Genomic DNA, 57,671 nt, shown 5'->3' with positions numbered 1-57,671 from the left:
CGCCATCTCGAGGCCGGTGACGGTATGCGCGAAGCGGCGATCAAGGGTGCTGGCGAGATCGGCTTTACCGTAGTCTCGATCAGTTTCTCGCTGGTGGCGGCGTTCATTCCGCTGCTATTCATGGGAGGCGTGGTCGGGCGACTGTTCAAGGAGTTCGCCCTGACCGCCACGTCGACCATCATGATCTCGGTGGTGGTGTCCCTGACCCTGGCGCCAACCCTGGCTGCGCTGTTCATGCGCGCTCCGGTTCATCACGCCCATAGCAAGCCGGGCTTCGGTGAGCGTCTGCTGGCGTGGTACGAAAAGGGCCTGCACCGCGCCCTCGCCCATCAGAAATTCATGATCGGCGTCTTCGGCCTGTCGCTCGCCCTGGCCATCGGCGGATACATTTTCATCCCCAAAGGTTTCTTCCCGATTCAGGACACCGGCTTCGTCCTCGGTACCACTGAAGCGGCAGCAGATATTTCCTACGGCGACATGGTGAAAAAGCACCTGGCTATGGCCGAAATCGTCGCCGCAGACCCGGCTGTTCAGGCGTTTTCCCACTCGGTCGGCGTTTCCGGCAGCAACCAGACCATCGCCAACGGCCGCTTCTGGATCGCCCTGAAAAAACGCGGCGACCGCGACGTTTCCGCCAGCGAATTCATCGACCGGATTCGCCCGCAACTGATGAAAGTCCCTGGCATCGTGCTGTATCTGCGTGCCGGACAAGACATCAACCTCAGCTCCGGCCCAAGCCGTGCCCAATACCAATACGTGCTCAAGAGCAACGACGGCGCGACCCTCAGCACCTGGACCCAGCGCCTGACCGAAAAACTGCGCGGCAACCCGGCCTTCCGCGATATTTCCAACGACCTGCAACTGGGCGGCAGCATCACTCATATCAGCATCGACCGCAGCGCGGCGGCACGCTTCGGCCTGACCGCCAGCGATGTCGACGAAGCGCTGTACGATGCCTTCGGTCAGCGGCAGATCAATGAATTCCAGACCCAGATCAACCAGTACAACGTGATCCTGGAACTGGACACCAAACAACGCGGCAAGGCCGAAAGCCTCAACTATTTCTACCTGCGCTCGCCCCTGAGCGGAGAAATGGTGCCGCTGTCGGCCCTGGCCAAATTCGATGCGCCGACCAGCGGCCCGCTGTCCATCGCCCATGACGGCATGTTCCCCGCCGCCAACCTGTCGTTCAACCTGGCGCCCGGTGTGGCCCTGGGCGACGCGGTGATCATGCTCAACCAGGCCAAAGCCGACATCGGTATGCCCGCCGCCATCAGCGGTAACTTCCAGGGCGCGGCCCAGGCCTTCCAGAGTTCGCTGGCCAGCCAGCCGTGGCTGATTCTCGCGGCACTGGTGGCGGTGTACATCATTCTCGGCGTGCTCTACGAGAGCTTCGTGCATCCGCTGACGATCATCTCGACCTTGCCCTCGGCGGGCCTGGGTGCGGTGATCATGCTGTGGATATGTGGCCAGGATTTTTCGATCATGGCCCTGATTGGCCTGGTGCTGCTGATCGGCATCGTCAAGAAGAACGGCATCCTGATGATCGACTTCGCCCTCGAAGCACAACGCAATGGCGGCCTGTCGCCGGAAGAAGCGATCTTCAAGGCCTGTATCACAAGGTTCCGGCCGATCATCATGACCACCCTCGCCGCCCTGCTCGGCGCCCTGCCACTGATGCTCGGCTACGGCACTGGCGCCGAGTTGCGCCAACCCCTGGGGATCGCGGTGGTCGGCGGCCTGCTGGTGAGCCAGGCACTGACGCTGTTCACCACGCCGGTCATATACTTATGGCTTGAGCGGCTGTTCCATCGGCACTCTCTCCCACCGGCGGCCGCACCCCAGCCGTCGCTGGCGACCACAGACTGAGGCGGGTCATGCGCGTTCTGATTATCGAAGACGAGGAAAAAACCGCGGATTATCTGCACCGCGGCCTGACGGAACAGGGTTACACCGTGGACCTGGCCCGGGATGGGGTCGAGGGGCTGCACCTGGCGCTGGAAAGCGACTACGCGGTGATCGTCCTAGACGTGATGCTGCCGGGCCTCGACGGCTTCGGCGTGCTGCGTGCCCTGCGGGCGCGCAAGCAAACCCCGGTGATCATGCTCACCGCCCGCGAGCGCGTTGAAGACCGCATCAAGGGCCTGCGCGATGGTGCCGACGACTACCTGGGCAAACCCTTTTCCTTCCTTGAACTGGTGGCCCGCCTGCAGGCGCTGACCCGGCGCAGCGGCGGCCATGAACCGGTGCAAGTGAGCATCGCCGACCTGTGGATAGATTTGATCAGCCGCAAGGCCACCCGTGCCGGCACACGTCTGGAGCTGACCGCCAAGGAGTTCTCGCTGCTCAGCGTGCTGGCCCGTCGCCAGGGGGAAATCCTCTCGAAAACCGCCATTGCCGAAATGGTCTGGGACATCAATTTCGACAGTGACGCCAACGTCGTCGAAGTCGCGATCAAACGCTTGCGGGCCAAGCTCGACGGGCCGTTCGAGGAGAAACTGCTACACACCATTCGCGGCATGGGTTATGTGCTGGAGAGCCGTGGTGTCCAGTAACAGCATTGCCTTGCGCCTGAGCGGAATGTTCACGCTGGTGGCGCTGCTGGTGTTCCTGTTGATCGGCTGGGCCTTGTACCAGCAGGTCGATAAAGGCCTGGGCCTGCTGCCCGAAGCAGAGCTGGACGCGCGTTACAGCGTGCTCGAATCCACGGTGGGCCGTTATGGAACGCCGGAGCATTGGGTAAAGATCAACAACAAGCTCAAGCTATTGGGTGAAGAAGACAAGCGCATCAGTTTCTGGATCACCAGCGGCGATCCCCAGTATGAGTACGGCAACCCGACAGCGCAGATCCGCGCCTTCGCCGAAGGGCCGCTGGGCATGCGCGACATGCAGTTGCCGAACCGTCCCTATCCGCTGAAAGTGCTGGTCAGCCAATTCCCCGCCAAAGATCAGCGCCCGCCGCTGCGCTTCATGATCGCCATCGACACCGAAACCTTTTTGGAAACCCAGCACCATCTGCTGATTGCCTTGATCAGCCTGGCGATTGTCGGCGTGCTGCTGGCTTCGGCACTGGGTTACTGGGTGGCGCGGATCGGGCTCAAGCCGTTGATCAAATTGTCTCAGGAAGCCCAGCGCCTGGCCCCTCCCCTGCGTGCCGGACGCTTGCGCCTGTCGCCGCTGCCGCCGGAGCTCAATCAGTTCGTCAGCTCGTTCAACTCGACGCTGGAACGGGTCGAACAGGCCTACTCGCGCCTTGAGTCGTTCAATGCCGATGTCGCCCACGAACTGCGCTCACCACTGACCAACCTGATCGGCCAGACTCAGGTCGCGCTGACCCGTGGCCGTTCCGCGGAGCATTACTTCGAAGTGCTGCAATCGAACCTGGAAGAACTTGAACGCCTGCGCTCGATCATCAATGACATGCTGTTCCTCGCCAGCGCCGATCAGGGCAGCAAGGCGACCAAACTGACCTCTACATCCCTGGCCGATGAAGTGGCCACCACCCTGGAGTACCTGGATTTCATCCTCGAAGATGCCCAGGTTCAGGTACAGGTGAGTGGCGATGCGCAGGTACGGATCGAAATCGCCCACCTGCGTCGCGCCTTGATCAATCTGTTGAACAACGCGGTGCAACACACCGCCCCCGGGCAGGTGATCCAGGTGCGGATCGCGATTGAAGAGCACCAGGTCAGCATTGGCGTGGCCAACCCCGGCTCGCCGATCGCCGGCGAACATCTGCCACGACTGTTCGAGCGCTTTTACCGGGTCGATGCTTCACGCAGCAACAGCGGTCACAACCATGGACTGGGACTGGCGATCGTCAAGGCGATTGCTTTGATGCATGGCGGGGATGTGTTTGTGCACAGTGACCATGGGATGAATACGTTCGGCATTCATCTTCCCGTTTAACCCTTTCCTTTGTGTGCGAGCCCAAGCTCACTATTGCCCCTGCTGCAACAGTCCTTTCATGAATCCGCTCTTTTTCCCTGCGCCCGACATCCTTATCTTTGCCCGGACCAAACAGCACCTGCCAGGCAGGAAGGTTTTAAAGATGTCCAACAGTATGGGTATTGCCAGCGCTTTCGTTTTGTCCTCTCTGTTCCTGTCGCCATTGGCGATGGCGGAAGAATCGCAGACTTTCGTGGCGCACAACGCCTCGCGAGCGGCAGCGTTCGAAGAGCACCAGATTGAAATGACGGCCAAGGCACCCGACGCCACCCGGGCGCCGCAAGCATCCAGCCTCCAGGCCCAGCCTATGGGCGAAAAAGACAGCTGATTAAACCTGTCCACTCCAGTTTCCCCCGACACTTTTCATCGGCTCTTCCCGTTGCAAAAGTTGTCTCCAAGCCGCTGCCATCAGCGGCTTTTTTTGTTGTGGAGCTTTCCGATCAGAAATATCAGGACATAAAAAAAGGCCACCCGAAGGCAGCCTTTAAAAACTAGAGAGGTTTTTTACTTACACGGCCGCAACCGGACGCATGTAAGAGATCGGTGCAGTGCTGGCGTCTTCAAAGGTCACGACTTCCCAGGCATCTGTCTGCTCAATCAACTTGCGCAGCAGCTGGTTGTTCAGTGCGTGGCCGGACTTGAAGCCCTTGAACTCACCAATCAGGCTATTGCCCAGCAGGTAGAGGTCACCAATTGCATCAAGGATCTTGTGCTTCACGAATTCGTCTTCATAGCGAAGGCCGTCTTCGTTCAGTACACCATCCGCGTCGACCACAATAGCGTTTTCCACGCTGCCGCCGAGTGCGAGGTTGTGCTTGCGCAGGTACTCGATATCACTCATGAAACCAAAGGTACGGGCGCGGCTGACTTCTTTTACGAACGAAGTGCTGGAAAAATCCACGCTTGCACTTTGTGTGCGGTCACGGAAAACCGGGTGATCGAAATCGATCTCGAAGCTCACCTTGAAACCTTCGAAAGGGACGAAAGTGGCGCGCTTGTCGCCGTCTTCCACTGTCACTTCCCGCAGGATGCGGATGAACTTCTTGGCGGCGTCCTGTTCTTCCAGGCCGGCCGACTGAATCAGAAATACGAAGGGTCCAGCGCTACCATCCATGATCGGGACTTCGGACGCGGAGAGCTCGACGTAGGCGTTATCGATGCCCAGGCCAGCCATGGCCGAGAGCAAGTGCTCCACCGTATCCACCTTCACGTCACCGTTGACCAGCGTCGTCGACATGGTTGTCTCGCCGACGTTAGCCGCTCGAGCCGGGATCTCGACCACCGGATCGAGGTCCGCACGGCGAAAGACGATGCCGGTGTCGATCGGCGCAGGCTTGAGGGTCAGGTATACCTTCTCCCCGGAGTGCAGACCTACACCGGTGGCACGGATAATATTTTTCAGTGTGCGTTGTTTAATCATGGCTTGGGCCGCTTCAGCGCAAATTGCGAACTGGTATCAACAAAGGCTGGCGATGATATCAGACCGCGCCTTTGCTGAACACCAATCACCTTCATAGCCCTGATACATTTCATCAATCGGCCTGGCGACGCAGGAATGCCGGGATGTCCAGATAATCCAGATCATCTTGCGGATTCATCTTCGCGGCAGCCGCAGCACCGGCCTGAGCCTGGTTGCGCATGACGGTCGGACGGTCCAGATCACGGTAGTTCACCGCTGGAGCTTCCTGACGAACAGGGGCCTGTTGTTGTGGCTGTGCAGCCATCGATGTATGGACGGTGTTGTCGATGACCTTCACAGGCTTCTCGATTTTAGCGCCCAGACCGGTTGCTACAACAGTCACGTGCAGCTCGTCGCGCATGTCCGGATCGATAACGGTACCGACCTTGACCATCGCGTGCTCGGAAGCAAACGCCTCGATGATGCTACCCACGTCGGAGTACTCACCCAGGGACAGGTCTGGACCTGCGGTGATGTTCACCAGGATGCCGCGTGCACCTTGCAGGTTCACGTCTTCGAGCAACGGGTTGCGGATGGCCGCTTCAGTGGCTTCACGTGCACGGTTCGGACCGCTGGCGCAGCCAGTGCCCATCATCGCCATGCCCATTTCGCTCATCACGGTACGTACGTCGGCAAAGTCGACGTTGATCATGCCCGGACGCTTGATGATGTCGGAGATACCGCGAACGGCACCGGCCAGTACATCGTCAGCCTTGGCGAAAGCCGACAGCAGGCTGGCGTCTTTACCGAGGATGGTCAGCAGCTTCTCGTTGGGGATTGTGATCAACGAGTCGACGCTTTCGGACAGCAGGCGGATGCCTTCGTCGGCCAGCTGCATGCGCTTGCGGCCTTCGAACGGGAACGGACGGGTCACCACCGCAACGGTGAGGATCCCCATTTCCTTGGCCACTTCAGCGATGATCGGCGCAGCACCGGTACCGGTACCACCGCCCATGCCAGTGGTGATGAACACCATGTTGGTGCCCTGCAGGACTTCGGCAATGCGCTCACGGTCTTCGAGAGCGGCCTGACGACCTACTTCAGGGTTGGCGCCAGCGCCCAGACCTTTGGTCACGCCGGTACCCAGTTGCAGGATGGTCCGCGCGCTGATGCTCTTGAGCGCCTGGGCATCAGTGTTGGCGCAGATGAACTCAACGCCTTCAATGTTGCTCTTGACCATATGATTCACGGCGTTACCGCCGCCACCGCCAACACCGATGACTTTAATGACCGGGCTTGCGGGGATGTTGTCTACGAGTTCGAACATTTTCCCTCTCCTTTACGTTCTCTAGTTTTTTCGCCTACTGCTTTTTGCTGCTTTTACTGCGTGTCGCTTGAAACTGTTTTAAAAATTGCCTTGAACCCATTTCTTCAGCCGGTCGAGCAATGGAGCCTGCGGCTCTTCGTTGCTGTAGCTGTCGCGACTGCCGATGCCCGAGAACGAGATGCCGTCGGACTGCTTCTGCAGGCCGTACATCAACAGGCCGACACCGGTGGAGTAGATCGGGTTGCGCACCACGTCATCCAGGCCCTTGACGCCATGGGGCACGCCCAGGCGGACCGGCATGTGGAAGATTTCCTCGGCCAGCTCGGTGGCGCCTTCCATCTTCGCGGTACCGCCGGTCAGCACGATGCCGGCCGGGATCAGGTCTTCGTAGCCACTGCGACGCAGCTCGGCCTGGATCAGCGTGAACAACTCGTCGTAACGCGGCTCGACCACTTCGGCCAGGGCCTGGCGGGACAGCTCGCGCGGTGGACGGTCGCCAACGCTTGGCACCTTGATGGTTTCGCCGGCGCCAGCCAGTTTGGCCAGGGCGCAGGCGTAGCGAATCTTGATTTCTTCGGCGTACTGGGTCGGCGTGCGCAGCGCCATGGCGATGTCGTTGGTCACCTGGTCGCCGGCAATCGGGATCACTGCGGTGTGACGGATCGCGCCTTCGGTGAAGATCGCGATGTCAGTGGTGCCACCACCAATGTCCACCAGGCAAACACCGAGCTCTTTCTCGTCATCGGTCAGGACCGAATACGCGGAAGCAAGCTGTTCGAGAATGATGTCGTCGATTTCCAGACCGCAGCGGCGCACGCACTTTTCAATGTTCTGGGCGGCGTTGACGGCGCAGGTAACCACGTGAACCTTGGCTTCCAGACGCACGCCGGACATGCCCAGGGGCTCACGGACGCCTTCCTGGTTGTCGATCACGTAATCCTGCGGCAGGGTGTGCAGCACACGCTGGTCGGCCGGAATCGCCACGGCCTGGGCAGCATCGAGTACACGCTCAAGGTCAGCCGAGCTGACTTCGCGATCACGAATTGCCACGATGCCGTGGGAGTTCAGGCTGCGGATGTGATTGCCGGCGACGCCGACAAATGCCGAGTGAATGCGGCAACCGGCCATCAGCTGCGCCTCTTCGATGGCGCGCTGGATCGATTGCACGGTGGACTCGATGTTAACCACCACGCCTTTTTTCAGGCCACGGGACGGATGGGTGCCGATCCCGACGATTTCCAGCGTGCCGTCGTCCGCAACTTCGCCTACCAGCGCCACCACCTTGGATGTGCCGATATCGAGACCGACGATCATTTTGCCGCTTTGCACGTTTGCCATGGGTCCTGCCTCTTCTTAATTCTTCGCGACAGCGGGTTGGGCTGCCGTGGGCGCTACAGGTTCCCGCCAGCCAACAGCAAGGCCGTTGGCATAGCGCAGATCGATGCGCGCAATGTTCGTAATCTGTTCTTTAAGCGTCTTGTCGTAGATGGCAATGAAGCGGCGCATCTTTTCCACCAGCTTGCCGCGTCCCAGCAGCAGTTCGATCCCCGGGCCGGCACTGCCGGGGCCGGTGGTCAGGAACCAGCTGCCGCGTTCACGCAACTCCAGGCGTGCAATCGAGAAACCCAGTGGCCTGAGCATCTGGCTCAGCACCTGATACTGCTGCATCACTTGCTGTTGAGCCCGCTGTGGACCGAACAACTGCGGCAAGTGTTCATAATTGGCCAACTCGCGCGGGGTGAACGCCTGTCCCTGGTTGTTCAACAGCGACTCGTCACCCCAACGGGCTACCGGCAGCTGTTCTTCCAGGCGGATCACCACTTGATCCGGCCACACCCGCCGCACTTCGGCGTGGGCAATCCATGGCATCTGTTCCAGCTCGGTGCGCATGCTTGCCAGGTCGATGGTGAAGAAGCTCGACGCCACGAACGGGGCGATCCGCTGCTGTACCGCTTGCTGGCTGATGTAACTCAGGTCGCCTTGCACGTTAATCTTCGTGATCGGCCGATCGGCATACGGCAGCAACCGTTGCGCGCCTTCGTAAGTACCGAACCCCAGCGCCACCAGCAGCACCGGCCAGAACAACGCTTTGAGAAAACCGAAATTGGCTTTGGGCAGGCGCGCGGACATCGGCTCTTTGGCCACCATTCGGCTGGCACCCCGCGGTACCGGCTTGCGGCCGGTCGGTGCGGTAGGCTGATGACGTAGCTGTGCGCCTTGCATGGTCTTAACCTCGCGGCTCTTGCTTGCCGAAGCTCTCGGCCAGAATGGCCAGAACCAGTTGCTGGAAATCCAGACCGGCGGCACGGGCCGCCATCGGCACCAGGCTGTGATCGGTCATGCCCGGTGCGGTGTTGACTTCCAGGAACCAGAACTGCCCGTCGGCGTCCTGCATCACGTCTGCCCTGCCCCAACCGGCGATACCCAGCGCCTCGCAAGCTTTCGCCGTGAGGTCCATGAGTTCCTTTTCCTTGGCGCTGTCCAGCCCGCACGGAATGCGGTACTGGGTATCGTTGGCGATGTACTTGGCGTCGTAATCGTAGAAAGTGTGCGGCGTACCCAGGGCAATCGGTGGCAACACCTGGTCACGCAGGGTGGCGATGGTGAACTCCGGACCATGGATCCATTGCTCGACCAACACTTGCGAATCGTAGGTACTGGCCGCTTTCCAGGCGTCGATCAATTCCGACGTGGAAGTCACTTTGGCCATACCGATACTTGAACCTTCATGGGCCGGTTTGACGATCAAAGGGAAGCCCAGTTCCGTCGCTGCCGAAATACAATCGGCCTCGCTGCTCAGTACCGAGTGACGTGGCGTTGGAATGCCCAGGCTGTGCCAGACCTGCTTGGTACGCAGTTTGTCCATGGCCAAGGCGGAAGCGAGGATGCCGCTGCCGGTGTACGGAATGCCCAGGCATTCGAGCAGGCCTTGCATGCTGCCATCTTCACCGCCACGACCGTGGAGGATGATGAAGGCGCGGTCGATCTTTTCGTTCAGCAGACGCTGCAGCAGGTCATCGCCGACATCGAGGCCGAACGCATCCACGCCGGCGCTTTGCAGCGCCGAGAGCACAGCGTTACCCGACTTCAGCGACACTTCACGTTCGGCGCTCTTGCCGCCGAACAGCACGGCTACACGGCCGAAATCTTTCGGCGCGATGGTGGAGAACAGGTTGGTGTAGGCAGCAGTCATTTCAACTTCCCCTCGACCGACGCCGCCACGGCGCCGGCGAACAACTCACTTTTCAACAATTTCGGTGCAAGACCGCCGATATCACCCGCGCCCTGGCACAGCAGGATGTCGCCGGCACGCAGCAACGGCTTGACCAGCGGTGCAAGGTCGACCCCACGCTCGATATAGATCGGATCAAGCTGGCCGCGCTGACGGATGCTGTTACACAGCTTGCGGCTGTCGGCCCCCGGGATCGGCTCTTCGCCGGCCGGATAGACTTCCATCAGCAGCAACACATTGGCGTCGGCCAGTACATTGACGAAATCGTCGTACAGGTCACGAGTGCGGCTGTAACGATGCGGCTGGTAAACCATCACCAGACGGCGCTCCGGCCAGCCACCGCGTACGGCCTTGATCACTGCCGCGACTTCGGTCGGGTGGTGGCCGTAGTCGTCGACCAGCATCACGTTGCCGCCCTCGACCGGCAGTTCGCCATAGACCTGGAAGCGTCGACCGACACCCTGGAATCCCGACAGCCCCTGAACAATGGCTTCATCGCTGACGCCTTCGTCAGTGGCGATGCAGATGGTGGCCAGGGCATTGAGTACGTTGTGGTTGCCCGGCATGTTCACCGAGACATCCAGCGGCTCGCGCTCAGGGCGCAGGACGGTAAAGAATGTCTGCATGCCTTGCTGGCGAACGTTGATGGCGCGTACGTCGCAGTCTTCGCCGAAGCCATAGGTGACCGCCGGGCGTTTGACCTGCGGCAGGATCTCGCGAACCACCGGATCATCCAGGCACACCACGGCCAGACCATAGAACGGCAGGTTGTGGAGGAACTCGACGAAGGTTTTCTTCAGTTTGTTGAAGTCACCGTCGTAGGTCGCCATGTGATCGGCGTCGATGTTGGTGACCACGGCCACCAGCGGCTGCAAGTGCAGGAAACTGGCGTCGCTTTCGTCGGCTTCGGCGATCAGGTAACGGCTGGTACCGAGCTGGGCATTGGTGCCCGCAGCGTTCAGGCGGCCACCGATGACGAAGGTCGGGTCCAGGCCGCCGGCGGCGAACACCGAAGCGATCAGGCTGGTGGTGGTGGTTTTGCCGTGGGTACCGGCGACGGCGATGCCGTGGCGATAGCGCATCAGCTCAGCCAGCATTTCGGCGCGCGGCACCACCGGGATGCGGCGTTCCAGCGCGGTAGCGACTTCCGGGTTGGACGTGTTCACGGCACTCGACACCACCAGCACGTCGGCGGTGGCGGCATTCTCGGCACGGTGGCCGATGAAAATCTGCGCGCCGAAGGATTCCAGGCGTTCGGTGACCGGCGAAGCCTTCAGGTCGGAACCGGACACTTCATAGCCCAGGTTCAACAGCACTTCGGCAATCCCGCACATGCCCACGCCGCCGATACCGACGAAGTGGATGCGACGGATACGGCGCATTTCCGGTTGTGGCATGGCTTTCTGATTCTCAACCATGGACCACCTCCAGACAGGTATCGACCACGTTACGGGTGGCATCGGGTTTGGCCAGGCGGCGTGCCGCAGTGGCCATATCGTTGAGACGTTGTGGTTGCATCAGGACCTCTGTCAGGCGAGCGGCAAGATCCGCTGCGCCAGTCGTTCTTTGTGGCATCAGGAAGGCAGCGCCTTCACGGGCCAAATAATCGGCATTGCGGGTCTGGTGATCGTCGATCGCATGGGGCAAGGGCACCAGCATCGAGGGCAGACCGGCGGCAGCCAGTTCGCTGATGGTCAGCGCGCCTGCGCGGCACACCACCAGGTCGGCCCAGCCATAGGCTTGGGCCATGTCTTTGATGAAAGGCTGCACCTGCGCCTCGACGCCAGCCGCGCGATAGCGCTCTGCAGTCACTTCATCGTGGTTTTTGCCGGCCTGATGGAACACTTCCGGGCGCAGGTCGACGGCGACTTGCGACAGGGCTTCAGGCAGCAACTTGTTCAACGGCTCTGCGCCCAGACTTCCGCCCAGGATCAGTAAACGCGCCTTGCGACCGGCCAAGGCTGGTCGCGGTGTTTCGAGGAACAGCTCGGTGCGCACCGGGTTACCGGTGGTCCGACGGCTGTTCGACAGGGTAAAGGTGTCGGGGAACGCTTCACAGACTCGGGCGGCCAACGGCACCAGCAACCGATTGGCGGTACCGGCGACGGCGTTCTGCTCGTGAACAATCACCGGCACGCCGGCCAGTTTGGCGGCAACACCACCAGGACCGGTCACATAACCACCAAAGCCGACCACGCACACCGGCCGTAGCCGACGAATGATCGCCCGCGCCTGCCAGATCGACTTGAGCAACATGAACGGTGCCTTGAGCAGGGACAGCTTGCCCTTGCCACGCAGGCCGCTGGCGTTGATCCGGTGCAGTTCGATACCGGCCGCCGGGACCAGATCGTTCTCGATTCCACGTGGTGTGCCTAGCCAGTGCACGGTGTAGCCGCGCGCCTGAAATTCCCGGGCGCAAGCCAGCGCCGGGAATACGTGACCACCGGTGCCGCCGGCCATGATCATGACGTTAGCGCCCATGGTTCGGCTCCTCGGCGAAGTCACTCTCATGGAACTCCATCTCTTCGCTGCCCAGATGAGTCCGACTCTCCCATTCGATGCGCAGCAACAAGCCGAGACAGGCACAGCAGACCACCAGCGAACTACCGCCATAGCTCAGGAACGGCAGTGTCAGGCCTTTGGTCGGCAGCAAGCCGACGTTCACTCCGATGTTGATCAGGAACTGGCCAATCCACAGGAACGACAAACCGTAGGCGACATAGGCGGCGAAGAACTGCTTGGCCTTCTCGGCCCACAAGCCGATGTACATGCCGCGAATGCAGACGAAAACGAACAGCGCGACCGTGCACAAAGAACCCACGGCCCCCAGTTCTTCGGCCAGGACCGAGAACACGAAGTCAGTGTGGGCTTCGGGCAGGTAAAACTGTTTCTGCACGCTGTTGCCCAGGCCAACGCCCAGCCATTCGCCGCGACCAAAAGCGATCAATGCTTGCGACAGCTGATAGCCGGCACCGAACTGGTCGGCCCAGGGGTCGGCAAAGTTGGTCAGGCGCGCCATTCGATACGGCTGCATCTGAATCAGCAACACCACCGCGCCGACGGCAAGCACTACCATCAGGGAAAAACGGAACAGCCCGACCCCGCCAAGGAACAGCATCGCCGCTGCGGCCCCCATCATCACGACGGTGGCACCGAAGTCCGGCTCCATCAGCAACAGCCCTGCCATCGGCAGCAAGACGATGAACGGCTTGAAGAAGCCCATCCAGCTTTCCCGCACTTCTTTCTGGCGACGCACCAGATAGCCAGCGAGGTAGATCACCACGAACACCTTGGCGATCTCGGAAGGCTGAACGTTGAAGAAACTGAAGCCGATCCAGCGCATCGAACCGTTCACTTCACGACCGATTCCCGGGATGATCACCATCACCAGCAAGCCGAATGCCCCCAGCAACATCATCCAGCCCAGGCGCTGCCAGGTGGCGATAGGGATCATCATGGTGACGATGCAGGCGCCAAGACCGAGCACGACATAAATAAGGTGGCGAATCATGTAGTAGAGCGCGCTGCCGGACTGCACCGCCGCCACTTCGGTCGATGCCGAGGCGATCATGATCAGCCCCAGGCCGAGCAAGGTCAGGCAGCCGGCGAGCATCGGGAAGTCGAGGTCGATGCCCCGCCCGGTGATGAGCGGCGACGGATAAGGCTTGATGATGCTCAGCAGGCTCATGCCAGATCCTCCACGGCGCGGACGAACTGGTGACCACGGTCTTCGTAGTTCTTGAACATGTCGAAACTGGCGCAGGCCGGTGACAGCAGCACCACATCACCCGGTTGCGCGGCAGCGCGGCATTGCTCCACGGCGTCGACCAGCGAAGCGGTGCGGATCAGCGGTACGGCGTCGCCAATGGCTCCACCGATCTTGTCGGAGTCGCGGCCCATCAGGATCACGGCGCGGCAGTTGGCCGCCACCGGATCACGCAGGTCATTGAACTCAGCGCCCTTGCCGTCGCCACCGGCGATCAGCACGATCTTGCCGTCGATGTCCGCGCCCAGGCCTTCGATGGCTGCAAGAGCGGCACCGACGTTGGTCGCTTTGGAGTCGTTGTAATAGCCAACGCCATCCAGATCACGCACCCACTGGCAGCGATGTTCGAGGCCGGCGAAGTTGCGCAGGGCCGCGAGCATGGCGTCGAACGGCAAGCCGACTGCGTGCCCGAGCGCCAACGCTGCCAGGGCGTTGGACTGGTTGTGCGCGCCACGAATTTTCAGATCGCGCACCGGCATCAGGTTCTGGAATTCGAAGGCCAGGTACTTCTCGCCACCTTCTTCGCGCAGGCCAAAGGCCTTGAAATCCGGTTTACCCAGGCCGAAGGTCCAGCACGGCTGGCCCTCGCCTATCAATGGGCGACTGAGCGCATCCTGACGGTTGACCACAAACTGCTTCGCACCACGGAAAATCCGGTGCTTGGCCAGGTGATAGGCCGGCAGGCCGCTGTAGCGGTCCATGTGGTCTTCGCTGATGTTGAGTACGGTCGCCACTTCGGCGTTGAGTTGATCGGTGGTTTCCAGCTGGAAACTCGACAACTCCATCACGTACAGCTCGACGTCATCATCCAGCAGGTCCAACGCCGGTGTGCCGAGGTTGCCGCCGACGGCGACGCGTTTGCCGGCCGCAGCCGCCATTTCGCCGACCAGGGTGGTCACGGTGCTTTTCGCGTTGGAGCCGCTGATGGCCACGATCGGCGCCTTCGCGTTACGCGCGAACAGCTCGATGTCGCCGGACAGTTTCACGCCACGGGCAGCAGCAGCCTGCAGGGCCGGGGTCGCCAGCGCCAGGCCGGGGCTGACGTAGAGCTCGTCGGCGCGGCACAGGAATTCGACATCCAGCTCGCCACAACGCACTTCCACGTGCGGATAGTCACGCCTGAGCGTGGCCAGTTCCGGTGGATTTTCCCGCGTATCGGCCACAGCAAACGCCACGCCCCGGTTCGCCAGGAAGCGAACCAGGGACATGCCGCTCTTGCCGAGGCCGACAACGATGCGGAAGTGGTCAGAAGCGATCAGAGACACGAGTTTCTACCTCAGCTTCAGGGTGGCAAGGCCGACCAGTACGAGAATCACGGTGATGATCCAGAAACGGACGATCACGCGCGGCTCGGGCCAGCCCTTGAGTTCAAAGTGGTGGTGAATCGGCGCCATGCGGAATACGCGGCGACCGGTCAGCTTAAAGGAGGCAACCTGAATGACGACTGACAGGGTTTCCATCACGAACACGCCGCCCATGATGAACAGGACGATTTCCTGACGGACGATCACTGCGATGGTGCCCAGGGCTGCGCCGAGCGCCAGTGCGCCGACGTCACCCATGAAAACCTGTGCCGGATAGGTGTTGAACCAGAGGAAACCCAGGCCGGCACCGATCAGCGCGCCACAGAACACGATCAGCTCACCCGCGCCCGGTACGTAAGGGATCAGCAGGTATTCGGCGAACTTCACGTTACCCGACAGGTAGCAGAAGATCCCCAGGCCACCGCCAACCATCACGGTCGGCATGATTGCCAGGCCATCGAGGCCGTCGGTCAGGTTGACTGCGTTGCTCGAACCGACGATCACGAAATAAGTCAGGACGATGAAGCCTGCGCCCAGAGGAATGCTGTAGTCCTTGAGCATCGGCAGGATCAGGGTGGTTTCCACCGGCGTGGCAGCAGTCATATAAAGGAAGATCGCCGCACCCAGGCCAAACACCGACTGCCAGAAATACTTCCAGCGACTCGGCAGGCCACGGGAGTTTTTCTCGATCACTTTGCGATAGTCGTCGACCCAGCCGATGGCGCCGAACAGCAAGGTCACCAGCAGCACGACCCAGACGTAACGGTTGGTCAGGTCGGCCCAGAGCAAGGTGCTGACACCGATGGACGACAGAATCAGCGCGCCGCCCATGGTCGGCGTACCCGACTTGGAGAGGTGCGACTGCGGGCCATCGTTGCGAACCGATTGACCAATCTGACGGTTCTGCAGAGTGCGGATCATCCACGGGCCATAGCACAGCGACAAAACCAGCGCGGTCAGCACACCGAGAATCCCGCGCAGGGTCAGGTACTGGAAGACCGCGAAGCCTTTGTAGAACTGTTGCAGATACTCCGCTAGCAGCAGCAGCATTAATGTTTCTCCGGACTGGACCCGCACAAAGCGGCAACGATGTTTTCCATCGCAGCGCTGCGCGAACCCTTGATCAAAATGGTGGTGTTTGTGTCTTGTTCGGCGCCCAGGGCCTTGATCAACTCGGCCTGAGTGCTGAAGTGAAAGGCTTGTGGACCGAAAGCGTTCACGGCGTGAGCCATCATTGGCCCAACGGCATAGAGCGCATCAACCTTGCCACGGGCGTATTCGCCCACGTCACGGTGGCCCTGCTCCGCCCAGTCGCCCAACTCGCCGATATCTCCGAGCACCAGAACGGTGCGGCCGGAAAAGCCGGCCAGTATATCAACGGCTGCGCACATGGAGGTGGGGTTTGCGTTGTAAGTGTCATCGATGACGCGCATGCCATTGCTGGCCAGTTGCGCAACGGTACGCCCCTTGACCGGCTGCACCGCGCCAAGACCGGCAGCAATGCCGGACAGCGACACGCCCAGGGCGTGCGCGGCAGCGGCGGCGGCCATGGCATTGGCGACGTTATGGGTACCGAGCAGGTTCAGTTGAACGCGCTCCACGCCTTCAGGGCTGTGCAGATTGAAGGCCGGGCAACCCCGGACGTCATGATCCAGGTCGCTGGCGTAGAAGTCGGCGCTGAGATTGCTCAGCGCAAACGTCAGCACTTTGCGACCGGCGGCACGGGTCTTCCAGATGCCGAACGCCTTGTCATCGAGATTGAGAACGGCGACGCCATCAGCGCCCAGCCCTTCGATAATCTCGCCTTTGGCCTCGACGATCTTGTCCGGCCCGCCGAACTCACCCACGTGGGCGGTCCCGGCATTGTTGAGGATCGCCACATGCGGCTTGGTCATGCCGACGGTGTAGGCAATTTCACCCAGGCGTGAAGCACCGAGTTCGATCACGGCGGCGGTGTGTTCCGGCGCCAGTTCGAGCAGGGTCAACGGCACGCCGAGGTCGTTGTTCAGGTTGCCGCGGGTCGCCAGCACTGGGCCACGGGTACGCAGGATGCTCGCGAGCATCTCCTTGACCGTGGTCTTGCCGCTGGAACCGGTGACGGCCGCAACTGGCTGGGTGTAGGCCGCGCGATTCAGCGCGCCCAACTGGCCCAAGGCCTGGCGGGTATCGCTGACCAGCAATTGCGGCAGCGCACTGTTGGCGACTTCACGCTCGACCAGCGCCGCCACGGCGCCTTTGGCTGCGACTTCATTCAGATAGTCATGGCCGTCGAAACGCGGACCACTCAAGGCAATAAACAGCTGACCGGGCTGGATCGCGCGGCTGTCGATGCTGACGCCGTCGAAAACGGCATCGGCGGACAGCAGACGAGCATTCAGCGCCCCGGTCAGTTCGCTCAGCTTCAAGGCCTTAAGCATGGGCCACCTCCCACGCGGTCAAGGCATGATCGGCCTCGACCAGATCGGAGAAGGCATGGCGCTCACCGTTGATTTCCTGATAGTCCTCATGACCTTTACCGGCCAGGACAATCACGTCATCCGCCGAAGCGCCGGCGATAAGCTGGGCAATGGCCTGGCCGCGTCCAGCAACGAAGGTCACTTTATCCACAGCGGTGAAACCGGCGCGGATGTCGTCGAAAATCACTGCAGGGTCTTCAGTGCGCGGATTGTCATCGGTAACCAGCACGCCATCGGCCAGACGCTCGACCACCTCAGCCATCAATGGGCGCTTGCCGCGATCGCGATCACCGCCGCAGCCGAACAGGCACAGCAAACGGCCCTTGGCGTGGGGACGCAGGGCCAGCAATACTTTTTCCAGCGCATCCGGGGTGTGGGCGTAGTCGACCACCACCAAAGGTTGCGAACCGCCACCCAGACGCTGCATGCGACCGGCCGGGCCTTCGAGTTTCGGCAGCACCTTGAGGATTTCGTCCAGCGCGTAATCCAGGCCCAGCAAGGCACCGACAGCCGCCAGTACGTTGCTCAGGTTGAAGCGACCGAGCAAGGTACTGCGCAGGTGGTGTTCGCCTTGGGGCGTAACCAGTGTGGCGCGCACACCTTCATCGTCGAACTGCGCTTCACGGCAATACAGGTAGGCGCCGGAGTCTTCCAGGCTGTAGGTGATCAGACGCGACTCGCGCTTGTCGGCGGCCAACTGCCGACCGAAATCATCATCGAGGTTGACCACCCGGCATTTCAGATCATTCCAGGCAAACAGCTTGGCCTTGGCTTCGCCGTAGGCCTGCATGGTGCCGTGGTAGTCCAGATGGTCACGGGACAGGTTGGTCATCACCGCCACATCGAACGCCAATGCCGTCACACGGCCCTGGTCCAGACCATGGGAAGAAACCTCCATCGCCACGGCCTTGGCGCCGGCCTTTTTCAGATCGCCCAACGTCGCCTGCACGGCAATCGGGTTCGGCGTGGTATGCAGGCCGCTTTCCAGCGCACCGTAGAAACCGCAGCCGAGGGTACCAACCAGACCACAATGCTGGCCGAGCAGGTCAAGTGCCTGGGCCACCAGTTGGGTCACGCTGGTTTTACCGTTGGTGCCGGTCACGCCGACCATATTCAAATGATGACTTGGCTCGCCATAAAAACGCCCGGCGATGTCCGACAGTTGCGCTGCCAGGCCTTTGACCGGGATCAGCGGTATATCAGTGATCGGTAATACCGTGGCGCCTTCAACTTCATAGGCCACGGCGGCGGCACCACGCTGCAAGGCGTCGTCAATGTGCGCGCGGCCATCGAATTTGCCCCCCGGTACGGCGAGGAACAGATCACCCGCACGCACCTTGCGGCTGTCGAGCGCGAGCTCGCGAATGAGCAGATCGTGGCCGGCATGAGGGAATATCTTGTTCAGGCTCAGAGACATCAGCCGCGCCCTCCATTGGCTTTCAGCGGAACGACCGGTGTTGCGTTCGCTTGTTGAGTAGGTGGCAGGTTGTCCGGGGTAACGTTCATCAGGCGCAAGGTGCCCGACATCACCCGACTGAACACCGGCGCGGATACCAGGCCGCCGTAGTAACCGGCCTTGCTCGGCTCATCGATCACGACCACGATGGCGTAACGCGGATCGCTCATCGGGCCGAAACCGGCGAACAGCGAGCGATAGGAGTTTACGGCGTAGCCTTTGGTGCCGACCGAAGTCTTGCGCGCAGTACCCGACTTGCCGCCCACGTGATACGCCGGCACCTGCGCGCGGAACACACCGCGCGGGGCTTCGATCACTTGTTGCAGCATGGTTTGCATGGTTTTCGCGACCGCTTCAGGCAGTACCTGGGTGGTTTGCGGCGCCTTGTCGGTCTTGATCAGGGTCAGTGGCGCGAGGCGACCGTTGTTGGCCAGGGCCGAGAAGGCGTGGACCAACTGGATGGCAGTCACGGAAACACCGTAGCCATATGACAACGTCGCGGTCTCGGCCTTGCGCCATTCGCGGTAGTTCGGCAGGTTGCCGACACGCTCACCCGGGAAACCGAGGCCGGTGTCCTGGCCGAGGCCGATTTTCTGTGCGAGACGGTAAATCGTCTCGCCACCGATATCGAACGCGATCTTGCTCATGCCGACGTTACTGGAGTTGATCAGGATGCCCGTCAGGTCGAGCACCGGGCCTTCGGTCTTGGATACGTCCTTGATGGTGTACTTGCCAATCTGCAAGGAGCCCGGATACACCTCGACAGTGTCGGTCGGTTTCCAGCGGCCGGTCTCAATCGCGGCGCTCATGGAGATCGCCTTCATGGTCGAACCCGGCTCGAATACGTCGATCATTGCGCGGTTACGCATCATCGCCGGTTGCAGGTTGCGACGGTTGTTCGGGTTGAAGGTCGGCTGGTTGACCATGGCGAGAATCTCGCCGGTCTTGACGTCCATGATCACCAGGCTGCCAGCCTTGGCACCGTTCTCGATGATCGCGTTGCGCAGTTCGCGGTTGGCCAGGTATTGCAGGCGCAGGTCAATGGACAACGCCAAGGGCTTGCCGGCCTTGGCGTTTTTGGTGACCTGGACATCCTTGATCAGCCGGCCACGCCGGTCCTTGATCACCTGACGCTTGCCGGGGACGCCGGCCAGCCATTCGTCATAGGCCAGTTCGATACCTTCGCGCCCGTGATCGTCGATATCGGTAAAACCGACCATATGGGCGGTGACCTCACCGGCCGGGTAAAAACGCCGGAATTCTTCAATGCCGTAGACACCTGGCACTTTCAGATCGAGCACGGCCTGACCCTGCTCAGGCGTCAGCCCACGCACCAGATAGATGAATTCCTTGTTCGCCTGGGCTTCGAGGCGCTCGGTCAGGGCTTTCGGGTCTTGGCCCAGCGCAGCGGCCAGCGCCGGCCACTTGCCTTTCTCCAGCTGCATTTCCTTGGCATTGGCCCACAGCGTGGTGACCGGGGTACTGACGGCCAGGGGCTCACCGTTGCGGTCGGTGATCAGACCACGGTGCGCCGGAATCGGAATATGACGAAGGCTGCGCGCATCGCCCTGGCCCTTGAGGAAGTCACGGTCGACCACCTGCAGATCGATGATGCGCCAGGCAATCGCCACCACCATGATGCCGAGCAAGCCCAACACCACGCGGAACCGCCAGGGAAAGAGTGCCCCTTCGAGTTTCATCATGGCGCCACCATCTGCACTTCGGCGGCGCCCGGAATGCGCATTTTCAGTTGTTCGGTGGCCAACACTTCAATACGGCTGTGGGCCGTCCAGGTGCTCTGTTCAAGAATCAGCCGGCCCCACTCGGCCTGCGCCTTGTCCCGTACGCTCAATTCGCCGTACAGCGTATTGAGCAGTTGGCGATTCCAGTGTGCGCTGTAAGACACGCCGATCGCCGACACGAGCACGCCGACAAACAACAGCAGCATGAAAAAGCTTCCGCCGGGCAGTGGCTTGGCGAAAAGCTTGCTCACCGCAGTTTCTCCGCCACACGCATGACAGCGCTACGGGAACGTGGGTTGGCTTTGAGTTCGGCGTCGGAGGCCGTCTGCGCTTTGCCATGGACTTTGACTTTCGGTTCGAAAGCTACATGCCGAACCGGCAGGTTGCGCGGCAGGTTGTCGGCTTCGCCTTTCACCAGCTTGCGCATGAACAGTTTGACGATGCGGTCTTCCAGCGAATGGAAGCTGATGACGACCAGGCGGCCACCGACTTCCAGGCATTCCAGCGCGGCTTCGAGGCCGGCTTCCAGATCGCCCAGCTCGTTGTTGACGTGAATGCGCAACCCCTGGAATGCGCGGGTTGCCGGGTTCTTGCCCTTTTCCCACGCCGGGTTGGCAACCTTCAAAACTTCGGCGAGATCGGCCGTTCGCTCGAACGGCTTGATGTCGCGACGCTCGGCCACGGCACGGGCCATGCGACCGGAGAACCGCTCTTCGCCGTATTCCTTGAACACCCGGGCGATTTCTTCCACCGGTGCGGTGTTGACGAATTCGGCGGCGCTGATCCCGCGGGACGGGTCCATGCGCATGTCCAGCGGGCCATCGTTGAGGAAACTGAAACCGCGCTCCGGGTCGTCGAGCTGCGGCGAAGACACACCCAGGTCAAGCAGGACACCGCTGACCTTGCCGTTCATGCCGCGCTCGGCGACTTCCGCACCGAGTTCGGCAAAGCTGCGCTGCACAACGACAAAGCGGCCGTCTTCGGCCGCTAGCGTCTGCCCGGTGGCAATCGCTTGTGGATCCTTGTCGAATCCGAGCAACCGACCATCGGGGCCAAGCTGACTCAGGATCAGCCGGCTGTGTCCGCCACGTCCGAACGTGCCGTCCAGATAGCAGCCATCAGGGCGTACAGCGAGAGCCTCGACGGCTTCGTCAAGCAGTACGGTGATGTGGTTAAAGCCGCTATCAATAGTCACAGGATCAAATCACGCAGTTCATCAGGCATCGCGCCCGGTTGTTGAATGGCAGCCAGGTCATCGGCAGAAACCGCATCCCAGGCATCCTCGTCCCATAACTGGAACTTGTTCAGTTGCCCCACCAACATCACGCGCTTATCCAACTTGGCATATTCACGAAGACGCGGTGGAACCAGAAAACGACCGCTGCCATCGAGTTCGAGGTCGACGGCATTACCGATCAATAAACGTTGCAGGCGGCGGTTCTCTTCGCGAAGCGAAGGCAGTGCGCGCAGTTTGGTTTCAATGATTTCCCACTCATCGAGCGGGTAAACGCACAGACATTGATCAACGGCATCAATGGTGACGATCAGCTGACCGGAACTACGCGAAACGAGCTCGTCACGGTACCGGCTCGGCATGGCGAGACGGCCCTTTGCATCGAGACTGATAGCGTTGGCTCCGCGAAACACGTCAGCGTTTCTCCAAATTCTAGCGTTTTGAGTTCAAAAAACCCACTTCATGCCACTTTCCGCCACTTGCGCACACTATAGGAATGCGCCCACCACACCGTCAAGGCGCGCGGTAAAGGAAAACCCTTACAGAACTGAGATTTAGGAGCATAAAAGGAGGGGTAACGAGAATCTGGCGGATGAAACCGCCCGATAACTTGAATCAGCACAGGGGGCTGCGTTCGGAAGTTAAAGTAATTTATTAAGAGTAAGATTTTTTCGGTATTACGAAAGTGCTCTGCCGACGATTCTGAAACGGGGGGAAACGGAGTCGCCTGGAGGTTTTACCTGCACAAGCTAATCGGTATCACGAACCCTCCTGCCTATGATTCTGAAAAGAGGGAGAAACGAGCTACCGCGAGTGTCGCCGGTGCTGACTAAAGTGCCATCACCACACCCTGCCTAATGATTTAAGCAGAGGAAAGAAAAAAGGTGGAGAGTCGATCTGTAAGCCGGGTTCTGTCTTGAACAGTCATTCGTCTACGATGGCCATCACTGGACATCTTTAGCAACCTACCCGGTCCCAGCGCGGGCCACGCCTTGGGACCCTATTTGGTCTTGCTCCAAGTGGGGTTTACCTAGCCACGAACTGTTGCCAGACGTGCGGTGCGCTCTTACCGCACCTTTTCACCCTTACCGGCGCCGAAGCGCTTAGGCGGTTATTTTCTGTGGCACTTTCCGTAGGCTCACGCCTCCCAGGCATTACCTGGCACTTCGCCCTATGGAGCCCGGACTTTCCTCCCCCCCCTAATTTTCATAGAGGGCAGCGACTGTCCGATCGACTCTCCGCGGCGAAGGTTAACGGCACAGAGGCCGAAGAACAAGCGCTAAACGCCCTTGAGCACGCCTGCACGTCGGGTTTTACTCAGCCTTCTGCTTATCGAGGGCAATCTGATACAGGACATTCTTGCGCTCGCCGGTTATTTGCGCCGCCAAAGCCGCCGCACGCTTGAGGGGCATTTCTTCGAGCAACAGGTTGAGGACGCGCATCGCCTCACTGCTGACGGCATCTTCCGATTCCGGGGCAGACCAGCCCGCCACCAGCACCACACACTCGCCGCGCTGCTGATTGCTGTCGGACTCCACGAACTCACGCAGCTCAGCCAGCGGCAAGCCCTTGAGTGTTTCAAAGGTTTTAGTCAATTCCCGCGCCAGCAATGCCTGCCGCTGCGGACCAAAAACCAGCTCCATGTCCTGCAGGCATTCCAGGATGCGGTGCGGGGCCTCATAAAAAATCAGCGTGCGCGGCTCTTCCTTTACCAGTTCCAGACGCGCCCTGCGCCCCACCGCCTTGGCCGGCAGGAAACCTTCGAAAATGAATCGGTCAGACGGCAAACCCGCTGCCGACAAAGCCGCGATCAATGCGCAGGCACCAGGAACCGGCACCACATTGATGCCCGCAGCCCGCGCCTGACGCACCAGGTGATAACCCGGATCGGAAATCAGTGGTGTGCCGGCATCGGAAATCAATGCCACATTGTCGCCAGCGAGCAGACGGGTAATAAAACGACTACCTTCATCGCGTTCGTTGTGCTCGTGGCAGGCCGCCAGCGGGGTGGAAATACCGAAATGCTGCATCAGTCGCTGGGAATGACGGGTATCTTCTGCGGCGATCAACGCCACTTCTCGCAGGATTTTCAGCGCACGCGCACTGATGTCATCCAGGTTGCCGATGGGCGTCGCCACCACATAAAGCGAGCCAGCAGCGGAATTCAAAGCACCTGGAGCAGTCAAAACGCATACCTCATGTTCGGTAAAAAGCCACATTGTACCGCGTAGCGACGCTTGCAATGCGTGCCGCTATCCGCTGTTTTAACGACGTTTTGTGCACTTGCGCAATATTTGCTTGAGCTAAATTGATCGATTCACGCCAGTAACATCGCGCCCCGGCCAGTGCTTGGGTACAATTCCACGCTAATTTGATCGAGTATCAGGAACGCTTACATGATCGCTTGCCTGCGGCTGTTATCTGCCCTCTGCCTCGCTGCCTTGCTGGCGGCTTGCGCCAGCTCGCCCTCCTCCAGCCTTGGCGAACTTCCACGGACCCCGGATGCGTCTATCGAGCAACTGCTTGCCAAAGCCGCTCAGAGCAAATCGCCGGAAGATGCGGCCCTGCTGCGCCTGAGCGCGGCAGACCTGGCTTACCGCCAGGGTAATGCCGGCCAATCCGCGCAAATCCTGCAACAAGTGCCGGTCGAACAACTCAAGCCAGGCCCGCAGGTCTTCGCCAGCACCCTGGCGGCCGAACTGGCCATGACCCGCAACCAGCCCAAGGCAGCACTGACCGCCTTGAGCCACCCGAGCCTGCAGCGTCTTGGCGAACTGCCCGAGGACCAACAGGTTCGCACCGGCACCGTTCGCGCCCGCGCCCTTGAAGCCGATGGCCAAACCCTGGCCGCGGCCCGTGAACGCATCTTTATCGCGCCGATGCTCAGCGGTGAAGCGGCCAGCAAAAACCACGAAGCCATCTGGACCTTGATCGCCTCGCTGCCGACCGATCAATTGCAGCCCACCACCACCGACGACCTCGGCGGCTGGATGGCCTTGGCACTGGCGGTGAAAAGCGCCGGAACCCTGGAACAACAGCAAGCCGCCATTGATAACTGGCGCGCACAGAACCCGAAACACCCGGCCGCCATTCAGCTGCCACTGCCATTGACCAAACTCAAGGAGCTGGCCAGCCAGCCCCTGAGCAAGATCGCCTTGCTCCTGCCGCAGGACGGTCAGTTGGCCAATGTCGGCAAAGCGCTGCGTGACGGCTTCATGGCTGCTCACTACCAGGCGCAACAAGCCGGGCAGAATCCGCCAGCCATCGAGTTCTACGACAGCTCGCGCCTGACCTCCATGGATGAGTTCTATCGCAAGGCCCAGGCCGATGGCGTGCAACTGGTCGTCGGGCCGCTGGAAAAGCCGCTGGTCAAACAGCTCAGCACTCGCCCGCAACTGCCGATCACCACGCTGGCGCTGAACTACAGCGAAGGCGAGCAAGGCCCGGCACAGCTATTCCAGTTTGGCCTGGCGGCTGAAGACGAAGCTCGCGAAGTGTCTCGCCGCGCCCGTGCCGATGGCTTGCATCGCGCTGCCATCATGGTGCCGAAAGGCGAATGGGGCGACCGCGTCCTGAAGGCGTTCAGCCAGGACTGGCAAGCCAACGGTGGCACCATCGTCGCCACCGAACGCGTCGACCAGCCAGTGCAGCTGGCCCAGCAGATTGCCGACATGTTCCAGCTGCGCCAGAGCGAAGGCCGCGCCAAGAGCCTGCAAAGCACCGTTGGCTCCCAGGTTGCCGCCCAGCCGTCGCGCCGCCAGGACATTGAATTCATCTTCCTGGCCGCCACTCCGCAACAGGCGCAGCAGATTAAACCGACCCTTAACTTCCAATACGCTGGCGACGTTCCGGTCTACGCCACCTCCCACGTATTCAGCGCCAGTGGTGACGTGAACCAGTACAACGACATGAACGGCATTCGCTTTTGCGAAACGCCTTGGTTGCTGGACGCCAATGACCCACTGCGTCGCCAGGTCGCAGCCCAATGGCCACAAGCCGCCGGCAGCCTGGGCCGCCTGTACGCCATGGGCGTCGACGCCTATCGCCTGGCGCCGCGACTGGGGCAACTCAAGGCCCTGCCAGACAGCCGCATCGAAGGTCAATCGGGTAGTCTGGGCATGACCCAGAGCCAGCGTGTGGTGCGTCAACTGCCCTGGGCCGAGTTCGTCAACGGCCAGGTTCAACGCCTGCCGGACACTCCTCGCTGATGCCCGACAGGTCACGCCAGCAAAGCGGTAAAGATGCCGAGCGCCACGCGCTCGAGCATCTGCAACAACAAGGTCTGCGCCTGGTGGCGCAGAACTGGCTGTGTAAACGCGGCGAGCTTGATCTGGTCATGCTAGATGGCGATACAGTAGTATTCGTTGAGGTCCGTTACAGAAAAAACACTCAATGGGGTGGCGCGCTCGATAGCATCGATGGGCGCAAACGGCAGAAACTGATTTTTGCCGCGCAGTATTTTCTTCAGCGCGAATCGCGTTGGGCCAATTCCCCTTGCCGCTTCGACGTGGTCGCCATCGATAGCAACCTCGATCAGTTGAACTGGCTGCAGAATGCCTTCGACGGCTGAACGCTTGCAGACCGAACCGAACGCCACCACCCAACACTTTTGCTCTTTGCTTTGCGGGCTGCACATTCATGTGCCAGGTAGCCGCGCTAATTAAGGTCACACAGATGGACATGCAATCCCGAATTCGCCAGCTTTTCCAGGCCAGTATCGACACCAAGCAACAGGCGATGGAAGTACTTGCACCGCACATCGAGCAAGCCAGCCAGGTCATGGTCAACGCCCTGCTCAACGAAGGCAAAATGCTTTCCTGCGGCAACGGCGGCTCCGCCGGCGACGCCCAGCATTTTTCTTCCGAGCTGCTCAATCGCTTTGAGCGCGAGCGCCCGAGCCTGCCTGCCATTGCCCTGACCACCGACAGTTCGACGATCACCTCGATCGCCAACGATTACAGTTACAACGAAATCTTCTCCAAGCAGATTCGCGCACTCGGCCAGCCGGGCGATGTATTGCTGGCCATTTCCACCAGCGGTAACTCGGCCAACATAATTCAAGCGATCCAGGCCGCACATGATCGCGAAATGATTGTCGTAGCAATGACCGGTCGTGACGGCGGCGGCATGGCGTCCCTGTTGCTGCCCGAAGACGTCGAGATTCGCGTACCGGCCAACGTCACCGCACGTATCCAGGAAGTCCACCTGCTGGCGATCCACTGTCTTTGTGATTTGATCGACAGCCAATTGTTCGGGAGTGAAGAATGACCCCTAATCGCCTTGGCCTACTGGCCCTGACCCTGTGCCTAGGCATCAGCGGCTGCACCTCGGTGGTGAATGCCAGCCGCGAAGCACCGATTGATGATGACCGTGGCACTCGTACACTCGGCAGCAAGATCGACGACTCCCTGATCGACACCAAGGTCGGCGTGAACATTGCCAAGGCCGACCCTGGCCTGGACAAGGACTCGCACATTGTCGTCTCCAGCTTCAACGGGGTGGTGCTGCTCGCCGGGCAAACGCCGCGCGCAGACCTCAAGGCCAAGGCCGAACAAGCCGCCGCCGCCGTCCAGCGCGTGAAGAAGGTCCATAACGAGCTGCAAGTCATTGCCCCCTCTTCGTTGCTGGCACGCCAGAACGACGCCTGGCTGACCACCAAGATCAAGGCGCAGATGCTCGCCGATGCGAACATTCCCGGCTCGCGCATCAAAGTCATCACTGAAAACGGCATCGTCTACATGCTGGGCCTGCTGACCAAACAGGAAGCCGCACAGGCGACCAACCTGGTACAGGGCGTTTCCGGCGTGCAGAAGATTGTGAAGCTGTTTGAGTACATCGATTGATAAATGTTGATCGGGCGAGCCTGTAGGAGCCAGCTTGCTGGCGATGGCGGTGTATCAGGCGACATTGATATTGACTGATCCGACGCCTTCGCCAGCAAGCCGGCTCCTACAGTAATAAAAAAGGCGATCCATCCGGATCGCCTTTTTTATTACTTCACAACCTTCAAGCTGGGCCTTCCGCTTGGACGCGGCGGCTCACTGTCCGGTGGCGGGATATCATCATCGGGCTCGATCTCTTCCTCGTCATCTACAGACGATTCCAGATCAAACACCATGCCCTGGCCATTCTCCCGGGCGTAAATGCCAAGGATCGATGCGATAGGCACGTACAGGGTGTGCGGCACGCCACCAAAGCGCCCCTCGAAGCTGACCGCCTCGTTATCCATGTGCAAATGACGCACGGCCTGTGGCGACACGTTCAGGACAATCTGCCCGTCACTGGCAAAACCCTGGGGCACCTGCACCGACGGATACTCGGAATTGACCAGCATGTGCGGGGTGCAATCGTTATCTACAATCCACTCATAGAGCGCGCGGACCAGATAAGGACGACTGGAGTTCATAACGGCTCCTTAAGCCTTAGCGCATATCGCGTTCGACACCAGACAGACTCGCCTGGAAAGCCTCACGCGCAAACGAGCGCTCCATGTAATCAAGCAGCGGCTTGGCAGGCCGCGGCAGTTCAATACCCAAAATCGGCAAGCGCCAGAGTATGGGTAATAGGCAGCAATCCACCAGACTTTGTTCCTCACTGAGGAAAAACGGCTTGTCGGCGAACAATGGCGACACGCCAGTCAGGCTTTCGCGCAGCTCTTTACGAGCCACGGCACGAGCCGCTTCCTTGGTCCGCGAATCCAGGATCAGATCCACCAGACCACACCAGTCACGCTGGATTCGATGAATCAGCAGACGGCTGTTGGCACGCGCCACGGGATAAACCGGCAGTAGCGGCGGGTGCGGGTAACGCTCATCCAGATATTCCATCACCACGGTCGACTCCCACAACGCCAGGTCACGATCGACCAGGGTGGGCAAGCTGCCGTAAGGGTTCACTTCAATCAGTTTAGGTGGCTGGCGTCCAGCTTCCACGTAAATGATCTCGGCGCTGACACCCTTCTCTGCCAGTACGATGCGCACTCGGTGGGAATAGTGGTCGGCGGGGTCGGAGTAACAGGCCAACCGATTGGTCACGCCCATGGCGATCCTCCTCGCTTGTAGAAATTATCGGATACGGAAAAACGAGCGCGCCCAGAGGGCGCCTCTCGCAACGGCTGGATCACCAGGCTCGCTACACTTTCAGAGGCGCCCTTGGGCGCGCGCGATTAACAGCAATAGCTTGAAGCTTTATCAGTGCACGTCTTTCCAGTATTCACGCTTGAGCAAGTAGGCAAATACGAAGAAGAACGCCAGGTACAGCAAAACGTATGTACCGATGCGCTGATGTTGCAGCTTAACCGGGTTAGCCGAGTAAGCCAGGAAGGTTACCAGATTCTTGACCTTCTCATCGAACTGCTCTTCGGTCAGAGCACCGCTTTTCGGCACGATGGTCAGTTGATCGCACGCTTCATGAGTCAGCGGCGTGCCCGTCAACGGATCATATTGCTTCTTGCCGTCTTCGACGATCTGAACCTGTTTGCAACCGACTACCTGACGACCTTGCAGGCCGACCAGGACGTTAGGCATACCCACGTTCGGGAAGACCTTGTTGTTCACACCCCAAGGGCGCGACGGATCTTCGTAGAACGACTTCAGGTAGCCGTAGAGCCAGTCGGTACCGCGAACCCGGGCAACCAGGGTCAGATCCGGAGGCGCCGCGCCAAACCAGGCCTTGGCATCCGCCGGTTGCATGCCGATGTTCATGTGATCGCCGATCTTGGCGTCAGTGAAAACCAGCTTCTCCAGCATCAACTCGTGGGGAATGCCCAGGTCATCGGCAACACGCTCATACCGCTGGAACTTGGCACTGTGACAACCCATGCAGTAGTTGGCGAACGTACGTGCACCATCCTGCATGGCCGCTTTATCGGAAACGTCGATGTCGACTTTTTCCAGCTCCGGGCCACCCTGTCCAGCTGCGAAAGCGAACACTGGCAACACAGCAAGCATCAAAACAGCAAATAGTTTTTTCATCAGCCAGTCACCCTTTCCGGAACCGGTTTGGTCTTCTCGAGCCTGGTGTAGAACGGCATCAGAATGAAGTAGGCGAAGTACAGGAAGGTACATACCTGCGACAGCAACGTACGACCCGGAGTCGGAGCGAGTACGCCCAGCACGCCCAGGATCACGAACGAAATGCAGAACACCCAGAGCCAGATCTTGCTCATCCAGCCCTTGTAGCGCATGGATTTGACCGGGCTACGGTCCAGCCAGGGCAGGACGAACAGCACGGCAATGGCCGCGCCCATGGCGATAACACCCAGGAGCTTGTCCGGAACCGCCCGCAGAATCGCGTAATACGGTGTGAAGTACCAGACCGGGGCAATGTGCTCAGGCGTCTTGAACGGGTTGGCTTGCTCGAAGTTCGGCTTCTCGAGGAAGTAACCACCCATTTCCGGGAAGAAGAACACGATCGAGCAGAAGATGAACAGGAACACCACCACGCCGACGATATCTTTCACGGTGTAGTACGGGTGGAAGGCAATGCCGTCCAGCGGTACGCCGTTTTCGTCTTTGTATTTCTTGATGTCCACACCGTCCGGGTTGTTCGAACCGACTTCGTGCAGTGCCAGAACGTGCAGCACTACCAGGCCAAGAATGACGATAGGCAAAGCCACGACGTGCAAGGCGAAGAAGCGGTTGAGGGTAATCCCGGAAATCAGGTAGTCACCACGGATCCACTGGGTCAGGTCGTCGCCGATGACCGGAATCGCACCGAACAGCGAAATGATTACCTGGGCGCCCCAGTAAGACATCTGACCCCACGGCAACAGGTAACCCATGAAGGCTTCAGCCATCAATGCCAGGTAGATCAGCATGCCGAAGACCCACACCAGCTCACGCGGCTTCTGGTACGAACCGTAGAGCAAGCCACGGAACATGTGCAGATAGACCACGATGAAGAACGCCGAAGCGCCAGTGGAGTGCAGCAGACGCAGGATCGAGCCGTACTCGACGTCGCGCATGATGTATTCGACGGAAGCAAAGGCTTCTTCCGCCGAAGGGGTATAGCTCATGGTCAGCCAGACACCGGTAACGATCTGGTTGACCAGAACGAGCAGCGCCAGGGAGCCAAAGAAGTAGAAGAAGTTGAAGTTCTTCGGAGCGTAATACTTGCTGAGATGGTCTTCCCACATTTTTGTGGCGGGAAAGCGCGCATCAACCCAATCCATGAATTTGCTCATCACGCTTTCTCCGTATCGACGCCAACGACAATGATGTCATCGGTCTCATAGGAATGCGGGGGAACTGGCAGGTTCAAAGGCGCAGGTTGCGACTTGTAGACGCGACCAGCCAGATCGTAGTGGGAACCGTGGCAAGGGCAGAAATATCCGCCTACCCAGTCCTTGCCCAGATCGGCAGGTGCCACTTCGGGACGGAATGTCGGCGAGCAACCCAGGTGCGTGCAGATACCGATCAGCAGCAGAACCTCAGGTTTGATCGAACGGGTTTCCGGATCAACGTAAGTCGGTTGTGTCGAGTTCTTGGAGGTCGGGTCAGAAAGCTGGCCCTCGATCTTTTTCAGATTCCCCAGGATTTCCTGTGTACGGCGGACGATGAACACCGGCTGACCGCGCCACTCAGCAATCATCTGCTGGCCTGGCTCGATTTTGCTGACATTCACTTTCACCGGTGCACCTGCGGCTTTCGCCTTGGCACTGGGAAACCATGACCCCACGAACGGGACCGCAGCCCCCACCGCTCCTGCAGCACCCACCACGGATGTGGCTGCTACCAAGAAGCGACGCCGGCCTGCATTCACGCCGTCATTGCTCATTCAGTCCTCTCCCATCAGCTTTGTGGCCTGTTAAATCAGGCATCTACTAAGTAAATCTATGTACTTATAAAAATTTTGCCGAATGGTAATGAAAAGCCCCAATTCTGACAAGGTAATTACCGGAGCCCATCACCCCCAAGCCTTGTAGTATAGGGCGTCTGCGGATGTGGCAAGTTGTCACAGCGCAAATCTTCAATAAATCGCACGCATAAAAAAACGCCCAGCTCCGTGAGGATACTGGGCGTTCTTTTTTGAACGTGGAAGCGAATTAACGCTTCGAGTACTGCGGACGCTTACGCGCTTTACGCAGACCGACTTTCTTACGTTCAACTTCACGAGCATCGCGGGTTACGAAGCCGGCTTTACGCAGGGCGCTGCGCAGAGTCTCGTCGTAGTCCATCAGAGCGCGAGTGATGCCGTGGCGGATTGCGCCAGCTTGACCACTTACACCACCGCCGATCACGGTGACGTAGATGTCGAACTTCTCGACAGTCTCAGTCAATTCCAGCGGCTGACGAACTACCATGCGGGCAGTTTCGCGGCCGAAGAAATTATCCAGCGAACGGTTGTTGATGGAGATGTTACCAGTACCCGGACGCAGGAAAACGCGTGCGGTTGCGGTCTTGCGACGGCCAGTGCCGTAATTTTGAGTCGCCGACATAATGTACTATTCCGTTAAAACTTCAGTTCTTGGGGCTGCTGAGCAGTATGTGGGTGTGCAGCGCCCGCATAGACTTTCAGCTTACGGTACATGTCGCGACCCAGTGGGTTTTTAGGCAGCATGCCTTTAACCGCGGTCTCGATCACGCGCTCAGGGGCCTTGGCGATCAGCTTTTCAAAGTTGATCGACTTGATACCGCCCGGGAAACCAGAGTGGGAGTAGTACATTTTGTCAGTGGTTTTAGCACCGGTAACACGGATCTGCTCAGCGTTGATTACGACGATGTAGTCGCCGGTGTCAACGTGAGGAGTGTACTCAGGCTTGTGCTTGCCACGCAGACGGCTCGCGATTTCGGTGGCCAGACGACCCAGGGTCTGACCAGCAGCGTCGACGACAAACCAGTCGCGCTTTACTGTTTCCGGTTTAGCAGTAAAAGTTTTCATTCTTTATAGCCTCAGGGGCCGCCCTGTAAATTAGACGGCGGATCTTACTGAATAGTGCGTACTTTGACAAGTCAAAGGCAGCCGGATACAGACGCTTTCGGGGGCTCGGGTCGGCGCGTCCGTTCAACGGCAAGATTCTTCGGCGGCGGCGCATCACTTCCACTGCAGAAAGAGGTGCGCAATTATGCAGATTGCGAAAAATAATTCAACCTGCTTTTATGATTGTTTTGCCCAAGGAGCACCCGATGGACTATCGCCAGCTAGGCCGAACCAATCTGAACGTGAGCGCCCTCTGCCTCGGCACCATGACCTGGGGCGAGCAAAACAGCGAGGCAGACGCCTTCGCCCAGATTGACCGGGCCAAGAGCGCCGGGATCAACTTCATCGACACCGCCGAAATGTATCCGGTACCGCCCAAGGCCGAAACCTACGCCACTACCGAGCGCTACATCGGCAATTACTTCAAAAACCGCGGTGACCGCGCCGACTGGATCCTGGCCAGCAAGATCGCCGGCCCCGGCAATACCATCGACTACATCCGCGACAAGAACCTGCGGCACAATCGCCAGCACATCACCGCAGCCGTCGACGCCAGCCTCGAGCGCCTGCAAACCGACTACATCGACCTGTACCAACTGCACTGGCCGGAGCGCAGCACCAACTTTTTCGGACAGCTGGGATACAAGCACCAGACCGAAGCCAACCTGACGCCCCTGGAAGACACCCTCGAAGCCCTGGACGAACAGGTGCGAGCCGGCAAGATTCGCCATATCGGCCTGTCCAACGAAACACCGTGGGGCACCATGCGTTTCCTCGCCCTGGCCGAAGCCCGTGGCTGGCCGCGTGCCGTGTCGATCCAGAACCCGTACAACCTGCTCAACCGCAGCTTCGAAGTCGGCCTGGCGGAAATCGCCATCCGCGAGCAATGCGGCCTGCTTGCCTACTCACCGCTGGCGTTCGGTTTCCTGTCGGGCAAGTACGAAGGTGGCGCTCGGCCGCCAAAAGGTCGCCTGAGCCTCTACAGCCGCTTCAGCCGCTATTTCAACCCGCAATCGGAAGCGGCGTGCAGCCGGTATGTGGCGCTGGCTCGTGAGCACGGCCTGGACCCGGCGCAGATGGCATTGGCGTTCGTCACGCAGCAGCCGTTCGTGACCAGCAACATCATTGGTGCGACCACGCTTGAGCAACTGGACAGCAACATCGCCAGTTTGGAACTTAAACTGTCGGAAGAAGTGCTGGAAGGGATCGAGGCGATTCACAAGGATCATCCGAATCCGGCTCCTTGACTGATTCATAGACCCTATCGCGGGCAAGCCCGCTCCCACAGGTTCTGTGTCGTTCACATTTTTCTTGAACACCGCCAGACCTTGTGGGAGCGGGCTTGCCCGCGATGGCGCCCGCCAATTCACCGCAGATCAAAGAGAGCGCGCAATGATCTCCTTCATGATCTCGTTAGTACCCGCATAAATCCGCTGCACCCGTGCATCCGCCCACGCCCGGGCGATCGGGTATTCCCACATGAACCCGTAGCCGCCGTGCAATTGCACGCACTCGTCGAGCACCTTGCATTGCAGGTCGGTGCCCCAGTACTTGGCCATTGCCGCCGTCGGCACATCCAGCTTGCCTTGCAGATGCAGCTCCAGGCAGCGGTCGACAAAGACGCGACCGATCTGAATCTCGGTCGCCATCTCCGCCAGCTTGAATCGGGTGTTCTGAAAGTCCGCGATCGACTTGCCGAATGCCTTGCGCTCACGGGTGTAATCCAGCGTCCATTGCAAACCGGCCTCGGCTGAAGCCAGCCCGCCAATCGCCACGGTAAGGCGCTCCTGGGGCAGTTCCTGCATCAGATAGGCGAAGCCCATCCCGGCCTGGCCCAGCAGGTTTTCCTTGGGCACACGAACGTCCTGAAAGAACAGCTCCGAGGTGTCCTGCGCTTTCATGCCGACCTTCTCCAGGCGCTTGCCCTTGTCGAAGCCTGGCGTATCGGCCTCGACCAGAAACAGGCTGGTGCCCTTCGCGCCGGCCTTCGGATCGGTCTTGGCGACGACAATTACCAGATCCGCCAAGTAACCGTTGGTGATGAAGGTTTTCGAGCCGTTAATCACGTACTCATCGCCATCGAGCACCGCCGTGGTCTTCACCCCTTGCAGGTCGGAACCGGCACCCGGCTCGGTCATGGCAATGGCCGAGACCATCTCGCCGGACACCAGCTTTGGCAGGTATTTGTGTTTCAGCGTTTCACTGCCGTAATGCAGGATGTAGGGCGCAACGATGTCGGAGTGCAGGGAAAAACCAATGCCGGTAAGGCCCAGACGCCCTACTTCCTCGATCACTACTGCGCTATAGAGAAAGTCCGCCCCAAGACCGCCGTACTCCTCCGGCAGGTGCGAACAAAGCATCCCCGCCTCCCCCGCCTTGTTCCACAGTTTGCGATCGATGTAGCCCTGTTTTTCCCATTGCCCATGGAACGGCACTGCTTCTTTTTCAAGGAAGGTTCGCACGCTGTCACGGAAAAGTTCGTGCTCGGAGCTGAACAAGGTTCTGGGAATCATGCGGCACCTTTCTTTTATTTTTAGAAGGAATAAGCCTTCAGAGACTAAGCCCCGCTACCGATACAGGACACTGGACACATCCGACAAAAAATAAGACGATCCAGCCGTCTGGTGACCACTTTCCCCTATAAGAATAAAGTTGAATTATGTCTAACCAAGCCTCCACGCCCCTGCGGCGCGTCAGCATCCTGGCCTTTGACCGGGTTTTCGCTTCTACCCTCATGCAAGCCAAGGATTTCTTCCACCTCGCCAGCCTGCGCTACGGCAAACAGCTGGGCCTGGGCCTGACACCGGCGTTCGAAACCCGGCTGGTCAGCCCCGACGGCAACGCGGTGAATACCTTCAGCGATGTGAAGATCCCGGTAGATGGCGGGCTGGAAAATACCGACATCATCATCATTCCCGCCTTCTGGGACGACTTCGACTCCCTCAGCAAACGTTATCCACAGGTCCTGCCCTGGCTGCGCCAGCAACATGCCCGCGGCGCCGTGCTCTGCGGCGAAGCCACTGGCGTGTTCTGGCTGGCCGAAGCCGGGTTGCTCGATGGCAAGGAAGCGACCACCTATTGGCGCTTTTTCAATGCGTTCGCCGAGCGTTTCCCCCAGGTGCAGCTCAATCAGGACAAGCACCTGACCGACGCCGACAACCTCTATTGCGCCGGCGGCACCACCTCGGCGAGCGACCTGTACGTTTACCTGATCGAGCGATTTTGCGGCGCCAACGTCTCCCAGGCCGTAGCCCGGGACATTCTCTACGAAGTCCAGCGCAGCTACTCGCCGGGACGCATCGGCTTCGGCGGGCAGAAGCTGCATCAGGATGTGATCATCCTGCAGATCCAGCACTGGCTCGAAGAGCACTACGCCGACAAATTCCGCTTCGAGGACGTCGCTCGCGAACACGGCATGAGCATCCGCAATTTCATGCGCCGCTTCCAGACCGCCACCGGCGACAAGCCGCTGCACTACCTGCAACGCCTGCGCATCGAAACCGCCAAGGGCCTGCTCTCCGGCAGCCGCAAGAGCATCAAGACCATCAGCTACGAAGTCGGCTACGACGATGCCAGCTTCTTTGCGCGACTGTTCCGCCAACACACCGAGCTGTCGCCGAACCAGTATCGGCAGCAGTTTCTGCAGGCGGCCTGAACCTCATTGCGTTCACATAACCCCTGAGCTGCCGCAGGCTGCGATCTTTTGATTTTGTCTTTAAAAAGCAAGATCAAAAGATCGCAGCCTGCGGCAGCTTCACAACGACCAGGCACGACGTGCATTGGCCCTGTTCGGGACCCGGACTACAACCTAAACGGAAGTGGCCGACATACGTAGAACTCCTGATTGACCTCTTATATCCACGCATTTCAACAGCGTGAATAACAATAAAAAGAGGTCATCAACAATGCGTGAGCCAACAAGCCCTGTTCGTGTAGCAGTCGTGCAATTCGACCCGCAGGTCGGCGTGGAAAATCGTGAGGGCAATCTGCATCGCAGCCTGCAATTGGCGCTGGAAGCTGTAAGCGGCGGGGCCAATCTTATCGTTCTGCCTGAACTCTCGAACACCGGCTATTTCTTCAAAAATCGACAGGACGCATTTGACCACTCGGAGTTGGTCCCCGGTGGCGCGAGCGTGAAAACCTGGATTGATTTCGCGCGCCAGCACAAGGTCTACGTTGTCGCCGGTCTGGCTGAGCGCGACGGCATGCGGCTGTTCAACACTGGCGTTCTTGTCGGCCCTGACGGCTTCATCGGCAAGTATCGCAAGGCCCATTTATGGAACCAGGAAAAACTGTGGTTCACACCAGGAGATCTGGGCTTTCCGGTTTTCGATACGCCGATTGGACGCATCGGCTTACTGATCTGCTGGGATATCTGGTTCCCGGAAGTGCCGCGAATTCTGAGCCAGCAAGGCGCTGACATCATTTGCAGCCTGAACAACTGGGTCTGGACGCCACCGCCGCTTTTTGATGAGGCGGGCAAGTGCATGGCGTCTTATCTGACCATGACAGCGGCACATGTAAACAACGTGTTCATTGCCGCAGCCAGCCGAATAGGCGAAGAGCGCGGGGCTCGATATCTCGGCTGCTCGCTGATTGCCGGCACCAATGGCTGGCCGATTGGTGCAGTTGCCTCGGCGGACAAACAAGAAATCCTGTTGGCCGATATCGATCTCACCAGCTCCCGCAGCGCCCCGATCTGGAACGACCTGAACGATCTGCATCGCGATCGTCGAACCGATCTGTACGACCAGATGCTCGGCTACACCCAACATCCATCTCTGCCGCGTTAATGGGGGTGCAAGGATGGAAAGCACTTCCCGAAATAGCCACATTGCGCGCAAGTCGCCCCTCGATGCGGCGATCCTTGTGCTGATACTTGGCGCGATTGTGCTGATTATCTGGCTTTCATTCACCTACCATTCTGCCTGGGCAGCGCATTGGCCAAGCTACGGCGACATGCTGTCCGGCCTTCCCGAACCGAGCGCCTGGTTGCGCTGGGTATTGGGGGACATCAGCGAGGTTGCATTCTACAAACACGAGTTCGCCTCGATCGGGTTGCTGGCCGGCGCCTATCTGGCTTACTGGGCGAATCGAACGGGGAAAGCCTGGCAAGGTTTTGCCATTTCCTACGGCAGCGGACTCTGGCCGTGGTTGATCACCAGTTCGTTGCTCGGACTGCTGCTGAGCAACCTGCTGTGGGGGTGGACGGTTACCGCCACCACCTGGCAACCCACGTTCGCAGCCTTTGTTTCGTTACCGGCAGCGATGGTGCTGATGTTTGGCGGAGGCTGGAAGGTCACGGTCAACGGAGCGCTCATGGGCGCGGTGTTCGTCACCCCGATGTGTTTGTTGATCGTCAACTACGTCTGCAATCCACTCGGATTGCCAGCGGTGATCGGCAACGTACTGGGAATGGCTGTCGCCAGTGTCTTTGCCTTTCTGCTCTGTCGATATCTCCCAAGCCTGATGAAGTCGCAAGCATCCACGAAGCCTTGCGCCCCGCCTCCACCACCCACCAAAGCACCGGACTACGGTGTTATCTGGAGCCTGCGGCGAGTCCTGGCCGACTTTTCGGAAGCGCCGTTCTTTGGCAATGAACTGGCAAGCCTCGGCCTGCTATTGGGGGCAATGCTGGCCTACACCCTGAACCCGTTGAGCCCGGTTTACGGTTCTGGTCTGTTGCCACAGCTGATCGGCGCACAGGCATTGACCTCGGCAATAGGCGTGGTGATCTGGCGTCGGCAATGGATGTTGCACGGCTGGTACCCCACCTACGTTCCACTGGTCTCAGTGGTGCCGGCGGCGATTCTGACCTATGGCGGCAGTTGGCAGGTCATTGTCATGAGTGCGCTGCTGGGCGCCCTGATTGCGCCACCATTGGCTTATGCGATTGCCAGAAGGTTACCTGCCGATATGCATGGTTACATCGGTAACGTCCTGTCCATGGCCATCAGCACCTTGTTGATCGTTCCATTCATCGGACTCTTGATAGCCAACTGACGCACGCGGCCTTGCGGCTGTATCGCGGACTTCAGTCCGGGTACAGCCACTTTCCATAACGAGCAAGCGAGGTATTACATGGATCTGCCTAAACTGGCCATCGCAGCCCTGGGTGGCACTGTGAGCATGCAGGCCAGAAACGCCGGTGAGGGAATCGTCCCGGCAGTCACTGGCGAAACACTGTTGGAGTCGGTACCGGAATTGGCGACGCTGGCACGGGTCAGCGTTGAAACCCTGGGCCTGTTGCCAAGCGCCTCATTGGATTTCGAGTTCCTGCTGGGTGTCCTTTCCTGGGCGAACGTTCAAATCCAACAAGGTGCGATCGGTGTCGTCATTACCCAAGGCACAGACACCCTCGAAGAAACGGCCACTTTTTTCGATTATTTGTGGGCCCACGATCAGCCGCTAGTCCTGACCGGCGCCATGCGCTCCGCTGCCAATGCGGGGGCCGATGGGCCGGCAAACCTTCTGGACGCTTGCCGGGTCGCCCTGGCGGCGAACAGCCGGCAACGAGGCGTTCAGGTGGTCATGAACGGGCAGATTCACTGCGCGAGCGCCGTCCGCAAAACCGATTCGTTAGCGTTGCAGGCTTTCTCCTCTACCATCGTGGGGCCTGTTGGCATGCTCGTGGAAAACACCATCCACTATTTGCGCCCGCCAGCCCAGCGCAAGGTTTTACCGCTGCCACAGCAGACAACACAGAAAATCGCCCTGTTGGAAGCGTCGCTTTCTGCAGACAGCCTCATGCTGGAAAGCATTCTCGAACTTGGCTACGACGGTCTCGTTATCGCGGGATTTGGTGCAGGGCATGTTCCCGAGAACTGGGCCGAGGTGATCGAAACTATCGCCGGAAAAATCCCGGTCATTATTGCAACCCGGACCGGATCCGGCTCTACCGCACGGTCCACTTATGGCTTTATCGGTGGCGAGATGGACCTGATCCGCAAAGGCGCATCGATGGCAGGACTTCTGTGCCCGCGCAAAGCCAGGGTTCTATTGTGGCTGTTAGTCGGTTGTCAGCGACAGGATGCGCTGGCGAGTTATCTCTCAAAAGACTGACACTTCCACTGTGGGAGCGGGCTTGCTCGCGAATGCGGTGTGCCAGATAAATTGATATCGACTGACACGACGCTTTCGCGAGCAAGCCCGCTCCCACAGTATTGTGGTGACCCTGGTGGATTGCTTTCAGCACAAAAAAGGGCCTGCATTTGCAGGCCCTTTTTTTGTTTGCGAATTGCTTAAGGCTTGTGCGCCCGCGCCAGGAATTCGTGGGACTGCATTTCCAGCAGGCGGCTGAGGGTACGCTGGAACTCGAAGTTCAGGCGACCGCCGGTATAGAGGTCTTTGAGTTCGACTTCGGCGGAAATGATCAGCTTGACGTTACGGTCGTAGAACTCGTCGACCATGTTGATGAAGCGTCGGGCGATGTCGTCAGTGGTGACGCTCATCTGCTCGACATCGCTGAGCAGCACGGCGTGGAAGATCTTGCCCAGTTCGATGTAGTCGTTCTGGCTGCGCGGACCGTCGCACAATTCGCGGAAGTTGAACCAGGCCACGTCATCACAGGTGCGCAGGGCACGGATTTCGCGGTTTTCGATCATCAGCACGTCGTTTTCGACCGCCGCCGTGCATTCCGGCGTCAGCGCACGGAAGCTCTTGCGCAGGCTTTCGTTGGCGGCTTCGTCGAGAGGATAGTGGAACAGCTCGGCCTGTTCGAGGTGACGCAGGCGATAGTCGACGCCGCTGTCGACGTTGACGATCTCGGTGTTCTGTTTGATCAACGCAATGGCCGGCAGGAAACGAGCGCGTTGCAGGCCGTCCTTGTACAGGCCGTCCGGCACGATGTTCGAGGTCGCGACCAGGGTTACGCCGTTCTTGAACAGCTCTTCCATCAGGGTGCCGAGGATCATGGCGTCGGTGATGTCGGAAACGAAGAACTCATCGAAGCAGATGACCCGGGCTTCGGTGGCGAAACGTTTGGCGATGATGGTCAGCGGGTTTTTCTCGCCGCCCAGGGTCTTCATCTCTTCGTGCACGCGCTTCATGAAGCGGTGGAAGTGAGTACGAGACTTTTCCTTGAATGGCAGCGCCTCGAAGAAGGTGTCCACCAGGTAAGTCTTGCCGCGACCGACGCCGCCCCAGAAGTACAGGCCCTTGACCGGGGTCTGATCCTTCTTGCCAAACAGCTTGCCCAGCAGGCCCGGTTTGTTTTGCTCGGCGGCGACCAGGTCGTCGTACAGGCGCTGCAAATGACGCACGGCAGTTTCCTGCGCGGCATCATGGAAGAATTCCGGGCGTTTCAGATCAGCTTGATATCGTTCTAGGGGCGTCATAATTCGTTAGCAAGGCAACAAAAACGGGCCGTCACTGTAGCGATGGCCCCGGGGAATGGCAATCGGCCCTTGATCGGGCCGAGCCGTTGATTAGTCCTGAACCGGCGTAAGAGCAATCCGCAACGCTTCGATTGCAGCGTCGCGCGCCGCGCTATCAGCGAAGGCGGGACTGTCAGCCACGCACTGGCCTTCCAGCCAGACGCTGAAGCTCAGCGCTTCACTGCGCACGTCCAGTGGCTGGCCTGCTTGCAGTTGCTTGGTTACCTGACCGGCGGTCTTGCCGTCGGCAAAATTGCACGACAACAGCAGCTGTTCGCCATCGGCAGCCAGCAGACGGAAACGGAAACTGCCGTCGTCCTCGCGGAAGCTGACAAAACGCGCGGCTTTCGCAGCTTTTTTCTTGGTGGTCGCTGCAACTTGGGTCTGGGCCACGAAAGAACGCAGGCCAACCGCTTCACGCAGCTCGTTGAGGAACGGCGTAGCAACCGCACGGGCCTTTTTCGCGCCGTGCTGCAGGATGTCTTCCAGGTCAGCCGGGCGCTCGATCAGTTGGTTATAGCGCTCGCGGGACTCGCCCAGTTCGTTGTCCAGCAACTGGAACAGGCGATTCTTCGCCTCGCCCCAACCCAGGCCCTGCAACAGTTCACTGCGGAACTCGTCGGCCTGGGCAGGAGTGGCGAACGCCTGGAACAGGGTGAACAGATGCGAGTTGTCCGGATCCTTGGCTTCGCCCGGTGCGCGGGAGTCAGTGACGATCCGCGAAATCGCGTCCTTCATTTCCTTGGCGCTGCTGAACAACGGAATGGTGTTGTCGTAGCTCTTCGACATCTTGCGGCCGTCGAGGCCTGGCAGCGTGGCAACGCTTTCTTCGATCAGCGCTTCAGGCATGGTGAAGAATTCTTTGCCCTGGCCAAACAGGTGGTTGAAGCGCTGGCCAATGTCCCGCGCCATTTCCACGTGCTGGATCTGGTCGCGACCGACCGGCACCTTGTGCGCGTTGAACATCAGAATGTCCGCCGCCATCAGCACCGGGTAGCTGTACAGGCCCATGGTGATGCCGGCATCCGGGTCTTCGCCGGTCTCGACGTTCTTGTCCACCGAGGCCTTGTAGGCGTGGGCACGGTTGAGCAGGCCCTTGGCGGCGACGCAGGTCAGCAGCCAGGTCAGCTCGGGGATCTCCGGAATGTCGGACTGGCGATAGAAGGTCACGCGCTCCACATCCAGGCCACCGGCCAGCCAGGTCGCGGCGATTTCCAGACGCGAGCGCTGGATGCGCAGCGGGTCATCGCATTTGATCAGGGCGTGATAGTCGGCCAGGAAGTAGAACGAATCGGCATTGCTGTCACGGCTGGCGACGATCGCCGGGCGGATGGCGCCGGCGTAGTTGCCCAGGTGCGGCGTGCCGGTGGTGGTGATGCCGGTGAGGATACGGGTACGAGTCGTCATGGGTAATCGCTTGTCAGACTGCAATCAATTCGAGAGACGCGGCAGGATCAGATCCTTGAGATCGGTCAGCTTGCCATGAAAAAAGTGTCCGCATTCTGCCACTTTCAGCAGCTCATGGGGGCGTTCGAGCTTGTCGGACCATTGATAAACGACTTGCGGATCGATGACTTCGTCGGTTTCCGGCTGGATCAGGGTCAGTTCGCCGTTCTGCGGCAGTTGATCCTGATCACCCAGGCGCATGACCGCCGGTGCGACCATGAACAGGTGCTTGATCTGTTCGCCCTTGGCCTCAAGGCGCCCGCCGAGACTTGCTGCAACAAAACCACCGAAGGAAAAACCGAACAGGGTCAGCGGCAAGTCCGGGTGTCTGGCCCGAAACCACTCGGCCACCGCCTGGGCATCGTCGACTTCACCGGTGCCCATGTCGTGGGAGCCTTCGCTGGCGCCGACGCCGCGGTAGTTGAAACGCAGGGTAATCAAACCGGCATCGCGCGCGGTGCGCTGCAGGGTCGAGACCACTTTGTTGAGCATGGTGCCGCCCTGCACCGGGTTCGGATGGCAGATCAGCGCCAGGCCACGCGGCTGCTCGTTATCCAGGTAAAGGGCTTCCAATTGGCCGACCGGCCCGTCAATCACTACAGGTGTTTCGCGCATAAGCAAGGAAGGAACTCCGTGACCTCGAATCGGGTCGACTCGTCTAGCAAATTGTCTGTGCCAATCTATTGCGAGTGAATCGCGGTATACAGCGCAGGTTCGAGCCGTTAACGTAAAGCAAAGCCGTTTATAGAGGAAGGACTCGTGGAACACTCGCTCTTAGTTTGGTTGTTACCGACTCTTGCCCTGGTTGTGGGTGTCGCCATTGGGTTTCTGATCGCTCGCCTTGCGCCGAATGCCGTGCCTAGCAGCACACAACGCCAGCTGGACGATATTCAGGAACGTTTCGACAGTTATCAGAATGAGGTGGTCACACACTTCAACAGCACGGCAACACTGGTTAAAAAGCTGACCCAGAGCTATCAGGAAGTGCAGGATCATCTCGCCGAGGGCGCCAACCGCCTGGCCCTGGACGAGCAGACCCGTCAACGCCTGCTGGCCTCGCTGCACGCCGATGCGACGCAAGCACCACGCGAGCGCCTGACGCCACCGCGCAATCAGGAACCGCCACGCGACTACGCACCGAAAGCCCCGAATGCGCCGGGCATGCTCGATGAGCATTATGGCCTGAAGAAGTAACCAGGTTCGCGCGACACAAAAAGCCCCCGGATGAGTGATTGTCCGGGGGCTTTTTAGTTTTTGATCCGATATTTCTGTTGCCCACACTGGCCTCTTCGCGGGCAAGTCGAATCGTCGCACCGCCGCTCCCACAAGGTTTGTGTACGACAGAGTTCCCTGTGGGAGCGGGCTTGCCCGCGAAGAGGCCAGACAGGCAACACAAAAAAGCCCGCCTGATCTGATATGGATCGGGCGGGCTCTGTTTACGCCTGGGGTTCAATCAGACATCAACGGTACTGCTGAAATCCAGCCTTACTGCTGGGCACCATACTGCTGGCCCGGGATCGCCTTGAGGTTGACCTCGACACGGCGGTTCTGCGCCCGGCCATTGGTATCGCCGTTGCTGGCAACCGGATTATCCGGACCGGCGCCACGGGCACTCAGGTTGGCACCGCTGACGCCTTGCGAAGTCAGGTAGGTGGCCACGCTCTGGGCGCGACGCTGGGACAGGTCCATGTTGTGCTGGCGGCTGCCGGTGCTGTCGGTGTAGCCGACGATCTCGATCTGGTTCTGGTTGAACTCTTTCAACGAGCCCGCCAGGTTGTTCAGCGGCTGATAGAAGCTTGGGGCGATGTTCGCCGAATCGGTGGCGAAAGTGATGTTGCCGGGCATGATCAGCTTGATCTGATCGCCCTGACGCTGCACTTCAACACCGGTATTGGCCATGCTGGCGCGCAGTTTCTTTTCTTGCTGGTCGGCGTAATAACCGTAGCCGGCAGCAGAAGCACCGACCACCGCAGCACCGATCAACGCGCCTTTACCACGGTTATCGTGGTTGATGGCGGCACCCGCCACAGCGCCGGCCAGTGCGCCGAGACCACCGTACTTGGCGGTCTTGCTCATGCCCTGGGAGCCGCCATCAGCCTGCCCCTGCTCATTGTAAGGGTTAGGCGAGGCGCAGCCAGACAGCAAGGCCACAGCGGTAGCGACAATAATCAAACGACGCTTGGTGAACATGAAAAGCTCCTACTTTGCATTCTATGGTGCAATGGACCATCGGCCTTTGCGGGCGTTTGATCATTAGATGCGATAAAAATTCCGTGAGTTACAAATCAAGCCCGTACAAAAGGGTTCTCGCGCATTTCGTCGCCCAGGCGAGTATCCGGACCATGCCCCGTCACCACCGTCGCTTCTTCGTCGAGGGTGTAAATCCGCTGCTTGATCGAGCGCACGATAGTCGCCTGATCGCCGCCCCACAGGTCGGTGCGCCCTACTCCGCGACGGAACAAGGTGTCGCCGGCAATCAGCAGTTTAGCGTCTGAAAACCAGAAGCTCATGGAACCCGGCGTGTGACCCGGCGTATGCAGCGCCACTCCGCAACCGCAGGCCAGTTCTTCATCATCGGCCAGCCAGCGGTCCGGGGATGGCACCGGGGTGTAGGGAACGCCGAACATCTGGCACTGCATTTCCAGGTTATCCCAGAGAAACTGATCTTCTTTATGCAGATGCAGGGTCGCACCGGTTTTCTCTTTAAGCTGACCGGAAGCCAGGAAGTGATCCAGGTGTGCATGAGTGTGGATGATGCTGACCACCTTCAGGCCCAGGGCATCGAGCCGCGCGAGGATCAGTTCATGATTGCCACCCGGGTCGACAACAATCGCCTTTTTCGTCACCGGATCGCCGATGATCGTGCAGTTGCACTGCAAAGGGCCGACGGGGAAGGTTTCGCGGATCAGGGAAGGTTGTTGGGACATCAGAGCCTGCTCGAATAAACGGGGACGGGCGATTTTCGCATACTTGAGTATCGGTCCATCGCCCAGGATGTGAAACGTGAAGAATTCCTTAACTCAGTACCCCCAGCTCCTTCGCTCGCGCCACCGCCTGCGTACGCCGCTCCACCCCAAGCTTGCTGTTGATATGGCTGGCGTGGGTCTTGACCGTATGCAATGAGATAAATAGCTGATCGCTGATTTCCTGATTCGAGCAACCTTGGGCGATCAGGCGCAGGACCGCCAGTTCACGCATGCTGAGCTGTTCTGCCGTCGCACTGGCTTCCACTGCGGGGCGAACGACCATAATGGGCAACTTTTCCATCAGGCTTTGTGAAACAGGTGTCGGCGGGCAGAGTTGCAACTGAGCCCGCAGCCAGTCCGAATGCTCGGCCAGCAATCTTTCAAAGGGTTGCAGCACACCTCCGCCTGCGACGTCCAGTGCCTGAGCCAGGGCCTTGCGTGCCTCGGGCTCGCGCCCGCTGCCCAGCAGTAACGCAACTTTCTGAGTCAGCGCCATGGTACTGAGCATTTGCCGACCGGTTTTCTGGCCATGTTCGAGCAGCGCATTCAAACGCCCTTCGGCCAGCATCGGTTGACCCTGAATAACCTCCAGCAAGGCTTGTTGCAATTCGATATGCAGAGGCAACTGCGGGTGGAATTCCGGGGGCGACGCCGCGTGCTCGCCGGTGTAGGTCTGCCCCAATCGTGACAGCCAGGCTTCGGCCAGATCGGTGCGTCCCTGGGCAAGCCAGAGTTCGCATTTGACCAAGGTGATCATCGCCAGATAGTAAATCGGCGGGACATCCCAGATATGCATCAGTCGTTCGGCTTCGGCCAGTTCGGCAAAGGCCTTGGCAAATTCGCCGCTGCTGCCTTCAACCCTGGCGATGACACAGTGACCTATCAGTACGCTGATATCGCGGCAGGCCCGCGCCTCGTTCAGACCGGCCTGTAAACGCACTCGGGCTGCTTGTGGCTGCAGTCGCTGCGCCAACAGGAAGCCTTCGTACAGGGTCAGTCGTGCGCGAACGGCATAGAGACGTTGCGGGGAAAGTCCCTGAAGTCGCTGTAAACCCTGGCGGACTTCCTCCAGCGCCCGAAAGACTTCCCCCCGCGCCTGCAGGACACGGGCGCGGTCGTAGTGGGCCAGCGCTTCGAACAGTGGATTGCCGACCCGTTGCGCCAATTCCAGCGAATCCCGATTCAGGCCCCGCGCACGCCACAAGTCGCCATCGGCAATGGCCAGGTTGGACAAGGTCGAGAGGCACATCAGGCGTTGTCCGTAGCGCTTGCACGGCAGGCTTTCCAGCGCTTCGCCGCAATAACGCAGCGTGAGTTCACGATTGCCGCGCCCGCGGGCGATGATTCCACTCAACGCCAGCCACTGCGCCAACATGGACCTTTGCGCGGTCGCCGACGGTGCAGGCAGGAAGCGACTCAAATGACTGGCCAGTTCTTCGGCGGCGTCCAGCTGGCATGCCATGCCCAAGGCCCAGCTGTAGAGCACGATCAGGCGCGGCGTGCTGATCAGCAGGCTGTCGGGCAAGTCCATTTTCCAGCGCAGCAACATGCCGACATTCTGCTCGGCCAGCAGTTGTTCTTCAGAGAGGTTTTGTACCAGATTCGCCGCGACGTCCAGATGGCCGGCACGCAAGGCCTGCTCTACCGCTTCGTCGAGCAGCCCTTGGGCGTTGAACCAGCGGCACGCTCGCAGGTGCAGGCTGGCCGCCGGGACCATCGACTGGGAGGCTGGCCGTGTGCGCAACAAGTCGGAAAACAGATGGTGATAGCGATACCAGTGACCATGCTCGTCCAGGGGCACCAGGAACACCTGATGGGCCAGCAGGAATCGCAGGATCTCGGCACTGTCATGGGCGTCGCGAACGGCGTCGCACAGTTCGCTGCAAAAACGCTCCTGAAGTGCGGTGTCATAGAGAAATGACTGGACCTCGGCAGGCAGGCAATCAATCACCTCTTCAAGCAGATAGTCGCGGATCAGCCCTTCCCCGCCATGCAACGATTGGGGCAACGCACCATCGGTGCCGGCTTCGGAGGCCGCCAGCAGCCAGAAGCGCAAGCCTGCAACCCAGCCTTCGCTGCGCTGGATCAGGTTTTCCAGCGCCTCCCCGCGCAAGGAAGTGCTGTGGCGATCGAGCAGGCTCAAGGCTTCATCGTGGGTCAGGCGCAAATCCTGCTCATGCAACTCCAGCAGTTGCCGCGACAGTCGCAACCGCGCCAGATGCCAGTCGGGGCGCTGCCGACTGGTGACCATCACCAGCAAGCCATCGGGAAGATGGTTGAGGAAAAACTGCAGGCAACGATCCAGAACCGGCCCTTGGGCCAGATGATAATCGTCGAGCACCAGCAGCAATGGCGTCGCAATGGACAGATGTTCGGACAGTTCGTCGAGCAGCCCGTCCAGCCATTCTTCGAAGGCAAACGGCTGATGGCGCTGGCGCATTTTCAGCAGCCCGAGAGACTGCCTGCCCAGGTCCGGAAAGTAATCCTGGAGGCCTTCGAGCAGGCGTTCGAGAAAACGCCCCGGGTCATTGTCTCGCGGGCTCAGGCCCAGCCAAAGGCTTTGCCAGTGAGCCGGCAATGCCTGACAGAACTCCACCGCCAAAGAACTTTTGCCGAACCCTGCAGGCGCACTCACCAGCAACAACCGGCCACCCAGCCCAGCGCTCAGGCGCTCGCACAGGCGCGGACGCAGCACATGGCCGTCGGGCAATGGCGGGCGAAAAAAACGCCCGTCCAGTGTCGCGACAGCAACGGTTGCAGAACCTGGGGGTATAGCCAAATCAGTCATAGCCGGCTCTTGTTTGAAATGCGGTGGCGGCGTTGCAGATGTCCGCAGACTAGCCGTAATCGGCGAGGGAATGAAGGTAATTGCTACAAATGGCTACAAAAAGTCTTGCGCGTCGTGATCGAAAAGATCGCAGCCTCGTTTCACTCGACAGCTCCTACACAGTGCCTACAGGTAAAACGAGGATCTTTTTCAACGTCAAAAAAAAACGCCCCGAACCAGTCGGGGCGTTTTTCAGAGGGTGCGGCCTCTACTCATGTCACCTTAGCGCACACCATCCTGGCGCAGGGCGGCAGGGGTGAAGTCGCTGGTGGTTGCCTGGAAGCCGAAGTCATACGCCGACTTCTCTTCGTTCTTCATGCCCAAGGCCAGGTAGCGACCCGATTGCAGGTCGTACAGGGTTTCGAGGGCATACCACGGCACTTGCTTGTCGTAGTAGTTCTCGGCATGTGCCTCGGCTACGCGCCACAGTTGGCCACGGCCGTCATAGTGGTCGATCACCGCAGCTTGCCAGGTGTCTTCGTCGATGTAGAAGTCACGCTTGGCGTAGATGTGGCGCTGACCTTCCTTCAAGGTGGCGACCACATGCCACACCCGGCGCAGCTCGTAACGCGCCAGATCCTGGTTGATGTGACCGGCCTTGATGATGTCGGTGTACTTGAGGGTCGGATCGTCGAGTTTGTAGCTGTCGGAGGCGATGTACATCTCTTTCTTGCCTTCGAGTTTCCAGTCGTAACGATCCGGTGCACCGTTGTACATGTCCAGGTTATCGGAAGTACGCAGACCGTCGGCTGCGGTACCCGGTCCGTCATAGGACACTTGCGGGGCGCGACGCACACGACGCTGACCGGCGTTGTAGACCCACGCCGAACGCGGTTCCTTAACCTGGTCGAGGGTTTCGTGCACCAGCAGCACACCACCGGCCAGACGAGCCGGCGCGGTCACTTTCTGTTTGAAGTAGAACAGGATATTGCCCGGGTTTTTCGGGTCGTAGTCCTTCATCTTGTCGCGGAACACGAACTGGTCCTGGAAATACACCAGGCTGAACGAGCCGTTCGGCTGCGGCGTGGCTTGGGTTACCAGGCGGGTCACGCTGCCACCGCGATAGCGGGTGATGTGGTTCCAGATGACTTCAACGCCGGTCTTCGGAATAGGGAACGGCACCGCGGTTTCGAAGTTTTCCAAGCCATTGCCGCCCGACACCAGGTTGGTGTTGGTGGCGTTGCGCTTGATGGCGGCGAATACGTCATCGGGCACGGTAGCGCCACGATGGGACGGATAGACCGGCATCTTGAAGGTTTCCGGGTAGCGCTTGAACATCGCGTACTGGCCCGGGGCGAGCTTGGCCTTGTACTGGTCGACGTTCTGCGCCGTGATGGTGAACAACGGCTTTTCGCTGGCGTATGGATTGGACAGGAAACCTTTGCTGTCGACCGTACCGGCGTTCTTTGCCATGGGTTTCCAGGCAGGGATCGAACTGTCGGCGTTACCCGCCATTTCGGCACCCATCGGGGTCAGGCTCTTGCCCAGTTTGTCCGCTTCGGCTGCCGGCACGGCCGCCATGACGCTGGTCGCCAGCAGCGAAAGCCCCAGAACACCGGCGTGGAACAGACTCTTTGTTATTTTCATATGTGTGTTCGTCCTGAAAATGCAGTGCTTAGAAGTTCACGCCGAGGCTGAGCGCAACGAAGTCGCGGTCATCCACAGTGGTGTACTTGCCGTCAAAGAAGTTGGTGTAGGCCAGGCTCGCGGTGTAGGTGTTCTGGTATTCGGCGTCGACACCCAGGCTTACCGCTTTACGGCCTTCCTCGAAGTTGCCGCCAGGGCCAGGGGAGTAACCTTCCACGTCATGGGACCAGGCCACGTTAGGCTTGAGGTTCACACCGGCGAACACGTCGTTGTATTCCCAGATGGCGCGACCGCGGTAGCCCCAGGATGTCGAGGTGGTGAAGCCTTCATTGTCGCAGTTGCGGCTGCGGTTGTTGGTCGGCGTACCCGGGCCGGCCCCGTTAATGGTGCTGCTGTTCAGCGCCACGCAGGTATCGAGCGCGCCAGTGGCTGGCAACTCGCCCGGACCGTAGACCGGATCGCGGCCATAACGCACGTCGGAGGTGCTTTCCAGGCCGCCGACGTAGGTCACGCCCACTTCGCCTACCAAGGTCAAACGGCTCGCGCCCATCACCTGATCAAAGAAGTGCGTCAGGGTGGTCTGGAACTGGGTGATTTCCTTGCGACGGTAGCCGTGCAGGTCCTGACCCGGCACACCGGTAAGCAGCGATGCGTTGGTCAACGGGTTGTTCGGGTTGTTATTGCCGATAGGACGGACACCGGCGAAAAGAATGTCGGTGGAGTTGAGCTGCACCGGTGCGTTCGGACGGTAGCTGACCTCACCACTCCACGCCGTACCGGTAGGCAGGGTGGTAGAGAAGCTCAGGCCATAGAGGCGGATGTCTTCAGGATATTCGATGAAGTATTGCGAATTACCTGCCACCAACAGTGGCGCCAGCGCGGCGAACGGACCTGGCAGGCCTGCTGCGGTGTTGTAGACCGACTGCGGCGCACCGGTGGCGCTGAAGATTGGCGCACGGCTGTGGTAGTTCATGAAGTAGGCACCGAACTCGGTGTCCAGCGGGTCGAACATGTACTTCAAGGACGCGCCCCACTGGCCGCCATCACGGGCATCGCGGTCCGCGCCACGGCGTACCAGAACACCCTCATTGTTGACGTCGACGCCGTTGGCGGCCAAAGGTCCGAGGGCAATGGCCGGAATCTGCGAACGCTTGTTCAGCACACGCAGGTTGTTATTGCAGCCGTCAGCAACGATGTCTGGCTGTGAGAAGAACGTGCCGCAGTTGTCGACGACGGTCTGGTCCCATTCAATTTGGTAGAAGGCTTCGCCCGAGAGGTTTTCGGTCAGGCTCTGGGACACATAGAACATGTTGACCGGAATCAGGCCTTCCTTGATCTCGGCACCCGGACGGCGGAACGCGGACACGTCGATCGGGTTGATCGAGTTGATGCCACCGCCGATGAAGGTACTTTCACCCCAGCTCACCACCTGCTTGCCCAGACGCACGGAACCCGGCTGATCGGCAATGGCGTAGTTGTGGTAGACGAAGGCGTCGAGGATCTGGCCGCCGGCGGACTTGGCGCCTTCCTTGCGGTTGTCGTCGCTGATGTCCTTGAACGGACGGCTTTCGTCTTTCAACTCAAAGTCGTACCAGTATTTGCCACGGACGAAAACACCGGTATCGCCATATTTCAATTCAAGGTCATGGATACCCTTGAAGATCTTGGAGAAGGTTTCGCCGCTTTTGAAGTTCAGGTGACCGTCATCGGAGGTCTGGGACAGGCCTTGGCCGCCGTTGTTGACGCCAATGAGGTTCTTGTTGGCACTTTCGGTAGACCAGCTGGCACCGATCGACAGAGCCGAATCGAACTGACCTTCGATTTCACCAACGTTGAAACTGACGCCGAATGCTGGCCCGGCGAGCGTAGAGGCAAGACTGACGGCCAAAGGCAATTTCGCCCGGCGCCAGAACTGGTTTACTGATGTCATCGACGCTACTCCATGTGCATTTTATTTTTATGGCAGTGAGCACTTTTAAAAACGCCTTGGGATAACCGGGAGCCATGGCATCCCAAAGTCATTCCAAAGTTGCATCGCCCCTGTTCGTGCGGTTGCTCCGTTTCTAAAAATCCATGCACGGACTATAGCCAGCAGGTTGTAGTGCTTGATCCCTCTAAAGTGTGATTTGCAGCTGCCAGCCACTCTGGAACAGTCCTTTCGCCAGTCCGACACACGTCGGCTCGGCAAGGATGGCTGAAATTACGGATTTGACAAGCCAAGCGCTTGCTTGGTGGGGCTGGCGTGTCCTTTCGGACACGCCAGAAGAGACTTAAAGCGTCGAAAGGAAGGTGCTATTGGTGGCTTGCCATTCAGTGATGTCGGCCCGAATCCGCTTCTTGTCGAGTTTGCCGACACTGGTCTTGGGAATTTCAGTAACAAGGGCAATCTGGCTCGGAATCGCCCACTTGCTCAGGTGCCCCAGTTCGACAAATGGCTTGAGGTGTTCCTTGAGTTCCCGGGCCCCGATTTCGTGCCCTTCGCGCAGCACCAGCAAGGCAAACGGACGCTCGCCCCACTGTGGATCGGCGATGCCCACCACTGCTACTTCGCGTACCGCCACATGGCGACTGATGAGGTCTTCGAGATCCAGAGAGGAGATCCACTCGCCACCGGTCTTGATGACGTCCTTGATCCGGTCGCGAATGTCGATCACCCCCATGCTGTCCAGGGTCGCTACGTCACCGGTGTGCAGCCAGCCACCGGCCCACAGCTCCGCGCCCTTTTGCGGCTCGTTGAAATAGCCTTCGGTCAGCCACGGCGCGCGCAGCACCAGTTCGCCCTGGGTTTCACCATCGGCTGGCAGGAAGTTGCCGTTGGCGTCAACGATGGCGGCTTCCACCAATGGCCCTGGCACACCGGCCTTGATCCGGTAGGTGGTGCGCTCGTCTTCGCTGCCGGCCATCAGTTCGTCGTTCAGGTGCGCGCACGACACCAGCGGCCCGGTTTCCGACATGCCGTAGGCGGCGGTCAACTGAATACCTTTGGCCTTGGCCGCTTCGTACAGCGAGCGATTCAGCGCGCTGCCGCCGATGACGATTTTCCAGCCACCGAAGTCGACGTCCTGCGCCGCCTTGGCATTGAGGACCATCTGCAGGATGGTCGGTACGCAGTGGGAAAAAGTCACCTTCTCTTTGCGCCACAGCTCTACCAGGTATTGCGGGTCATACCGGCCGGGATAAACCTGCTTGAGCCCGAGCATGGTCGCCACATACGGCAGCCCCCAGGCATGGACATGGAACATCGGGGTGATCGGCATGTAGACGTCGTTGGTGCCCAGCAGACGCACGCTGTCGATCGCGCCCATGATGGTCGACACGCCGATGGTGTGCAGCACCAGTTGCCGATGGGTGAAGTACACCCCCTTGGGATTACCCGTGGTGCCGGTGGTGTAGAAGGTGGTTGCGACCGAGTTTTCGTCGAAATCCTCGAAGTCGTATTTTGGGCTCGCGGCCGCCAGCAACTCTTCGTATTCGCCAATGAGGTTCGGCAGCTCGGCAGTCTTTTCCGGCAGATCGGTCAGCAGAAGGGTTTTCTCGACCGTGGTCAGATGCCCGGCGATGCCCTGGTACAGCCCGGTGAACTCGCTGTTGACCAGCACAAAGCGGTCCTCGGCGTGGTTCATGGTGTAGAGGATCTGCTCCGGCGACAGGCGCACGTTGATGGTGTGGATCACCGCGCCGATCATCGGGATGGCGAACATGCATTCCAGGTAACGATGGCTGTCCCAATCCATTACCGCCACGGTATCGCCGGGTTTGACTCCCGCCGCCGTGAGCACATTGGCCAACCGGGCGACCCGCTCGATCAGGGTCGGGTAGCTGTAGCGCAACTTGTCGCGGTAAACGATCTCGCGGGTTTTCTCGTAACGTGCGCCAGACATCAGCAGCCGCTTGATCAGCAGTGGATATTGGTAAGCGCCTTCGGCTGGGGGAATAACGCGAGTCTGCAACATAATAATCCCTTTTCCTGACTGCACGGTCGTGGCTGAAAGCTAGCACTGTAGTGCTCCTGATCGTCAGCCAAATCAGCCAAAGGAATGATTTGCAGAACCTCGCAAATGCTAGCGTTGCGCCATCAAGTGTCGCGTATTGTTCACCCACTTGAGCTGGCTCATCAGGCGGCGTGTCTGTCGACGCAGTCGCGGCTGTACCGGCCTCGTCGCGAGCAAGTTTGCTCCTACAGATCTGCGCGCGCACAACTTCCTTGCGCGCGCGACCTCAATTTCTGTGGGAGCTGGCTTGCCAGCAATGGCGGTGGCTGCGCATTGGATCAATGCATTTCGGTAAACGCCAGCTTCACGCCGATTGCGATCAGCACCGCACCCATGGTCCGGTCGAACCAGTGGCCCATGCGGGCGAAACCGGCGCGCACGCGCTGCTGGCTGAACAGCATCGCCACCAGGCAGAACCAGGCTGCCGTCGCCACCGCCAGGTAAACCCCGTAACCGGCCTGCACAGACAGCGGCGTGTGGGGGTTGATCACCACGGTAAACAGCGAGAGGAAAAACAGCGTGGCTTTCGGATTCAGACCATTGGTGACAAACCCTGAAGTGAAGGCCCCACGCGCGGTGCGCTCGCCGGCCTCCTTGTGCAGATCGTCCGCCACTGGCTTGGCCGGCCGTGCACGCAGCGCCTTGAAGCCGATGTACAGCAGATAAGCGGCGGCGGCCCATTTCAAGGCGTTGAACAGCATGATGGACTGGGACACGATCAGGCCGATGCCCAGCAGTGAATAACCGACATGCAGGAAAATCGCCGTGCCCACACCCAGCGCCGTCCATGTGCCGGCGCGGCGACCGTGGGTCACGCTTTCACGCACCACCACGGCGAAGTCAGGGCCCGGGCTGGCCACTGCCAACAAGTGAATCAGGGCAACGGTCAAGAACTCTGTCCAGTACATTGAAGCTCCTTAAGGCCAAGCGTAACTATTTATTTCATCTGGTAGGCTCGGCAGATTACGCCTTCAGTTCATTGCACAAAAGGTACAGTTGATGACGAACACTCACCGCGCCGTTTTCCTTGATCATCCTTCCCTGGACCTCGGCGACCTTGATCTGAGCCCCCTGCGCGCTTGTTTCGGTGAGCTGCAGTTGTTCGCTCAGACGTCACCGGAGCAAGTGATCGATCGCCTCAAGGGCGCTACGGTGGCCATCAGCAATAAAATCCTCATCGATGCGGCGGCCATGGCGGCCAGCCCCGAGCTTGAGTTGATTCTCATTACTGCCACCGGCACCAACAACGTCGACCTCGCGGCCGCCCGCGCCCATGGTATTACCGTGTGCAATTGCCAGGGCTATGGCACGCCATCGGTGGCCCAGCACACGATCATGCTACTGCTCAACCTGGCCACGCGCCTGGCCGACTACCAGAAAGCCGTCGGCGCAGGTCGCTGGCAGCAGGCCAAACAGTTCTGCCTGCTGGACTATCCGATCGTCGAGCTGGAAGGTAAAACCCTGGGTTTGCTTGGCCATGGCGAATTGGGCGGCGCCGTCGCACGGCTGGCCGAAGCCTTCGGCATGCGCGTGTTGCTCGGGCAGATTCCCGGGCGCCCTGCCCGGCCGGATCGCTTGCCGCTGGACGAACTGCTGCCACAGATCGACGCCCTGACCCTGCACTGCCCGCTCAACGAACACACCCGTCACTTCATTGGGGCCGGCGAACTGGCCGCAATGAAGCCCGGCGTATTCGTGGTCAACACGGCCCGCGGTGGCCTGATCGACGAGCAGGCACTGGCCGACGCCTTGCGCAGTGGCCACCTGGGTGGCGCTGCCACTGACGTCTTGAGCGTGGAGCCGCCGAACAACGGCAATCCGTTGCTGGCCCATGACATCCCGCGCCTGATCGTCACCCCGCACAACGCCTGGGGAAGCCGTGAAGCACGGCAGAGAATCGTTGGCCAATTGACCGAAAACGCCTTGGGATACTTCAGCGGTAAGGCGCTGCGGGTCGTCAGTTGATAAACTGCGGCACTTTTTTTCACAGGAGCAGTTATGGATCCGCGCAGTGAAGTACTGCTTCGTCAGGCCGAATTATTCCAGGGCTCGGTGCTTTTGGCCGGTTTGCCCGCCGATGATTTGCTGGGCCGCTTGCCCGACGCCCATGGCTGGTGCTGGCATGCCGGCGATCAGGCCGCGCTGGATGCACGCTTTGCCGAGCGCAGCCATTTTGGCGTGAACGCGCCTGAGCGTGTATTCGAGAGTGCCGTGGTGTTTCTGCCCAAGTCCAAGGACCTGACCGACTACATCCTCAACGCACTCGCGTCGCGGCTGGCCGGTCGCGAGCTGTACCTGGTCGGCGAGAAAAAAAGCGGCATCGAAGGCGCAGCCAAACAGCTCAACCCGTTCGGCAAGCCACGCAAGCTCGACAGCGCGCGGCACTGCCAGCTCTGGCTGGTCACCGTAGCCAATGCGCCACAAGCCAAACCGCTGGAAAGCCTGGCGCAAACCTATGAGTTGCCGCTGGCCGAAGGCCCGCTGAAAGTCATCAGCTTGCCCGGCGTATTCAGCCACGGCCGCCTGGATCGCGGCAGCGCGCTGTTGCTCGAACACCTGGACAAACTGCCAAGCGGCCACTTGCTGGACTTCGGTTGCGGTGCAGGGGTTCTGGGTGCGGCGGTGAAACGCCGTTACCCGCACAATCAGGTGACGTTGCTGGACGTTGATGCCTTTGCCGCCGCCAGCAGCCGCTTGACCCTGGCTGCCAACGGTCTGGAAGCCGAGGTCATTACCGGTGACGGCATCGATGCCGCACCCATGGGTCTGAGCGCGATTCTGAGTAACCCGCCGTTCCATGTCGGGGTCCACACCGATTATTTCGCCACAGAGAACTTGCTGCGAAAAGCGGCTAAACATCTGAAAAACGGTGGCGAACTACGACTGGTGGCGAATAGCTTCCTGAAGTATCAGCCACTGATCGAGGAGCATCTCGGCGTCTGCGCGATCAAGGCCGAGGGACAGGGTTTTCGAATCTACCGGGCCAAGCGCGGTTAATACTTCCTCGAAAAAGAAGGCTTGCCGAATGGATTTTGCATAGGCAGAATCCGCTCCGTCCTAGGGGAGTAGTCTCCCACGAGCGCCATGCTCGTCCGGCATACGTCAACATACTTGGTCCTCAGACCATGGCGTATGCGACCCCAACGTCCGCATCAGGCGGATCGCAGGGTTTGACAAGACCTATGACACGAACACCTTACCCGGGGCGGGAAGGCTGTACGTGTCATAGCCGTGTCGACCCGCCCCTTAGGAAAACCCCTGATGCTGGATTCACTACTCGTACCTACCGCTGTCGTTGCCTTGGCCGAAATCGGCGACAAGACGCAACTGCTCGCGCTCATCCTCGCAGCACGTTTCCGCAAGCCCTGGCCGATCATCGCCGGCATCGTCGCCGCCACCCTTGCCAACCATGCGGCTGCCGGTGCGGTAGGTGCCTGGGTCGGCGGCTTCTTCTCCGACACATGGCTGCACTGGATTCTCGCAATCAGCTTTGCCGCAACCGCACTGTGGACCCTGGTGCCGGACAAGATGGATGACGACGAAGCAAGTACCGCTCGCAAGTTCGGCCCCTTCCTGACCACCCTGATCGCATTCTTCCTCGCCGAGATCGGCGACAAGACCCAGATCGCGACCGTGATGCTCGCCGCGCAATACCCGGAACTGTGGCTGGTGATCATCGGCACCACGCTGGGCA

Annotated in this window: 52 protein-coding genes, 1 other RNA gene and 1 riboswitch (2 of these 54 running past the window's edge); of the genes, 17 read left to right on the top strand and 36 right to left on the bottom strand. The window is 59.7% G+C overall.

The genetic code is table 11. The annotated features are described in order from the left end of the window. The 4 genes from ASE98_RS00540 to ASE98_RS00525 all read left to right on the top strand — a co-directional run. Positions 1-1,869 carry the 3' portion of a multidrug efflux RND transporter permease subunit gene (locus tag ASE98_RS00540; RefSeq protein ID WP_060539492.1) on the top strand. It extends 1,239 nt beyond the left edge of the window, so the window shows 1,869 of its 3,108 coding nt (coding positions 1,240-3,108); its start codon lies beyond the left edge, outside the window; the stop codon is at positions 1,867-1,869. A gap of 8 nt (positions 1,870-1,877) precedes the next feature. Beyond that, positions 1,878-2,555: a heavy metal response regulator transcription factor gene (locus tag ASE98_RS00535; RefSeq protein ID WP_060539491.1), complete on the top strand. Its 678-nt coding sequence runs from the start codon at positions 1,878-1,880 to the stop codon at positions 2,553-2,555. Further along, the gene (locus ASE98_RS00530) at positions 2,545-3,909 is read left to right on the top strand and encodes a heavy metal sensor histidine kinase (RefSeq protein ID WP_060539490.1); all 1,365 of its coding nucleotides are present in this window, start codon (positions 2,545-2,547) and stop codon (positions 3,907-3,909) included. The genes ASE98_RS00535 and ASE98_RS00530 overlap by 11 nt, the downstream gene beginning before the upstream one ends. A 142-nt stretch (positions 3,910-4,051) precedes the next feature. Continuing rightward, entirely contained in the window at positions 4,052-4,276 is a 225-nt protein-coding gene (locus tag ASE98_RS00525; RefSeq protein WP_060539489.1) for a hypothetical protein, read from the top strand. Between the two features lie 180 nt (positions 4,277-4,456). Here ASE98_RS00525 and lpxC read toward each other — a convergent pair whose 3' ends face one another. The 18 genes from lpxC to rsmI all read right to left on the bottom strand — a co-directional run bounded on the left by lpxC (position 4,457) and on the right by rsmI (position 24,083). Then, on the bottom strand, positions 4,457-5,368 hold the full coding sequence (gene lpxC / locus ASE98_RS00520) for a UDP-3-O-acyl-N-acetylglucosamine deacetylase (protein WP_027619572.1): 912 nt from the start codon (positions 5,366-5,368) through the stop codon (positions 4,457-4,459). A 112-nt stretch (positions 5,369-5,480) separates the two neighbouring features. Continuing rightward, a complete protein-coding gene (gene ftsZ / locus ASE98_RS00515) occupies positions 5,481-6,674 on the bottom strand; it encodes a cell division protein FtsZ (protein ID WP_060539488.1) in 1,194 nt (397 codons plus the stop codon). 78 nt (positions 6,675-6,752) lie between these two features. Beyond that, positions 6,753-8,012, bottom strand: coding sequence for a cell division protein FtsA (gene ftsA, locus ASE98_RS00510; protein ID WP_007972611.1), 1,260 nt, complete (start codon positions 8,010-8,012; stop codon positions 6,753-6,755). Positions 8,013-8,027: 15 nt separating this feature from the next. Then, positions 8,028-8,897, bottom strand: coding sequence for a cell division protein FtsQ/DivIB (locus ASE98_RS00505; RefSeq protein ID WP_060539487.1), 870 nt, complete (start codon positions 8,895-8,897; stop codon positions 8,028-8,030). A gap of 4 nt (positions 8,898-8,901) precedes the next feature. Continuing rightward, positions 8,902-9,867 carry a D-alanine--D-alanine ligase gene (locus tag ASE98_RS00500; protein ID WP_060539486.1) on the bottom strand — a complete coding sequence of 322 codons (966 nt, stop codon included), beginning with the start codon at positions 9,865-9,867 and terminating at the stop codon, positions 8,902-8,904. Further along, on the bottom strand, positions 9,864-11,324 hold the full coding sequence (gene murC / locus ASE98_RS00495; RefSeq protein ID WP_060539485.1) for a UDP-N-acetylmuramate--L-alanine ligase: 1,461 nt from the start codon (positions 11,322-11,324) through the stop codon (positions 9,864-9,866). The genes ASE98_RS00500 and murC overlap by 4 nt, the downstream gene beginning before the upstream one ends. Continuing rightward, positions 11,317-12,387 carry an undecaprenyldiphospho-muramoylpentapeptide beta-N-acetylglucosaminyltransferase gene (gene murG, locus ASE98_RS00490; RefSeq protein WP_060539484.1) on the bottom strand — a complete coding sequence of 357 codons (1,071 nt, stop codon included), beginning with the start codon at positions 12,385-12,387 and terminating at the stop codon, positions 11,317-11,319. The genes murC and murG overlap by 8 nt, the downstream gene beginning before the upstream one ends. After that, on the bottom strand, positions 12,377-13,588 hold the full coding sequence (gene ftsW, locus ASE98_RS00485) for a putative lipid II flippase FtsW (protein ID WP_177336935.1): 1,212 nt from the start codon (positions 13,586-13,588) through the stop codon (positions 12,377-12,379). Before ftsW ends, murG begins: the two co-directional genes overlap by 11 nt. Positions 13,589-13,590: 2 nt before the next feature. Further along, positions 13,591-14,937, bottom strand: coding sequence for a UDP-N-acetylmuramoyl-L-alanine--D-glutamate ligase (gene murD, locus ASE98_RS00480; RefSeq protein WP_060539482.1), 1,347 nt, complete (start codon positions 14,935-14,937; stop codon positions 13,591-13,593). A 6-nt stretch (positions 14,938-14,943) separates the two neighbouring features. Next, on the bottom strand, positions 14,944-16,026 hold the full coding sequence (mraY, locus tag ASE98_RS00475; RefSeq protein WP_008005012.1) for a phospho-N-acetylmuramoyl-pentapeptide-transferase: 1,083 nt from the start codon (positions 16,024-16,026) through the stop codon (positions 14,944-14,946). After that, the gene (locus tag ASE98_RS00470; protein ID WP_060539481.1) at positions 16,026-17,393 is read right to left on the bottom strand and encodes a UDP-N-acetylmuramoyl-tripeptide--D-alanyl-D-alanine ligase; all 1,368 of its coding nucleotides are present in this window, start codon (positions 17,391-17,393) and stop codon (positions 16,026-16,028) included. Before ASE98_RS00470 ends, mraY begins: the two co-directional genes overlap by 1 nt. Next, a complete protein-coding gene (locus ASE98_RS00465) occupies positions 17,386-18,849 on the bottom strand; it encodes a UDP-N-acetylmuramoyl-L-alanyl-D-glutamate--2,6-diaminopimelate ligase (RefSeq protein WP_060539480.1) in 1,464 nt (487 codons plus the stop codon). The genes ASE98_RS00470 and ASE98_RS00465 overlap by 8 nt, the downstream gene beginning before the upstream one ends. After that, positions 18,849-20,588: a peptidoglycan D,D-transpeptidase FtsI family protein gene (locus ASE98_RS00460; protein ID WP_177336934.1), complete on the bottom strand. Its 1,740-nt coding sequence runs from the start codon at positions 20,586-20,588 to the stop codon at positions 18,849-18,851. The genes ASE98_RS00465 and ASE98_RS00460 overlap by 1 nt, the downstream gene beginning before the upstream one ends. Continuing rightward, the gene (gene ftsL / locus ASE98_RS00455; protein WP_032834661.1) at positions 20,588-20,881 is read right to left on the bottom strand and encodes a cell division protein FtsL; all 294 of its coding nucleotides are present in this window, start codon (positions 20,879-20,881) and stop codon (positions 20,588-20,590) included. The genes ASE98_RS00460 and ftsL overlap by 1 nt, the downstream gene beginning before the upstream one ends. After that, positions 20,878-21,825, bottom strand: coding sequence for a 16S rRNA (cytosine(1402)-N(4))-methyltransferase RsmH (gene rsmH / locus ASE98_RS00450; protein ID WP_060539478.1), 948 nt, complete (start codon positions 21,823-21,825; stop codon positions 20,878-20,880). The genes ftsL and rsmH overlap by 4 nt, the downstream gene beginning before the upstream one ends. Continuing rightward, entirely contained in the window at positions 21,822-22,277 is a 456-nt protein-coding gene (mraZ, locus tag ASE98_RS00445; RefSeq protein WP_060539477.1) for a division/cell wall cluster transcriptional repressor MraZ, read from the bottom strand. Before mraZ ends, rsmH begins: the two co-directional genes overlap by 4 nt. Positions 22,278-22,748: 471 nt before the next feature. Then, positions 22,749-23,102: RNase P RNA component class A (rnpB, locus tag ASE98_RS00440), an RNA gene on the bottom strand. 75 nt (positions 23,103-23,177) lie between these two features. Beyond that, the gene (rsmI, locus tag ASE98_RS00435; RefSeq protein ID WP_177336929.1) at positions 23,178-24,083 is read right to left on the bottom strand and encodes a 16S rRNA (cytidine(1402)-2'-O)-methyltransferase; all 906 of its coding nucleotides are present in this window, start codon (positions 24,081-24,083) and stop codon (positions 23,178-23,180) included. 177 nt (positions 24,084-24,260) lie between these two features. On the opposite strand from rsmI, the gene ASE98_RS00430 reads away from it, so the two are divergent. The 4 genes from ASE98_RS00430 (at position 24,261) to ASE98_RS00415 (ending at position 27,707) form a co-directional block, all read left to right on the top strand. Further along, positions 24,261-26,072, top strand: a complete 1,812-nt coding sequence (locus ASE98_RS00430; protein ID WP_060539475.1) for a penicillin-binding protein activator — start codon at positions 24,261-24,263, stop codon at positions 26,070-26,072. Beyond that, entirely contained in the window at positions 26,072-26,434 is a 363-nt protein-coding gene (locus ASE98_RS00425; protein ID WP_060539474.1) for a YraN family protein, read from the top strand. Before ASE98_RS00430 ends, ASE98_RS00425 begins: the two co-directional genes overlap by 1 nt. A gap of 104 nt (positions 26,435-26,538) precedes the next feature. Further along, positions 26,539-27,132, top strand: a complete 594-nt coding sequence (locus ASE98_RS00420) for a phosphoheptose isomerase (RefSeq protein ID WP_028624534.1) — start codon at positions 26,539-26,541, stop codon at positions 27,130-27,132. Next, positions 27,129-27,707 carry a BON domain-containing protein gene (locus ASE98_RS00415; RefSeq protein ID WP_060539473.1) on the top strand — a complete coding sequence of 193 codons (579 nt, stop codon included), beginning with the start codon at positions 27,129-27,131 and terminating at the stop codon, positions 27,705-27,707. The genes ASE98_RS00420 and ASE98_RS00415 overlap by 4 nt, the downstream gene beginning before the upstream one ends. A 149-nt stretch (positions 27,708-27,856) precedes the next feature. Here ASE98_RS00415 and ASE98_RS00410 read toward each other — a convergent pair whose 3' ends face one another. The 7 genes from ASE98_RS00410 to rplM all read right to left on the bottom strand — a co-directional run bounded on the left by ASE98_RS00410 (position 27,857) and on the right by rplM (position 32,745). Then, entirely contained in the window at positions 27,857-28,270 is a 414-nt protein-coding gene (locus ASE98_RS00410; protein ID WP_060539472.1) for a ClpXP protease specificity-enhancing factor, read from the bottom strand. Positions 28,271-28,286: 16 nt separating this feature from the next. Then, entirely contained in the window at positions 28,287-28,904 is a 618-nt protein-coding gene (locus tag ASE98_RS00405) for a glutathione S-transferase N-terminal domain-containing protein (protein WP_060539471.1), read from the bottom strand. 150 nt (positions 28,905-29,054) lie between these two features. Continuing rightward, complete coding sequence (locus ASE98_RS00400; RefSeq protein ID WP_060539470.1) at positions 29,055-29,837, bottom strand: cytochrome c1; 783 nt, start codon at positions 29,835-29,837, stop codon at positions 29,055-29,057. Then, complete coding sequence (locus ASE98_RS00395) at positions 29,837-31,048, bottom strand: cytochrome b (RefSeq protein WP_060539469.1); 1,212 nt, start codon at positions 31,046-31,048, stop codon at positions 29,837-29,839. The genes ASE98_RS00400 and ASE98_RS00395 overlap by 1 nt, the downstream gene beginning before the upstream one ends. Further along, a complete protein-coding gene (gene petA / locus ASE98_RS00390; protein ID WP_034149537.1) occupies positions 31,048-31,641 on the bottom strand; it encodes a ubiquinol-cytochrome c reductase iron-sulfur subunit in 594 nt (197 codons plus the stop codon). The genes ASE98_RS00395 and petA overlap by 1 nt, the downstream gene beginning before the upstream one ends. A 268-nt stretch (positions 31,642-31,909) precedes the next feature. Beyond that, a complete protein-coding gene (rpsI, locus tag ASE98_RS00385; protein ID WP_003228056.1) occupies positions 31,910-32,302 on the bottom strand; it encodes a 30S ribosomal protein S9 in 393 nt (130 codons plus the stop codon). A 14-nt stretch (positions 32,303-32,316) separates the two neighbouring features. Beyond that, positions 32,317-32,745 (bottom strand): 50S ribosomal protein L13, encoded by a 429-nt coding sequence (rplM, locus tag ASE98_RS00380; protein ID WP_007917032.1) that lies wholly within the window; start codon positions 32,743-32,745, stop codon positions 32,317-32,319. 245 nt (positions 32,746-32,990) lie between these two features. On the opposite strand from rplM, the gene ASE98_RS00375 reads away from it, so the two are divergent. Continuing rightward, positions 32,991-34,031 carry an NADP(H)-dependent aldo-keto reductase gene (locus ASE98_RS00375; RefSeq protein WP_060539468.1) on the top strand — a complete coding sequence of 347 codons (1,041 nt, stop codon included), beginning with the start codon at positions 32,991-32,993 and terminating at the stop codon, positions 34,029-34,031. 129 nt (positions 34,032-34,160) lie between these two features. On the opposite strand, the gene ASE98_RS00370 is transcribed toward ASE98_RS00375, so the two are convergent. Next, positions 34,161-35,297, bottom strand: coding sequence for an acyl-CoA dehydrogenase family protein (locus tag ASE98_RS00370; RefSeq protein ID WP_060539467.1), 1,137 nt, complete (start codon positions 35,295-35,297; stop codon positions 34,161-34,163). A gap of 221 nt (positions 35,298-35,518) precedes the next feature. Between ASE98_RS00370 and ASE98_RS00365 the strand changes: the two genes are divergently transcribed. From ASE98_RS00365 to ASE98_RS00350, 4 genes are all read left to right on the top strand, one after another. Then, entirely contained in the window at positions 35,519-36,439 is a 921-nt protein-coding gene (locus tag ASE98_RS00365; protein WP_177336933.1) for a GlxA family transcriptional regulator, read from the top strand. Between the two features lie 250 nt (positions 36,440-36,689). Continuing rightward, complete coding sequence (locus tag ASE98_RS00360) at positions 36,690-37,577, top strand: nitrilase family protein (protein WP_060539465.1); 888 nt, start codon at positions 36,690-36,692, stop codon at positions 37,575-37,577. Between the two features lie 13 nt (positions 37,578-37,590). Continuing rightward, positions 37,591-38,787, top strand: a complete 1,197-nt coding sequence (locus tag ASE98_RS00355) for a hypothetical protein (RefSeq protein ID WP_060539464.1) — start codon at positions 37,591-37,593, stop codon at positions 38,785-38,787. A gap of 78 nt (positions 38,788-38,865) precedes the next feature. Next, a complete protein-coding gene (locus tag ASE98_RS00350; RefSeq protein WP_060539463.1) occupies positions 38,866-39,846 on the top strand; it encodes an asparaginase in 981 nt (326 codons plus the stop codon). A gap of 179 nt (positions 39,847-40,025) precedes the next feature. On the opposite strand, the gene zapE is transcribed toward ASE98_RS00350, so the two are convergent. The 3 genes from zapE to ASE98_RS00335 form a co-directional block, all read right to left on the bottom strand. Continuing rightward, on the bottom strand, positions 40,026-41,120 hold the full coding sequence (gene zapE, locus ASE98_RS00345) for a cell division protein ZapE (RefSeq protein ID WP_033047639.1): 1,095 nt from the start codon (positions 41,118-41,120) through the stop codon (positions 40,026-40,028). Between the two features lie 90 nt (positions 41,121-41,210). Further along, positions 41,211-42,566, bottom strand: coding sequence for a tryptophan--tRNA ligase (locus tag ASE98_RS00340; RefSeq protein ID WP_060539462.1), 1,356 nt, complete (start codon positions 42,564-42,566; stop codon positions 41,211-41,213). A gap of 24 nt (positions 42,567-42,590) precedes the next feature. Next, complete coding sequence (locus ASE98_RS00335; RefSeq protein WP_060539461.1) at positions 42,591-43,220, bottom strand: alpha/beta hydrolase; 630 nt, start codon at positions 43,218-43,220, stop codon at positions 42,591-42,593. A gap of 144 nt (positions 43,221-43,364) precedes the next feature. On the opposite strand from ASE98_RS00335, the gene ASE98_RS00330 reads away from it, so the two are divergent. Continuing rightward, positions 43,365-43,799, top strand: coding sequence for a YhcB family protein (locus ASE98_RS00330; protein WP_060539460.1), 435 nt, complete (start codon positions 43,365-43,367; stop codon positions 43,797-43,799). 291 nt (positions 43,800-44,090) lie between these two features. Here ASE98_RS00330 and ASE98_RS00325 read toward each other — a convergent pair whose 3' ends face one another. The 7 genes from ASE98_RS00325 to ASE98_RS00295 form a co-directional block, all read right to left on the bottom strand. Next, positions 44,091-44,795, bottom strand: coding sequence for an OmpA family protein (locus tag ASE98_RS00325; protein ID WP_060539459.1), 705 nt, complete (start codon positions 44,793-44,795; stop codon positions 44,091-44,093). Positions 44,796-44,890: 95 nt separating this feature from the next. Further along, positions 44,891-45,532, bottom strand: coding sequence for an MBL fold metallo-hydrolase (locus tag ASE98_RS00320; RefSeq protein WP_060539458.1), 642 nt, complete (start codon positions 45,530-45,532; stop codon positions 44,891-44,893). Between the two features lie 88 nt (positions 45,533-45,620). Further along, positions 45,621-48,359 carry a LuxR C-terminal-related transcriptional regulator gene (locus ASE98_RS00315; protein WP_060539457.1) on the bottom strand — a complete coding sequence of 913 codons (2,739 nt, stop codon included), beginning with the start codon at positions 48,357-48,359 and terminating at the stop codon, positions 45,621-45,623. Between the two features lie 261 nt (positions 48,360-48,620). Then, positions 48,621-49,985 (bottom strand): DUF1329 domain-containing protein, encoded by a 1,365-nt coding sequence (locus tag ASE98_RS00310; RefSeq protein WP_060539456.1) that lies wholly within the window; start codon positions 49,983-49,985, stop codon positions 48,621-48,623. Between the two features lie 28 nt (positions 49,986-50,013). Further along, positions 50,014-51,915: a DUF1302 domain-containing protein gene (locus ASE98_RS00305; RefSeq protein WP_060539455.1), complete on the bottom strand. Its 1,902-nt coding sequence runs from the start codon at positions 51,913-51,915 to the stop codon at positions 50,014-50,016. Positions 51,916-52,255: 340 nt separating this feature from the next. Then, positions 52,256-53,938, bottom strand: coding sequence for a fatty acid--CoA ligase (locus ASE98_RS00300; RefSeq protein ID WP_060539454.1), 1,683 nt, complete (start codon positions 53,936-53,938; stop codon positions 52,256-52,258). Between the two features lie 317 nt (positions 53,939-54,255). Continuing rightward, positions 54,256-54,885 carry a LysE family translocator gene (locus tag ASE98_RS00295; RefSeq protein WP_060539453.1) on the bottom strand — a complete coding sequence of 210 codons (630 nt, stop codon included), beginning with the start codon at positions 54,883-54,885 and terminating at the stop codon, positions 54,256-54,258. A gap of 91 nt (positions 54,886-54,976) precedes the next feature. On the opposite strand from ASE98_RS00295, the gene ASE98_RS00290 reads away from it, so the two are divergent. The 3 genes from ASE98_RS00290 to ASE98_RS00280 form a co-directional block, all read left to right on the top strand. Beyond that, a complete protein-coding gene (locus ASE98_RS00290) occupies positions 54,977-55,942 on the top strand; it encodes a 2-hydroxyacid dehydrogenase (RefSeq protein ID WP_060539452.1) in 966 nt (321 codons plus the stop codon). A gap of 33 nt (positions 55,943-55,975) precedes the next feature. Then, positions 55,976-56,974 carry a class I SAM-dependent methyltransferase gene (locus ASE98_RS00285; RefSeq protein ID WP_060539451.1) on the top strand — a complete coding sequence of 333 codons (999 nt, stop codon included), beginning with the start codon at positions 55,976-55,978 and terminating at the stop codon, positions 56,972-56,974. Between the two features lie 50 nt (positions 56,975-57,024). Further along, positions 57,025-57,162, top strand: a riboswitch (yybP-ykoY riboswitch). 76 nt (positions 57,163-57,238) lie between these two features. Then, positions 57,239-57,671 carry the 5' portion of a TMEM165/GDT1 family protein gene (locus ASE98_RS00280; protein WP_060539450.1) on the top strand. It continues 152 nt past the right edge of the window, so only the first 433 of its 585 coding nucleotides appear in the window; the start codon lies at positions 57,239-57,241; its stop codon lies beyond the right edge, outside the window.

The organism is Pseudomonas sp. Leaf48 (assembly GCF_001421885.1).
In the GTDB taxonomy this organism is placed as follows: Bacteria; Pseudomonadota; Gammaproteobacteria; order Pseudomonadales; family Pseudomonadaceae; genus Aquipseudomonas.
This window is presented reverse-complemented; position numbering and strand designations above follow the sequence as displayed.

Coding starts and splice junctions, on each gene's coding strand:
- petA (WP_034149537.1), bottom strand. CDS start 31,641: ATGAGCAATGACGGCGTGAATGCAGGCCGGCGTCGCTTCTTGGTAGCA.
- ASE98_RS00425 (WP_060539474.1), top strand. CDS start 26,072: ATGCCCGACAGGTCACGCCAGCAAAGCGGTAAAGATGCCGAGCGCCAC.
- ASE98_RS00360 (WP_060539465.1), top strand. CDS start 36,690: ATGCGTGAGCCAACAAGCCCTGTTCGTGTAGCAGTCGTGCAATTCGAC.
- ASE98_RS00465 (WP_060539480.1), bottom strand. CDS start 18,849: ATGTCTCTGAGCCTGAACAAGATATTCCCTCATGCCGGCCACGATCTG.
- ASE98_RS00340 (WP_060539462.1), bottom strand. CDS start 42,566: ATGACGACTCGTACCCGTATCCTCACCGGCATCACCACCACCGGCACG.
- ASE98_RS00505 (WP_060539487.1), bottom strand. CDS start 8,897: ATGCAAGGCGCACAGCTACGTCATCAGCCTACCGCACCGACCGGCCGC.
- murG (WP_060539484.1), bottom strand. CDS start 12,387: ATGGGCGCTAACGTCATGATCATGGCCGGCGGCACCGGTGGTCACGTA.
- ASE98_RS00320 (WP_060539458.1), bottom strand. CDS start 45,532: ATGTCCCAACAACCTTCCCTGATCCGCGAAACCTTCCCCGTCGGCCCT.
- ASE98_RS00410 (WP_060539472.1), bottom strand. CDS start 28,270: ATGAACTCCAGTCGTCCTTATCTGGTCCGCGCGCTCTATGAGTGGATT.
- ASE98_RS00370 (WP_060539467.1), bottom strand. CDS start 35,297: ATGATTCCCAGAACCTTGTTCAGCTCCGAGCACGAACTTTTCCGTGAC.
- ASE98_RS00295 (WP_060539453.1), bottom strand. CDS start 54,885: ATGTACTGGACAGAGTTCTTGACCGTTGCCCTGATTCACTTGTTGGCA.
- ASE98_RS00525 (WP_060539489.1), top strand. CDS start 4,052: ATGTCCAACAGTATGGGTATTGCCAGCGCTTTCGTTTTGTCCTCTCTG.
- ASE98_RS00310 (WP_060539456.1), bottom strand. CDS start 49,985: ATGAAAATAACAAAGAGTCTGTTCCACGCCGGTGTTCTGGGGCTTTCG.
- mraY (WP_008005012.1), bottom strand. CDS start 16,026: ATGCTGCTGCTGCTAGCGGAGTATCTGCAACAGTTCTACAAAGGCTTC.
- ASE98_RS00460 (WP_177336934.1), bottom strand. CDS start 20,588: ATGAAACTCGAAGGGGCACTCTTTCCCTGGCGGTTCCGCGTGGTGTTG.
- ASE98_RS00300 (WP_060539454.1), bottom strand. CDS start 53,938: ATGTTGCAGACTCGCGTTATTCCCCCAGCCGAAGGCGCTTACCAATAT.
- ASE98_RS00305 (WP_060539455.1), bottom strand. CDS start 51,915: ATGACATCAGTAAACCAGTTCTGGCGCCGGGCGAAATTGCCTTTGGCC.
- zapE (WP_033047639.1), bottom strand. CDS start 41,120: ATGACGCCCCTAGAACGATATCAAGCTGATCTGAAACGCCCGGAATTC.
- rpsI (WP_003228056.1), bottom strand. CDS start 32,302: ATGTCGGCGACTCAAAATTACGGCACTGGCCGTCGCAAGACCGCAACC.
- ASE98_RS00335 (WP_060539461.1), bottom strand. CDS start 43,220: ATGCGCGAAACACCTGTAGTGATTGACGGGCCGGTCGGCCAATTGGAA.
- ASE98_RS00365 (WP_177336933.1), top strand. CDS start 35,519: ATGCAAGCCAAGGATTTCTTCCACCTCGCCAGCCTGCGCTACGGCAAA.
- ASE98_RS00400 (WP_060539470.1), bottom strand. CDS start 29,837: ATGAAAAAACTATTTGCTGTTTTGATGCTTGCTGTGTTGCCAGTGTTC.
- ASE98_RS00325 (WP_060539459.1), bottom strand. CDS start 44,795: ATGTTCACCAAGCGTCGTTTGATTATTGTCGCTACCGCTGTGGCCTTG.
- ASE98_RS00535 (WP_060539491.1), top strand. CDS start 1,878: ATGCGCGTTCTGATTATCGAAGACGAGGAAAAAACCGCGGATTATCTG.
- murC (WP_060539485.1), bottom strand. CDS start 11,324: ATGGTTGAGAATCAGAAAGCCATGCCACAACCGGAAATGCGCCGTATC.
- ASE98_RS00470 (WP_060539481.1), bottom strand. CDS start 17,393: ATGCTTAAGGCCTTGAAGCTGAGCGAACTGACCGGGGCGCTGAATGCT.
- ASE98_RS00420 (WP_028624534.1), top strand. CDS start 26,539: ATGGACATGCAATCCCGAATTCGCCAGCTTTTCCAGGCCAGTATCGAC.
- lpxC (WP_027619572.1), bottom strand. CDS start 5,368: ATGATTAAACAACGCACACTGAAAAATATTATCCGTGCCACCGGTGTA.
- ftsZ (WP_060539488.1), bottom strand. CDS start 6,674: ATGTTCGAACTCGTAGACAACATCCCCGCAAGCCCGGTCATTAAAGTC.
- ASE98_RS00290 (WP_060539452.1), top strand. CDS start 54,977: ATGACGAACACTCACCGCGCCGTTTTCCTTGATCATCCTTCCCTGGAC.
- ASE98_RS00395 (WP_060539469.1), bottom strand. CDS start 31,048: ATGAGCAAATTCATGGATTGGGTTGATGCGCGCTTTCCCGCCACAAAA.
- ASE98_RS00350 (WP_060539463.1), top strand. CDS start 38,866: ATGGATCTGCCTAAACTGGCCATCGCAGCCCTGGGTGGCACTGTGAGC.
- ASE98_RS00415 (WP_060539473.1), top strand. CDS start 27,129: ATGACCCCTAATCGCCTTGGCCTACTGGCCCTGACCCTGTGCCTAGGC.
- ASE98_RS00430 (WP_060539475.1), top strand. CDS start 24,261: ATGATCGCTTGCCTGCGGCTGTTATCTGCCCTCTGCCTCGCTGCCTTG.
- ASE98_RS00355 (WP_060539464.1), top strand. CDS start 37,591: ATGGAAAGCACTTCCCGAAATAGCCACATTGCGCGCAAGTCGCCCCTC.
- rsmI (WP_177336929.1), bottom strand. CDS start 24,083: ATGTGGCTTTTTACCGAACATGAGGTATGCGTTTTGACTGCTCCAGGT.
- rplM (WP_007917032.1), bottom strand. CDS start 32,745: ATGAAAACTTTTACTGCTAAACCGGAAACAGTAAAGCGCGACTGGTTT.
- ASE98_RS00500 (WP_060539486.1), bottom strand. CDS start 9,867: ATGACTGCTGCCTACACCAACCTGTTCTCCACCATCGCGCCGAAAGAT.
- ASE98_RS00405 (WP_060539471.1), bottom strand. CDS start 28,904: ATGGGCGTGACCAATCGGTTGGCCTGTTACTCCGACCCCGCCGACCAC.
- ASE98_RS00315 (WP_060539457.1), bottom strand. CDS start 48,359: ATGACTGATTTGGCTATACCCCCAGGTTCTGCAACCGTTGCTGTCGCG.
- ASE98_RS00285 (WP_060539451.1), top strand. CDS start 55,976: ATGGATCCGCGCAGTGAAGTACTGCTTCGTCAGGCCGAATTATTCCAG.
- ftsA (WP_007972611.1), bottom strand. CDS start 8,012: ATGGCAAACGTGCAAAGCGGCAAAATGATCGTCGGTCTCGATATCGGC.
- ASE98_RS00375 (WP_060539468.1), top strand. CDS start 32,991: ATGGACTATCGCCAGCTAGGCCGAACCAATCTGAACGTGAGCGCCCTC.